Genomic DNA, 56,489 nt, shown 5'->3' with positions numbered 1-56,489 from the left:
GCTGCGGCCGCCCGGGTGGGCCGGCGTCAGCAGCGGCAGGGATCGACGCGGTGACGGGTTCGTCACAGCTCCTCCAAAAGGGTCGCGCGGGGATCGAGGGAACGGCCCAGACGGCGCAGGTCCCCGCCCGGACCGTATTGTTGGCGACCGAAGTGAAGGTGAACGTCGTCCGCCGCATCGGTGAACGATCCCACCCGCCACAATGGGCACATGCCGCCCCGCCGCCAGGACCCTTCCCGCGTTCGCGCGGCTCTCGACGTCCAGTTGGCGGATCTGGGCCTGCCGCCGTTCGACGGCCCCGACGCCGCCGCGGGTCCCGCCGTGGTCTCGGCGGTGTTGTCGGCGTACGGCCGGGAGACCGAGCCCCGGCGCGAGGCGCTGCGCGCGGCCGTGCGGTTCCTGCTCGACGAACTCGTGGCGAGGGCCCCCGGCCGGACCGTCGAGGTGCGGGTGCCGCCGTTCGCCGCCGTCCAGTGCGTCGAGGGGCCCCGGCACACCCGGGGCACTCCCCCGAACGTGGTCGAGACCGACCCCCGCACGTGGATCGTGCTGGCCACCGGCCGGGAGGGCTGGCCCGCGGCGGTGGCCGACGGGCGGGTCAGGGCGAGCGGCGGCCGGGCCGACCTGTCGCCCTACCTCCCTCTTTTCTAGTAGCCGCCCTCCGAGACCGGCGCGTTGATCTTCCGCTGGACGCACTGCTGCTGCGACTCCTGCGTCGGGTGCAGGCGGGTGTCGAAGCACTCGGCGAGATTGTTCTTGTTGGCCCAGTTGACCACCACGCCGATGATGATCGCTCCTATCACCAGCGTCAGGATGCTCAGGATCAGGCCGACGACGGCCCGCCCCTTGTTCGACCGCTTCGCGATCGCGATGATGCCGACGATCACACCGGCCACCGCCACCAGCAGCCCGAGGCCGCAGACCAGCAGCAGCACGATCGCCACGATGCCCAGCACCAGCGCGGCCGTGCCCAGCCCGCCGCCCTTGGACGGCGGCCTCTCGCCGTAGGGCGCCGAGGGGTAGGGGGCCTGCGGGTAGGAGGTCGGCTGGTAGGCGCTCGGCCCGGAAGGTCCGGGCTGATAGGGCGGCGGGCTCTCGGGCCGGCCCTGCGGCACGCCCTCCGGCGGCGGCTCCGCCCGGTGTCCCGGCTGGTTCTCGGGCCAGTTCTCCGGTTGATTCTCCGGCCGATTCTCCGGCCGCCCCGGGTCGGGCCCGAGTGAGCCGCCGGGGTGGTGTTCGGCGCTGAAGACGGCGGTGTCCTCGGCGTCCGGCGACGGCCTGCCCGGGGCCTGTCCGGGCGGAACGTCCCAGGGCATGCGCCGCTTGGGCTGGTCGTCCCTCGGCTCGTCAGGAGTGGTCATATTCCTCTCACTTCCCCTGTGGGGCCGGGGATACGGCGGCCGACACGGCAAAGCGCTGGTGATCATTTCGCCGGGTTCAGCCCACCCGGGGGTCCGAGCAGCCAAGAGGCCGAAATAGACTCAAGCATGTGCTGAAGGGCGACGGCCATCTGAGCCATGACCTTGACCCCCTCGACCAAGGCCCGAAAGACGCGTGCGGCGTCTTCGGCGTCTGGGCTCCGGGGGAGGACGTCTCCAAACTCACCTACTACGGGCTGTACGCGTTGCAGCACCGCGGCCAGGAGTCCGCGGGCATCGCGGTCAGCGAGGGCAGCCGCATCCTCGTCTACAAAGACATGGGCCTGGTGGCCCAGGTCTTCGACGAGTCGATCCTCGGCACCCTCAAGGGACACCTGGCCATCGGCCACTGCCGCTATTCCACCACCGGTTCGAGTGTGTGGGAGAACGCGCAGCCCACACTGAGCTCGACCGACGTGGGCGGCCTCGCGCTGGCCCACAACGGCAACCTGATCAACACCGGCGAGCTCGCCGAGCGGGTGGCCCCCGGCACCACCAGGGCCACCACCGACAGCGAGATCCTCACCGCGATCCTGGCCAAAGACCGCTCCGAGCCGATCGACGAGGCGGCCGCCCGGCTGCTGCCGATGGTCCGCGGCGCCTACTCACTCGTCTTCATGGACGAGAAAACGCTCTACGCGGCCCGGGACCCTCAGGGCATCCGTCCGCTCGTCCTGGGCCGTCTGGAGCGCGGCTGGGTGGTGGCCTCCGAGACGGCCGCCCTCGACATCGTCGGCGCGACGTTCCAGCGCGAGGTCGAGCCGGGCGAGCTCCTCACCATCGACGAGCGCGGGGTCACCTCGCGCCGGTTCGCGCCGGCCGACCCCAAGGGCTGCCTGTTCGAATACGTCTACCTGGCCCGTCCCGACACCACGATCGCCGGGCGCGGCGTCCAGGCGACCCGGGTCGAGGTCGGCCGCCGGCTGGCCCGCGAACACCCCGTCGACGCCGACCTGGTGATCCCGACCCCCGAGTCGGGCACCCCCGCCGCGATCGGCTACGCCGAGCAGAGCGGCATCCCCTACGGCCAGGGCCTGGTGAAGAACTCCTACGTCGGCCGGACCTTCATCCAGCCGTCCCAGACGATCCGCCAGCTCGGCATCCGGCTGAAGCTGAACCCGCTGAAGGAGATCGTCCAGGGCAAGCGCCTGGTGGTGGTCGACGACACGATCGTGCGCGGCAACACCCAGCGGGCGATCGTGAAGATGCTGCGCGAGGCCGGGGCGACCGAGGTCCACGTGCGCATCTCGGCCCCGCCGGTGGCCTGGCCCTGCTTTTACGGCATCGACTTCGCCACCCGCGCCGAGCTCCTGGCCGGTTCGATGAACGTCGAGGAGATCCGCGAGCACCTGGGCGCCGACTCCCTCGGCTACATCTCGATGGAGGGCCTCACCGAGGCCACCACCATCCCGGCCCAGAGGCTCTGCCGAGCCTGCTTCGACGGCAGCTACCCCATCCCGATCGACCAGGACAAGGTCGGCAAGTACGTCCTGGAGGCCCGCGCATGACCTCGTACGCCGCCGCCGGTGTCGACATCGAGGCCGGTGACCGCGCCGTCGAGCTGATGAAGTCGAAGGTGGCCCGCTCCCGGCGCCCCGAAGTGGTCGACGACGCCAGCGGGTTCGCCGGCCTGTTCGACGTGTCGGCCCTGCTGAAGTTCCGCCGGCCGCTGCTGGCGACCTCGACCGACGGGGTCGGCACCAAGGTCATGCTGGCGTCCAGGCTCGGCAAGCACGACACGATCGGCATCGACCTGGTCGGCATGGTCGTCGACGACCTGGTGGTCTGCGGCGCCGAGCCGCTGTTCATGACCGACTACATCGCCTGCGGCAAGGTGGTGCCCGAGCGCATCGCCGAGATCGTCGGCGGCGTCGCCGAGGGCTGCCGCCAGGCCGGCTGCGCGCTGGTCGGCGGCGAGACCGCCGAACACCCGGGCGCGATGGGCCCCGACGACTACGACCTCGCGGGCGCCGGAACGGGCGTGGTCGAGGCCGACGAGCTGCTCGGTCCCGACCGGGTCCGCGCGGGTGACGTCGTGGTGGCCATGGCGTCGTCGGGGGTCCACTCCAACGGCTACTCGCTGGTCCGCCACATCATCAAGACCGCGGGCCTCGAACTGGCGGCGCAGATCCCGGAGTTCGGCCGCACCCTGGGCGAGGAACTGCTCGAACCGACCCGGATCTACTCGCTCGACTGCCTGGCGCTGACCCGCCACGTGCCGGTGCGGGCCTACGCCCACATCACCGGCGGCGGCCTGACCGCCAACCTGGCCCGCTCGCTGCCCGGGAGTGTCGACGCCGTCCTCGACCGCTCGTCGTGGACGGTCCCGCCGGTCTTCACGGTCCTCGGCGAGGCCGGGAAGGTCCCGCAGGGCGAGCTCGACAAGACCTTCAACCTGGGCGTCGGCATGGCGGCGATCGTCCCGGCGGAAGACGCCGACAAGGCGCTGGAACTCCTCGCCACACGCGGCGTGCCGTCGTGGGTGCTCGGTGAGATCGTGCCGGGCACGGGAGAAGCGCGGTATCGCTGATCGACGGGCCCGGCGGCGAGCCGCCGGGCCCGGGAAACACGAAAGGCCGCCTGGCGGTGGTTGCCCCCGGGCGGCGCTTTCGGTCTCGTATGGAAATGGCTGTATGCACTCCGGTCACCCGGAGCGCGGGACCCTCACGAGGTCGCGCGGAAAACACCCGGCGTGGCGAACCGCGCCGGGCGTGATCAACGCTGGGTCAGGTGCCGCTCAACGACGGCCCCCGGATGAGGAGTCGTCCTCATCATCCTCGTCATCGACGTTGGCGTAGTCGGCGTACCGCTCAGCCAACTCGTCATAAGGGTCGTGCTCGTCTGTGCGGTCGGAATCGACATGCTCCTCGACTCCGAGCTCCGCGCGCAGGCGCTCAAGATCGGTGCCGCCGCTGTTGTACTTCAGCTGGCGGGCAACCTTGACCTGCTTGGCCTTGGCTCGGCCGCGCCCCATTGGCTCGACCCCCTCATGCGGGGTCGTGCCCGACCCCTCGTCGCTAACGCACCACGCACTGACGCCACCTGACTTTGGACGTCAGCCATTCGTTCGCCTACAACCGTACCTGTTTTGCGCCCCGCTCGGTACGCCGTATGCGCGTCGGCGGTCACCGGCCCAGCCAAATACCCCTAAGCCGCCCGACTTCCGACATTCTGCGCTCCGCCAGCCTATCTGCTGCGACGGCTGGTGGAACGCCTTCGTCGTCGGCGATGGCGAAGATTTTCAGGGTCGTGTCGAAGATCTGACCCGCCCGCGCCTTCGCCCTGTCCATGTCGAATCCGGCGATCTCATCAGCGACCTGGATCACTCCCCCCGAATTCACCACGTAGTCGGGGGCGTACAGGACGCCGCGGTCGGCGAGTTGCTTCTCGACCCCGGGGTGGGCGAGCTGGTTGTTGGCCCCGCCGCAGACGATCTTCGCCCGGAGCTCGGCCACGGCCGTGTCGTCGAGGGCGCCGCCGAGGGCGCAGGGGGCGTACACGTCGATGTCGGCACGCTTCAGGGCCGCGGCGTCGGAGACGACCTCGACCTGCGGGTGCCGCTGGCGGACACGGCCGACCGCGAGTTCGTCGACGTCGCAGACGACGACCTCGCCGCCCTCGTCGAGAATGTGTTCCACCAGCCGGTGGCCGACCTTGCCGACCCCCTCGACGCCGACCCGGCGGCCGCACAGCGAGGTCTCGCCGAAGGCGTGCCGGGCGGCGGCCCGCATGCCCTGGTAGACGCCGTAGGCGGTGAGGATCGAGCTGTCGCCGGCGCCGCCGTTGGCCGGGGTGCGGCCGGTGACGTAGGAGCTCTCGCGCGCGATGACGTCCATGTCCTCGCTGTAGGTGCCCACGTCACAGGCGGTGTAGTAGCGCCCGCCGAGCGACTGGACGAACTTGCCGTAGGCGCGCAGCAGCGCCTCGGACTTGTCGGTCGCGGGGTCGCCGATGATCACCGCTTTGCCGCCGCCGTGGTCGAGGCCGGCGAGCGCGTTCTTGTACGCCATCGCCCGCGACAGGTTCAGCACGTCGGCCAGCGCGGCGGATTCGTCCGGGTAGGGATAGAAACGTGTTCCACCCAGCCCAGGACCGAGGGCGGTGTTGTGGATGGCGATGATCGCGTAGAGGCCGGACTTGTCGTCGGCGCAGAACACGACCTGTTCGTGACGGGTCTGATCCTTGTGGGAAAGCCCGAAGACGTCGGTCACTTTGGTGACTCCTGATCGTCCCTGTCCGCCGCTCCGTTGCGGCGGTTCCACCTTCCAGCGTAGCGACGATCATGGATTACGGAACGCCGCCCAATGCGTGACGCGGCGTGGCATGGCACGATGCCGTTGTGCTGCCCTACGCCGCGTATCTCCGCGTCTATGAGCCGCTGAGCGCCTTCTCCGAGCAGGAACGCCTTCGGTGGAACGCCTATGCCCAGAACCCGCGGCGGCCCCGCCGCGCGGGCGCCCTCGCGGTGGAGCACGAGGAGTCACTACGCCGGCTGTTGCGGGTCCCACCCGCCCCGGCCCCGGCGGCGGAGAGTCACAACGCCTATCTGCGCCGGGTCGACGGCGTCCTCTACGTCTGCCCGTGGCAGACCCGGCTGCGGTCGTGGCTGGCGTTCGCCTCGTGGCGGGGCAGCCTGCCGGCCAAGCTGGCCGACCGTTTCGTGCCCCCGCCGGTCGCGGAGCACACGGCCGGCGAGTTCGACGCCTTCAAGCGCGGTGAGCCCTCGCTGCGCACCCACATCATGACCAGCACCTGGCACGTCCCGACGCCCTGGTTCGTGCCCTTCGACTCCGCCGAGCGCTGGCTGGTCCTGCGCGGCGAGCAGGAGCCCGAGTCGTCGACCGGCGTGACCATGGCCCCGGCCAGGAACATGCTCTACGTCACCTCGATGGCCCAGGCCAGGAAGCGGGTGGCCCGCGCCCTGGTCGTCATCCGCCGTCACGTGGGCGACGTCGACACGCTCACCGACGTCGAAGAGGTGGGCCGCTGGCTGGAGGAGTTCCACCCCCACTCGCTGGTGGAGCTCGACTACGGCGGCATCGTCCACCTCATGGACGACGAGACCCTCCAGGCCGACCAGTCGGTGGCCGAGCTGGCCGCCGCTCTCACGGGTTTGGACAACGGTCAGGAAGAACTTGCCTTCGCCATGTACCAGCGCGTGATCCTCCGCTGGCGGTCAGTGCAGAGCCTCGAATCAGCTAACTGACCGTAATCACTCGACGCTGACCTGCGGTGTTGGGTCAGGAGATGCACGATCTCACAACTGCGAACTGAGTAGTTTGCCGTTTTCACTGCGATACCACGAAACGTGTCGCTAGAATCACCGAGCGTGACATCAACACGTGGTCGAGACGTTGTGCCCAGAGGGCTCGCCAATCGCGCTACGTGGCTGTATGGTCACATCGGGTGATGCCGCAAATGGTCCGTGAAACCGCACGTTATGGATCATTGAGGGACATCCCGTGACAAGCGCAGATATAAGTCGCAGGATCGCTGTCGCCGGTCCACACGGAGGAGAGGCCGCACAAATGTCAGCTCGTACACCCGAGGCAGAGCCACTGCTCACCCCGGCGGAGGTCGCAACGATGTTCCGGGTCGACCCCAAGACCGTCACGCGGTGGGCGAAGGCCGGCAAGTTGACGTCCATCCGCACGCTCGGTGGGCACCGGCGTTACCGGGAGACCGAGGTGAGGGCGCTGCTGGCGGGGATTCCGCAGCAGCGTTCGGAGTAACGCAGCGGGGGGTCGCAACCACGAGGGGGACGGCGCGCTCGCGTGAGTGAGCGCGTCCAACAGCCGCACACCTGCAGTAGGGGTGTGGAAAGGCGCCGCCCGCCCGGCGCCAACCCCACCGGTTCCGTGGCCCCTCCCGCTCCGCCCTGACAGCTTTCTCAAGGATCGAGACAACTCGGCCGTACCTTATTCGGCTCTCGATCGTTCTTCTTGGCAGGTGCACATCCGCGCATCGTGGGGAGAACCATGTCAGGACCGTCCATGCAGACCACTGCCCGGCGCGACATCGCGGTACCCGGACCTACCGGACTCGACGGATTCAGTCCACGGCCACGGCCGACGATTCGCAACGTAGCCGAGCGCGCGGGCGTCTCCAAGTCCCTGGTCTCGCTGGTCCTTCGCGGCTCACCTCATGTGAGCGAGCATCGCCGGGAGGCGGTTCTGCAGGCGGCCAGGGAGCTGGGATACCGGCCCAACGCCGTCGCCCGCAGTCTCGTCGAAGGCCGTACGCATCTCGTCGGCGCCCTCGTCGCCGACCTGCACAACCCGTTCTACGCCGAGTTCCTCGACGGCCTCCAGGAGAGCCTCCACGGTGAGGGCCTGCGGCTGCTCATCGGCTCCGGCCGCTTCGACCCGGCGTTCGAGGACGAAGCCGTCGAGGCCTTCCTCGAACTGCGCGTCGACGGGCTGGTGCTGCTGGGGGTCGCCCCGTCCAGCGACACCCTGGCCGAGGCCGCCGCCTACACGCCCACCGTCGTCGTCGGAGAACGCGACGTCGACCTTGAGAGCGTCGACATCGTCGTCGACGACGACCAGCTCGGCGCGCGTCTGGCGGTCGACCATCTGGTCGAGCTCGGACACCGCCGGATCGCCCACATCGAGGGCACCCCCTCCTCCGCGGCCCGTTGCCGCTGCGAGGGTTATCTGGTGGCCATGCGCCGTCACGCGCTGGCGCCCTACATCATGGTCGAGCACGGCGACTTCACCGAGGAGGGCGGCCGCCGCGCGGCGCTGGCCCTTCTTGAGCGCGACCCCCGGCCGACCGCCATCTTCGCCGCCAACGACGTCGTCGCCCTCGGGGTGCTCACCGCCGCCAGCGAGCTCGGGCTGCGGGTCCCCGAAGACCTGTCGGTCGTCGGCTACGACAACACCCACCTGGCCGCCGTCCACCACATCTCGCTGACCTCGGTCGACCAGCCGCGTCGCGCGATGGGCCGCTCGGCCGCCGCGCTGCTCAGCGACCGGATCTCCGAGCCGGGCAAGAACTCCCGCCTGCGCCAGGTGACGCCGCAGCTCATCACCCGCCGCAGCACTGGCCCCGCGCCAAAGGATTCCCAAAGCTAGGTCAACCGGTCCGGCGTCGGGTCACGGTCCGTGTTGACTCGGGCCACGACGCCGGACGGTGAAGATCTGGGGGAATTCAATGCGTGATCCAGAGTTGGTCTCCTGTGCCCAGCGCGCGGCGGCCGAACTCGAACGGGCCTGGGGCCACTGGCGCCACGCCCGTGGCCGCGCCGAAACGGGCGACGAATCCGTGGCCAGCTATGTGGCGCACTCGATCGACCACCCGTGGGGCCGCCCCCGGGTCGTCCTCGGCCTCGACGCCGAGGAGGCCCGCGAACTCGCGGCCCTGCTGCAGATCCAGGGCCAGGGCTCTGGGTGATTTGCATCCTTTACTCATATAACGGCCAGGTCACGGCCAGGGAACGCGTAGGTTGGGTGCTTGTAGTGCCCGCCTGCGAGAGGAACCACCGTGATGAAGACTCGTCCGGCGCTCGCCGCCGCCGCTCTGGCCGTGCTCGGTCTGGGGACCGCCGCGTGCGGTGGCGGGGTGGCCGCGGGTGCCGAGTCTGCCCCGGCCGCCGCGCAGCCCGGCACGGGGAAGGCCGCGGTCTCCGAAGCGGTCGCCGCGCCCGCTGAGGCGCCGGCGAAGGCCCTCCAGGGCAAGGTCATCGTGATCGACCCGGGTCACAACGGTGGCAACTACAAGCGCCCCGACGTCATCAACAAGCAGGTCGACGTGCTGACCCAGAAGAAGGCCTGCGACACGACCGGCACCGCGACCAACGACGGCTACTCCGAGGCCGCGTTCACCTGGGACGTCTCGGTCCGCCTCGCCAAGCTGCTGAGGGCCGAAGGCGCCACGGTCAAGCTGACCCGCGAGAACAACACCGGCGTCGGGCCGTGCATCACCCAGCGCGCCGCGATCGGCAACAAGGCCAAGGCCGACCTGGCGATCTCGATCCACGCCGACGGCGCCGGCTCGACCAGCCACGGCTTCCACGTCATCATGCCGAAGAAGATCAACGGCCCGGTCGACCCGGTGGTCGCCAAGTCGGCCAAGCTCGGCCTCGCCGTGCGCAACGCGGTGAAGAAGCAGACGGGCATGCCCTACGCCAATTACATCGGGAAGAACGCCCTCGACTACCGCTCCGACCTGGGCGGGCTGAACCTGTCGACGGTGCCGAAGGTCTTCATCGAGTCGGGCAACATGCGCAACGCCGGCGACGCGGCCAAGCTGAAGAGCTCCTCCTGGCGCCAGGACCTCGCCGAGGCCCTGGCGGGCAGCTTCCAGACCTACCTGAAGTAATCCATGATCGAGGGCATGCGCCACTTCCTGCCTGCCCCCCGGTCCGTCGAAGCCCTCCCGGGCGTGTTCCCGCTGACGCCCGGTTTCGGCGTCGCCGGAGACCTCGCCGAACCGGTCCGGCGGGCGCTCGCGGCTCTCGGCCCCGTCATCGGCGACGGCCCGGTTTCGGTACGCCGCCACGGCGCCCCCGAGTCCTCCACCCTCACCGTGAGGGCCGACGACATCGAGATCCTCGCGGGCGACGCCGCGGGCGCCTTCTACGCCGCGCAGACGTTGCGCCAGTTGCTCCCCCACGACGCCTTCCGCGCGGTTTCCCCACTTTCCGCATACGACGTCCCCTGCGTCCGTGTGGCGGACGCTCCGGCGCTCTCATGGCGTGGCGCGCATCTCGACGTCTCCCGGCACTTCCTGCCCAAGCACGACGTGCTGCGGATGATCGACCTGCTGGCCATGCACAAGCTCAACCGGCTCCACCTCCACCTGGCCGACGACCAGGGCTGGCGGGTCGAGTCGCGGGCCTATCCGCGCCTGCACGAGATCGGCTCGCACCGCGCCCAGACGATCACCTCGCGCAAGGGCGAGCCGGAGAGCTACGACGCGACCCCCCACGGCGGCTTCTACACGCTCGACGATCTGCGGGAGATCGCGGCCTATGCCCGGCAGCGGGCGGTCACCGTCGTGCCCGAGATCGACGTTCCGGGCCACGCGTCGGCGATCCTGGCCGCCTACCCGGAGTTCGGCGCCGACCCGTCGCGGCGGCACCGGGTGCTGGAGCGCTGGGGCATCTCCCCGGCGATCCTCGCCCCGCTGCCGAAGACGATCGACTTCCTGGCCACCGTCTTCGACGAGGTCCTCGGCGCCCTCGGCGAGACCCCGTTCTTCCACATCGGCGGCGACGAGTGCGTGCTCGACGCCTGGGCCGCGTCCACGGAGATCACCGCCTTCCAGCGGGCCCAGCACCTGGCCACCCCGGGAGACCTGCACGCCTGGTTCCTGCGGCGGCTGGCCGACCTGCTGGCCGAGCGGGGCAGCCGGGCGGTCGTGTGGGACGAGGCGTTCGTCAGCGGCATGCTCCGCGACGACACCGTCGTGATGCCCTGGCGCGGCACGAACGTCGCCCGCAGGGCCATCGCGGCCGGTCACGACGTGGTGCTGACGCCGGTGTTCCCGCTCTACTTCGACTACGCCGAGGCGGCCTCGGCCGACGAACCGGCGGCCCTGGGCGAGTCGATCACCGTCGGCGACGTCGCCGCCTTCGACGTCGCCGCCGAGCGGGTGCTGGGCGCCCAGTTCCAGCTCTGGTCGGAGTACATCCCCGACGCCCGCACCCTCGACTACAAGGCCTGGCCCCGGGGCTGCGCCATGGCCGAGATCGCCTGGACCGGCCGCCCGGCCGCACCGGACTTCCTGGGCCGCCTGGAACACCATCTGGGCCGTCTCGACGCCGCGGGCGTCAACTACCGCCCGCTCGACGGCCCGAGGCCCTGGCAGCGGTCACGTCCCCACACGCCGGGCGGGCTCGACGTGGCCGCGGCCATGCGCCATCTCGACGAGCTGACGTTGTCAGCCGACTCGACCCGCCCGAGCATGTAGGTCGCGTACCGAGGAGAGACCGTGGCGGCGCAGCCGGCGGGCGAGCTGCCGGTTGATGTGCCAGGCCCACAGCGGGCCGCCGTAGATCAGGCCGGTGTAGCCCTGGACCAGCGTGGCGCCGGCCAGCAGGCGCTCCCAGACGTCGTCGACGTCTTCCACGCCGCCGACGGAGACCAGCACCAGGCGGTCGCCGACCTTGGCGTGGAGGCGGCGCAGGACCTCCAGCGACCGGTCTTTCAGCGGGCGGCCGGACAGGCCGCCGGTCTCGGTGCTGGAGACGCCCGCGCGGCTGATCGTGGTGTTGGTCGCGATGATGCCGGCCAGGCCCAGTTCGGCGGCGAGCTCGGCGACCTCGTCGATGTCCTCGTCGGCCAGGTCGGGGGCGATCTTCACCAGCAGCGGGGTGCGGCCCGCGACCGCCTTGACCTCGGTCAGCAGCGGGCGCAGCAGGTCGACCGCCTGGAGGTTGCGCAGGCCGGGGGTGTTGGGTGAGGAGACGTTCACGACCAGGTAGTCGGCCAGGCCGGCGAGGACCCGGGCGCTGGCGACGTAGTCGCGGGTGGCCTCTTCTTCGGGGACGACCTTGGTCTTGCCGATGTTCACCCCGACCACCGCGGGCACCCCGCGGACCCGCTTCAACCGGCGGGCGGCCATCTTGGCGCCCTCGTTGTTGAAGCCCATCCGGTTGATGATCGCCTTCTCCGGGACCAGCCGGAACAGGCGCGGGCGGGCGTTGCCGGGCTGGGCGTGGGCCGTGATCGTGCCGACCTCGACGTGGCCGAACCCGAGCGCGGCCAGCGCCGGGACGCACTCGGCGTTCTTGTCGAACCCGGCGGCGAGCCCGAACGGCGTCGGGAAGTGCACCCCGAACGCCTGGACCCGCAGCGACTCGTCACGGGGGGCCAGCAAGGCGTGGAGGATCCGCTTCACGACTGGCAGGACCGACAGGGTCGCCAGCAGGCGGATCGTCAGATGGTGGATCTTCTCCGCGTCGGAGCGGCGCAGGACCCACGTGAAGAGCATTCGGTACGACATCACCGGCCAGCGTATCCACTTCGAGGTACCGGTCGAAGTCGAGCAGCCGCAGCAACCGGAGCACCCCGTCGGGCGGGTTCGCGAGGGAAACCCGCCCGCGGGCCCTGCGGTGCGCCCAGAGCAGCGTCCGGGCGCCCGCGACGTCGATGAACGTCACCTTGGCCAGGTCGAGCCGCAGGTGCGCGGCCCGCTCGGCCCTCCAGACGGCGCGGCGGAGCTCCACGGCGCCGAAGACGTCGAGATCACCTTGCAGGATGATCGTGGTCATCAGGTCAGATCGCGTGGTCCGGATCTCCACGACCCTGTTCCCCGAGCAGTTCGGCGGCCAGATCGGCAACCCTCCGGCGACTGTCCCTGGCCTGCTTGCGCAGGCCCGTGAAGGCCTGGCTGGCGGTCAGGTCGTGCTTTCCCATCAGGTACCCGATGGCCCGTTCGATGACCACGCGGTAGTCGAGTGCGTATTGGAGCTGGTCGGCGAGCTGCGACTTCTCCTCCGCCTCCACGGCGGCGGCGATGACCTGCTCGATCACGTGGGCGTAGGCGTGCAGCGCCTCGGTGTCGGACTCCTCCCAGTCGTGGGTGGTGTCCTGGTAGACGTTGAGCGTTCCGACGGGCTCTCCGCCGAGACGTACCGGCACCCCCGCGACGGCCCGCACGTCGGGGTGCAGGAGCGGCGCGAGATCGGGCCAGCGGTCGTCCTTCCGGACGTCGTACGTGGTCACGGCGCCGTCGGTCGTGTACGCGGCCACACAGGGCCCCGCCTGGACGGTCGCCTGGGCGTGTTCGAGGCTGCGTCCCGCCTCGTCGGTGGCGAACAGGTATCGCAGGATGCGATCGGGGTCGGCGAACATCAGGCCGGCCCCGGAATATCCGAAGATCCGGTCGACGACCTGGACGATGCGCTCAAGGTGGTGCACGATCCCGGTCGCCGGAGCGGCCTTCTGCATTCGCCGCAGGCTCGCGACGAGCGCTTCTGGATCGATATGGGTCATTCCGTATCCTCCCGTGAACCTCACCTGTGCGCCGGCGCGGTCGTGGAGAGGTAGCTTCGTGGTCATCTCACCTGCCCAGAGGCGGAGGACTCAGTCCTGCCCCCGGCCATGGCTTCCAGGGCGACGACGACGAGCTCGCCCAGACGCGCGCCTTTTTCCACCTCGGAACGGCTCCACTCGTGACGCTCGTGCGTGTAGAGGGTGAGCTCCCCGATGACTTCTCGGCCCTCGACCAGGGGAACGGACAGGGCCGAGCAGCCCGCGCGCTCGAGCACCCAGCCGTCTTCGTCGGTCGCTCCGATCATGCGGAGCCGATCGGTGTCGTCGAGCAGGCGAAGGGCGGCCCCGTCGACCCCGGACAGATCGGCGACACCTTGCAGCACATTGGCGAGCAGGAACTCAACGCCGGGCCCCGACACGTAGCCACCCCAATGAAATGAGAGAAGGCCCGCGGACACACGGCGGATTCACTGCTGGCCAAGCGTAGTGGGCTCTCTTGATCGCGACTAGCCAAACCCAGGTTTTTCGCCCGAACCGATCGGCATGGGATTCCGTCTCAGGGGCATGCTGCGTCGAATCGTGATCGCTCTCACCCTCGTCCTGGGCACCCTCGTCTTCGGGGCGACCCCCTCGTACGCCTGTAGCTGCGTGCCCCCGGAAGTGCCCTACCACCTGAAGAACTCGACGCTGGTGTTCACCGGCACCGCCAAGGCGGTGAAACGGCCGAAGGACCGGTGGGACCCGGTGCAGCCGGTCGTGTACACCTTCCGGGTCGACCATGCGTACAGGGGAAGGCCGAAGGCCGTCGTCACGGTGAGCACGCACACGCAGTCTGCGGCGTGTGGCACCCGGTTCTCCCGTGGCGCCCGGTATCTGGTGTTCGCCTACAAGTCGGAGGGCCGGATGACCACGGGTCTGTGCTCCCCCAACATGAAGGTCGCCCACGGCAAGGGGCCCATCACCGTCGCCGACCTGCCCAAGGGCGCCGATCCCCAGACGATCAAGCAGCTCGGCAAACCCAGGAAGGTGCGTTAGCCCTGCGGTTCGGCCACGAGAAAGTGGCCGGGCCGGTAGAGGATCGCCGACGGCTCGGTGACCGTGATCCCGGCGACCGTGCCGGGCCGCCAGAAGTTCACGGCGGTCAGGTCGCCCGTGGTGACACCCTGCCGGGCCGGCGTGTTGGCGACGACGGTGACCCGAGCCGCCTTCGTGGCCGCCAGGTCGGCGTTGGGGAGCAGCGCGTAGAAGTAGCGGGCGTCGGTCGGGTCGGTGCCGTGGTCGAACCAGAGCGTGGTGTATTCGCCCTGGTGGACGCGGAGTGGGCCGTCGAAGACGTAGCCGCCGTGGCCTTCCAGGTGGGCCCAGCCGTCGCCGAGGGTCAGCCGGGCGCGGGTGCGGCGGTTGTCGACGATCGTCTCGACCGGCACCCCGTCGCGGCAGGTGATCCCCGTGCCCAGACAGACCACCATGTCGTCGAGGAAGATCCACGACTTGCGGGCCTCAAGGGTGCTTTCGAGGCCGAAGAGGTGCTGGCCGACGGTGGCGTGGACGCCGTCGGAGGCCCCGCCGACCCACCGCGCGGGCGGGCAGTTCTCCCCCCAGGCGCCGCCCGCGCCGTCGGGCAGGCGTTTGGTCGAGACCGTCGTGCCGGGCAGGCGGTAGGGGTCGACGGTGTGCCAGAAGTCGCCCGAGTAGTGGTCGCCGTGGCCTTCGCCCCACCAATAGAGCATTCCGGCGCCGGTGTGCCAGCCGCGCAGGTTCTCGCCGTTGCCGTGCTCGTAGTGGGCGACCCGGTGGGAGGCCATGCTGAGCGCGGCCGTCCAGCCGTCGCGGCGGTGGACGGCGCGGGCGCTCGCCGGCATCAGCCGGTGGCCGGTGGGCGGGTTCGCGATCAGTTCGCGCCAGCGCGCCCGCTGGGATGCGGGGGCCGACTCGCCGAGCAGGTCGAGCGCGTCGGTGAGGGCGCGGGCCCTTCTCCGGTCTCCGTCGGGCTTGCGCGCGATCGCGCGCCCGCTGACCAGGTCCATCATCCGGCCCTCGTGGAGGAAGGGCAGGAAGGAGTGTTCGACGGCGTCGAGGACGTTGCGCAGGGCCGGGTCGGTGATCTCCCACGGGGTGCCGCGCAGCGTTCTGAGGATCGCGCCGATGCCGTGGAGCATCGAGGCCCCGTAGGTGCCCTGGTAGGGGACGGTCGAGTGCTGGATGAACGACCCGTCGCGGTAGAGGCCGTCACCGCTCGTGACGTGGCGGAAGACGGGCGAGAGCGCCCCGGCGGCGCGGGAGAGCTTCCGCGGGTCGCGGGCCAGGATGCCGTTGAGCAGCGTGACCAGGCACAGGTCGGTGCGGTTGGCGGCGGTGCTGGTGCCCCGGTAGAACTGCAGCCGCCAGGGCCGGACGAAGTGGTCGACCGCCTCGATCAGGCCGTCGTCGCGGTGGCCGACGAGGATCGCGAGGTCGAGCAGCCACTTGGGCACCCCGATCTCCCAGTTCCACCAGTTCCCGGTCTTGACCGCCCCGGCGTGGTAGGCCTCGCGGACCGCCCGGCGGATCTCGCCGGCGACCCTTCTCTTCAGCATCGGATCGCCGGTCTGCCGGAACTCCCGGGCCAGGGCGTGATGGGGCGAGCGTGGCTCACCACGGGACGAGACGGCCGCCCAGTTGCGCGCCAGCCTCGACCAGGCGTCATCGCGGCTTCCGGCGGCCGTCAGCAGGGTCCCGGCCAGGAAATCACGCCGCGAGAGCATGCGCCCACCATAGAGTAGGCACATGCGTACTAACGTTCTAATTCCCGGCGGCGGCGCCGGACCCGGCTACTGGAGCCGGCTGATTCCCCAGCTCGACGGCGAGGTGATCGCCCTCGACCTGCCGACCGGCGACCCGTCGGCGGGCGTGCCCGAATACGCCGACCTCGCCGTCGAGGCCGTCGGCGACCGGAAGGACGTCGTCGTGGTGGCCCACTCGCTCGGCGGCCTGACCGCTCCCCTGGTCGCCGCCCGCGTCCCGGCGCGCGCGATCGTGCTCATAACCGCGATGGTCCCGAAGCCCGGCGAGACCGGCGTCGAATGGTGGGAGGCCACCGGCCACAACGCCCTGGGCGTCGACTCCTCCGACGAGAACGCGGTCTTCTACAACGGCGTCGACCCCGAGGGCATCGCGATCGGGAACGCCGCGACCCGCGACCAGTCGTTCACCCCGTTCGAGGTCACCGGCCGGCCCTGGCCCGACGTGCCGGTTAGATTCCTGTTCTGTACGGAAGACCGCTTCTTCCCCATCGACTTCATGCGCCGCGTGGTCGCCGAACGCCTGCCGAACGCCGTCACGGGCGAGATCCCGGCCGGCCACATGCCCATGCTGAGCCACCCTGAGGAGGTCGCCTCCTTCATCAACCAGGCATAACCGCCGGTGTCCCACCTAGGATCACCTGTGTGCGTTTAACCCCATTCGTCACCGTGCTCGTCTCGCTGCTGGCCGTGGGGGCGGCCCCGGCGTCCGCCTACCCGATCGACGACCGCGTCCTCACCCAGAACGCGCTCTACCGAACGGGCCGGCTCGCACCGGTCGACTGCCCCGAACCCCCGTTACGCGACGGCGACGCGGCCTCGGCCCGCAACTACGCGACGACGGTGGCGACCTGCCTCAACGAGGCCTGGGGTGCACACTTCCGCAGGAACGGCCTGCCCTTCACCCCGGTCAAGATCAGCTTCCAGGCCAGGCCGAAGCCGTTCTGCGGCCGCAAGTGGGGCGACGCCGCCGGCCGCTACTGCGACTCACAACACCGCTTCATGGTGCTGCTCGACAAGGACGCCCTGGTCGAGCCGTCGAACCTCTATCTGTACCTCGTGATCGCCCACGAGTTCGGCCACCACGTGCAGAACCTGACGGGCATGGCCGACGCGTACCGCACCCACCCCTACCGCTCCAAGGCCGAGCTCTACCAGCAGATCCGCCGCAACGAGCTCCAGGCCGAATGCCTGGCCGGCGTCTTCTTCGGCGCGGTCTGGCCGACGCTGGGCCGCGGCGACGCCGACTGGCAGTATCTGCGCGAACTCGACGGCACCGGCCACAGCCGCACCCACGGGCGGGGCAAGAGCGTGCTGGCCTGGCTCGACAAGGGCTTCGCGACCCGGAAACCGGGCGCCTGCAACACCTGGACCGCCAAGTCGGCACAGGTCGCCTGACATGCTCATCCACCTCGCCCTGGCGCTGTCCGTCACGACCGCCCACCCCGTCTACGACCAGACGCTCGTCAAGAACCCGCTCTACCGGACGGGGAAGATGGCCAAGGTCAAGTGCCGCGAGAAGCCGATCTCGTCGATGAACCGCCCGCAGGCCAGGAAGTACATCGAGGCGCTGAACGACTGCCTCAACAAGGCCTGGCGGGCCCAGCTCAAGAAGGTGGGCCTGCCGCTCACGAACTCGGGCGTGGGATTCATCAACAGCCGCAAGGACCACTGCGGATCGAAATGGGAGGCCAGCGTCGCCGGACAGTACTGCTACCGGAATTTCGGCTATGTCATCCTGCTCGACCGGAACCTGCTCGAATATCCCCACAGCCTGTTCATCTTCCACCTCGTCGGCCACGAATACGGCCACCACATCCAGAAGACGATGGGCCTCCTCGACGCCTTCAACCACTATCCGACCAGTGGAAAACGCGAGACCCAGGAACAGACCCGCCGATTAGAACTCCAGGCCACCTGCCTGTCAGGGGTTTTCATGGGCAGCGCCTTCGCGTCGCTCGGCCGCCCGGCGAGCGACGTGGCCGAGCTCAAGGAGATCATCCGGAGCAGCGGCGACGAGTACTGGAAAGGCCACGACCACGGCAAAGGCAAGAACCAGCAGACCTGGTTCACGCGGGGATTCGAGTCCCGCGACCCGAAATCGTGCAACACCTGGACCTCCGAGCCCGGCAAGGTGGCATAGATGCGCGCACTCCTCGTCTCCCTCCTGCTGCTGGGCGGCACGGCCTACCCGGTCGACGACCCCGTCCTGACCGGCAACCTGCTCTACCGGGCCGGCCAGATGGCCGAGGTCGACTGCCCCGAGAAGACCGTCGCCGTCGGCGACCGCGACCGGACGAGGAGATACCTCCGCTCGCTCGTCGACTGCATGAACGCCGCGTGGTCGGCCCACATGGGCAAGGTCGGCGTGCCGATGCCCCCGGCGGGCGTGGGGTTCGTCAACCGGCCCGAGGTCCGATGCGGGGTGATGTGGCGGCAGGGCATCCAGGGCCAGTACTGCCCCGCCGACCGCCGCTTCGACGTCCTGCTCGACCAGCGCCTGCTGGCCACCCCTCACGATCTCAGCACCTTCCTGCTGGCCGCCCACGAATACGGCCACCACGTCCAGCACATGACGGGGATCCTGTGGGCGGAGGTCAACCTGCCGACCTCCGGCCAGGACGAGGAACTGGAGCGCTCCCGGCGCGTCGAACTGCAGTCGGAGTGCCTGGCCGGGGTGTTCATGGGCAGCGCCTGGAAGTCGCTGAACCGGCCCGCCGCCGATCTGCGGAACCTGCGGCGCATGATGACCCTCGACGACGACGGGGGCGGCATCAACGGCAGCCACGGCTCGCCGCGCAACCGGGAGGCGTGGTTCACGCGCGGCTTCGAGTCGCGGGACGCCAAATCGTGCAACACCTTCAGCGCGAACGAGCCGAGAGTCGGCTGAACCGCCGAGGGCCCGCCGGACGACGTCGCGGCGGGCCCTCGGGAATTGTCACGGGAAATGAAAAAACCCCGGCACACGATGTGTCCAGGGCGTTTCATTCGAGCAAGAGATGTGGTCAGGGGCGGGGTCGAACCGCCGACCTACCGCTTTTCAGGCGGTCGCTCGTACCAACTGAGCTACCTGACCCAAGCGGTCCTGACGGGACTTGAACCCGCGACCTCCACCTTGACAGGGTGGCGAGCACTCCAAACTGCTCTACAGGACCTTGCTTTGCTACTTTTGCTTCCGGCGTTTCGCTTTCGGCTTTTGTAGCTTACCAGTTCTTCGGAGGTCTTCGACCTGCCGTTTTCCTGGCCCTTCCGTGCCCCCAACGGGATTCGAACCCGTGCCGCCGCCTTGAAAGGGCGGTGTCCTAGGCCGCTAGACGATGGGGGCGCAGAGATTTCTCTCTGTCCTTACCGCGCTCCGTCGGGGACCTCTGAAGCATAGGGGACGTTTGCCCTCTGTGCCAAAGCGACCGGCGACGGTGTGTCAGTGATCGTTCCCGTCGGGGACGGGGCGTTCCCTGGCACAGGGAAAATTGTACGACCTGGCGCGGCCTCGATTTGACGCTCCACGGCGATACGTTGCTCCCCGAGCCCTCCGACGGTGATGTCGTCCCAGGCCTGGAGCCTGTGGGTGTCCTTGCTGAAGTAGAGAACCGAGGCCTGGAGAGGCGTGGGCTCGTCGTGTTCGAGGCCCCGCAGGCCCGCCCCGCCGGTCGAGCCCTGGATCATCAACCGGGACCCGGTCGGCGACAACTCGGTCGAGCGGGCGTGGACGTGCCCGGCCAGGATCAGCGAGACCGACCCGTAGAAGGCCCGCCCGATCGTCGGGTCGTGGACGGCCACCAGATCGACCGGAGACCGCTGCGGCGCCGTGGTCGATGACGAGCGCGGCCATTCGGGCGGCGCGACGCCGGCGGCCTTCTCGCGCCCCAGGGCGGCCAGCGCCTCGGGGCTCTCGTCGACCTCGACCGATTTGTCGGGGGTGAAGCGGGGATCTCCGATGCCGTAGATGCGCAGGCCCTCGACCTCGGCGACCCGGTCGTCGAGGACGATCGCGTTCTTCTGCTTCGCGACCGCCTTCTGGGTCTCCATCGAGTCGTGGTTGCCCCGCACGAACACGTAGGGGATGCCCAGGTCGCCGATCTCCTCGACGAAGGAGTTCTCGATCTTGGTGCCGTGGTCGCTGATGTCGCCGGTGTCGATGACCAGATTGATCTTGAACTGGTCGATCAGGGAGCGGACCACGTTCCAGCCCGGCGGGTAGATGTGCAGGTCGGAGATGTGCAGGACCCTGATCGTGTCAGGGTCGGGATCGTAGATGGGGAGGGTCGAGCCGGCTTCGTACAGACGGCTGATGTTCGTGACGAGTTTGGCGAGCTGGCCCCGGTATTCGGAGAACTTGGTGACGATCGACTGGGCGTTGCCCACCAGTGACGGCACGCCCGTCAGCAGGCCCGTGTAGCGGGGTTCGGCGATCGCCTGCGGGTTGAAGCTCAGCGCGGCCGTGACGGCCATCGCGCCGACCAGCAGGATCGAGCCCAGGCCGCTCCACAGGCCGCGGAAGACGTCGCGGAAGACGATCAGCCCGCCCAGGAAGCCGGCGACCACCGCGCCGACCGCGGCCCTGACCAGCAGATCCTGTACGCCGCCCATCAGGTCGGTCTCGATGGTCTCGGGCAACCGGTCGGCCCAGCGCGGGTTCTGCAGGATCTGCTCGGCGGCCTCGGGATGGACCGCCTCGATGCTGAGGTTGAGCTGCACCGGCCCCGAGTGGGTGTCGAACCGGAGCGTTCCCAGGGGCCGCACGTCGACGACCGTGCCCCCGTCAAAGGAGGGCCGCAGAGCCATGTTGATGTCGGCGGGGCCGATGGGCGTCTGCACGGACGCGCCGAACAAAAGCCCCAGCCAAGCTCCGGCCAGGGCGACCACGACGACTGTAAGAAACCGTACGAACCGGCCTCTGAGAAACCGGATCACGGATTCCCCCCACTTCGGCAAATCCACGTTCCTTCCTGTCTACCCGAAAACCACGGGGAAGTAGATTTGACGTGTGATCGACGTCTCGAGGAGCAAGTTCGAGGAGCTCGTGGCCGAGGCACTCGACCTGATCCCGCCCGATCTGGCCAAAGTCATGGACAACGTCGTCGTCGTGGTCGTGGACGATCCGCCCGAAGCTGGCCTCCTCGGTCTCTATACCGGCATTCCGCTCACGGAGCGGGGCGAGTGGTACTCAGGAGTGCTTCCCGACCGCATCGAGATCTATCGAAATCCGACCTTGGCAATCTGTGAAACCGAGGCTGACGTCGTCGAAGAGGTTCAGATCACGGTGGTCCACGAGATCGCCCACCACTTCGGCATCGACGACGACCGCCTGCACGAACTCGGGTGGTAGTCGCGAGGTTGCGATTCGCGAGCGCTATAGGCACTGTAGGTGACATACTGAACACAGTGTGTCAGCTACGGCCTGAGCTCAGCGGAGAGAAATGGCGGCCACGAAGCCCGGAAAACTGCCGGGGAGACACCGCCGTCCAGGGGAGCGCCAAGCGACATACGGCGAAGTCATCGCGATCAAGGAGTTCCGGGCCCTGTGGCTCGGCCAGGGGTTGTCGCTGCTCGGCGACCAGCTCGCGCAGGTCGCCCTGGCGGTGCTCGTGTTCAACCGAACCCAGTCGGCGCTCGCCACGGCGGCCGTCTACGCCCTGACCTACCTGCCGCCGATCCTCGGCGGCCCCCTGCTGGCCGGCCTCGCCGACCGCTACCCGCGCCGCCAGGTCATGCTGGTCTGCGATGTCCTGCGGGCCCTCATGGTCGCGATCATGGCCATCCCCGGCACCCCGTTCGCGGTGCTGTGCGTGCTGGTCTTCCTGGTGGTGCTGCTCAGCGCGCCGTTCTCGGCCGCGCGCGCCGCGCTGCTGCCCGAGATCCTCGAAGGCGATCGATACGTCGCCGGCAGCGCCCTGCAGAACATGACGAACCAGGCCGTCCAGATGCTCGGGTTCGCGGCCGGCGGGGCCGTCATCGCGGGTCTGGGCCCCTATCGGGCGCTGGCGCTCGACTGCGCCACGTTCCTGGCCTCGGCGCTCATCATCGTCGCCGGGGTGAGCCGCAGATCGGCCACGGTGTCGGCCGACGGCGGAAAGCCGTCGATGTGGACGATGACCGCCGCGGGCGCCAGGCTGGTCTTCGGCGACCGGCGGCTGCGCACCCTCGTGCTGTTCGCGTGGTTGTGCGGCTTCTACGTGCTGCCCGAGGGGATCGCGGTGCCCTACGCGGCGGAACTCGACGACGGCGGGCTCCCGGTGCCCGTGATCACGGGCCTGCTCATGGCCGCCATGCCGACCGGCACGGTCCTCGGGGCGTTCCTGTTCAGCAGGTTCGTCAATCCCAGCACCCGTCTCAAGACGATGGGCTGGATGGCCATGCTGACCTGCGCTCCCCTGGTCGTGTGCGCCATGCGCCCGCCGTTGGAGATCGTGCTGGTGTTGTGGGTCCTGTCCGGCGTGGGAGGCGCATACCAGCTCGCGGCCAACGCCGCTTTCGTCCAGTGTGTGCCCCCCGAACGACGGGGTCAGGCGTTCGGCCTGGTCCAGTCAGGCCTGCTGGCCTCACAGGGTGTGGGCATCCTCATCGGCGGCGCGCTCGCGCAGATCCTCGGCCCGGAACCGGTGGTGGCGCTGGCCGGGGTGGCCGGGCTGAGCGCCGCGGCCATCCTGGCCATCGCGTGGACGGAATCCCGAACGGAGATCATCGCCAAGGTGCACACCTCGTGATCAGTCGTTCGGCTGCTTCGTCTGGGCGTAAGGGTGAGTGGTGTAAGGGTCGACCGGCGTCGACGGCGTCTTGTGGCCGTTGTGCGACTTGGTCGCCTTGGCCCACCCCTCCTGCGCCTTGGCCTTGGCGTCGAGCCAGGTCGGGTTGTCCTTGTTCTTCTCGATGAGGTCCTGCACGATCGAGGCGTTCTTCTCCTCGCTCGGGATCAGGAGCCAGGCGACGGCGTAGATGCCGACACCGAGGCCGCCGAAGAACGACGCGACCGCGAGAACGATCCGCAGGATGTTCGGGTCGATGCCGATGTACTGACCGACACCGGAGCAGACCCCGGCGACGATCCGGCCATTGCGAGTCCGGCGAAGCTGCTTGACGTGTCCACTGGGCTGTATCTCGTTCATGTCCATAGCGTGCCCCTTTTGTCGTCTATGGCACATCGGGATTCCCCCTGGCCCTACCCCGACCCTGCCCGGATACGCTGCAATCATGGACCTTCTCAACCTCGATGACCGGCTGACCCCAGACCAGCGGCTGGTCCGGGACACGGCTCAGGGGTTCGTCAGGGAACACGTCCTCCCCGACGTGGCGACGTGGTTCGAAGAAGGCACCTTCCCGGCCCGCGAACTGGGCCCCGTCCTCGGCTCGCTCGGCATGCTGGGCATGCACCTGACCGGCTACGGATGCGCCGGGCTCGACGCCATCTCCTACGGCGTCGCCTGCCGGGAACTGGAGGCCGGCGACTCGGGGCTGCGGTCGTTCGTGTCGGTCCAGGGCTCGCTGGCGATGTTCCCCATCTGGAAATACGGGTCGCCCGAGCTGAAGGAGGAATGGCTGCCCCCGCTTGCCGCCGGCACGGCGATCGGGTGCTTCGGGCTGACCGAACCCGATCACGGGTCCGATCCGGCCAACATGAAGACCCATGCCAAGCAGGACCCTTCCGGCGACTGGATCCTCAACGGGTCGAAGATGTGGATCACCAACGGGTCGGTGGCCGACGTGGCGGTCGTGTGGGCCCAGACCGACGGCGGCGTCCGCGGGTTCGTGGTGCCGACGTCGTCGCCCGGCTTCTCGGCCCCGCTGATCCACCGGAAGTTGTCACTCCGGGCCTCGGTGACCTCTTCGCTCTACTTCGACGACGTCCGGGTGCCTGCCTCTTCCATGCTCGACGTGGTGGGGCTCAAGGGGCCTCTGTCCTGTCTGTCGGAAGCCCGGTTCGGGATCCTGTGGGGGGTCGTAGGGGCTGGGCGGGCCTGTTTCGAGGCCGCTCTTGAGTACGCCAAGACGCGGGTGCAGTTCGGGAAGCCGATCGCGGGGTTCCAGCTCACGCAGGAGAAGCTGGCGTGGATGGCGGTGGCGCTCGGGCAGGCGGGGTTGACGGCGCTCCACCTCGGTTCCCTCAAGGACGCCGGCTCCCTTCGGCCGCAGCAGGTGTCGTTCGGGAAACTGGCCAACGTGCGGGCGGCGCTCGACGTGGCGCGGGAGGCTCGGTCGGTACTTGGGGCCAACGGGGTGACGTTGGAGTATCCGGTCATCCGGCACATGAACAACCTGGAGTCGGTGCTGACGTACGAGGGGACTCAGGAGATTCACACGCTGGTGCTCGGGGAGGCGCTGACCGGGGTGGCGGCATATCGGTGAGGCGGCCGGTAGGCTGATCACGGGGAACTGCTTCGCTCTGGTGAGACGATCGCTGTACCCTGCAGACGAGGGGTGCTAGCTCAACGGCAGAGCTCCGGACTTTTAATCCGTAGGTTCAGGGTTCGAATCCCTGGCGCCCCACCACTTATGACCCGATTTGACCGGTGGTTTTGTGCCGGTTTGAGGCCTCGGCGGCGAGGCGAGATCGGCCTCGGTTGCTCGGCGATTGCTCATTGGTACGTCCGCGTGCTGGGCTGAAGATCGCTAAGCGGGCCAACGTAACGTCGGATCCACATGACGGCCACAGAACATCCCCCAAAAGTGGGCCCACGAGCCGCGCATCCCCTAGATCAGGTCGGCCTGGGGTCAGACCTCGGTCAACACGACTGACGTCCGGGAGAACGTCGTTCAGGATGACAGCCGTTTTGACGGCCTCTCCTGGAACGGATCGTTGTGTTTGTTCGAGCGTTCATCCTCTCGGCTGTCCTTGCCGCGACTGTCGCCGCGTCCGCAGCGCCCACCGATCCCGGCCCAGGATGGGGACACTCGACCGCCGCCGGAAGCATTCGCGTCTTGGAAGACCGCCGGCACATCGTCGTGTGCGACAACAAGGCCGACAACCTGTACGTCGAGGCCGAGTACGCCACATCGATCCTCGGCATCCACACCATCGCCGACACCAACGGAGCCGCGTGGGGCTGCAACGAGAAGAGCACCCTCTTCAGCCACATCGACGTGATCAAGATGTGCACCGGCGTCAGGGGCGTTACGCGACGCTGCGAGCAGCCCGTATGGACCACAAGCCGGTAGCTACGCGAACTGCGCGGCGCCCATCTCAGCCACTTCAAGGGACATGACGACCAGGGGGCAGTTCACATGAGCACTGGTTGTGGCTTGCCCACCAATCAGGCAGTCCGCGCCGGTTGCCCCATTGAGCCGCTTGGTCTGGCCCGCTCCCAAATGGCGAGATCATGAGAATCATGATGTACCCCGACCGTGCTCCGTTGCCGCCGATTCTGTCCTCAACCGGACCCGGCCAGAGCAACTTTCTGATCCACTTCTGTGGTCGGAAGGCATCGTCGCCGAGCACTCCCCACGTGCCCTCGCCGATTCGGGCGATGACCCCTCAGGAGCGCTTGGACTCCATCCTCACCACTGGGACCATCCGCGGCTTCACTCCTTTCCGCGCCCACGGGCCAGCCGTCTGCCTGTCCGAGAGCCCTGGCGATCACCTCCTACACATGCTCACCGAGCGGGGGATGCCCCCTTGGGGCGTCTTGCTTCGCCGCGCCGATGTCATCGCGGCCGGCGGCGGAGGGATCGCCTATCCTCCCGAGTCGGTCCACCAGCAGTGGCCCGAAGACGTACAGGTCTGGGGAAATCCGATCCGGACTGACGGACGTGGGTTACTGGATTTCAGCTGGGAACGTGAATGGCGGATTCCAGGCGAGTCCGTCGTTCTCAAACCCAAGATGGTCGCCGCAGTTCTCATCGGCGACCCAGATTGGAAGCCCAGCCCCGTAGCGACTGAGTGGGTGAACAGCTACACAGGCGAACCTCTGCCTCCCGATATGTTCCCCGAATTCACGCCAGAAGCCGTCCGGTTGAACCGCTACCCAAGCTCGTGGACCGATGCCGAGCATCTCTACTGGGATGGCGCGGCCCTCCGCCTCATGCCGTAAGAAACTTAAACGATGAAACCTATGCCGCCAATCACTACCAGAGCCCAGATGTTGCCTATCGACCAACTGGAATGGGTCGATGCCGAGCACCTGTTCCGACAGCTATTAGAGATCGTCGAAGGTGTCGAGACCAAGCTGTTCGGTCTGGCAGGGCAGGCACAGGATGGGATCGACGCCTACGCCCGGCGCTCAGCGCCTCCGACGGACGGGGGAGACGGAGAGAGGGTCTACGCCGTCCTGCAATCGCGTCGGGTCAAAAACCTCACTGCCGCAAAGATCAAGAAGGCTGTCGACGATTTGATAGCTGGCGACTGGGCGGACAAGACCGCCGTATTCTACTACGCCACCTCCTGCAACCTGCGCAGAACACAGCTTGACACGGAAATCCGGAAGCAGAGCGAACGACTGGCCAAGCTTGGAATCGCCCTCGTTTCGTGGGGCGCTCAGGAAGTGTCAGCCTTGTTGAAAGACCATCCACGTCTCGTGGACGAATTCTTCGGCCAATCCTGGGTCGAGCGTTTCTGCGGCCCGCAGGCCGTCTCGGATCTGGCCAACTCCAAATCCGTTCGCGTCGCCGATCGGACCGGGGATTCCGCCGTGAGTCCTGCTCGCACGTTGAAGGCCTTTCTTGCCCATCACAAGTGGGAGGGCGACGATCCCGAGATCCGGGACGGCAATGTCGCGGCTATGGCCGCGTTCGCGGAGAGCATCCAGAGCCTGAGCCGACCTGCCCGAGTGATGCTCGCCCTTCTCTTGCAACGCGGCCGTGACCTCGTCGGGCAGGTGGAAATCGGTGCGACATACGCCGTCGAAATCCAGGAGTTGATGGATGTCACGACGATGACTGAGCAGGAGGTGGTCAGCCGAGTGGGTCAGTTGATCGGCCGGAGGTTCGCGAAGATCGAATACGAGGACATGCACTTCGACAGCTTCGTCGGCCCATACGTGGCCACGCGACCGCATCCCGGCGACCTGCAGTGGGAAGACATCGTGTCGTACTGCCGTGCCCACGATGTGCCCATCGACAAGATCTTCGTGGACCTCCGATTCGATCTTCTCGATGACCCAACAGGAAGCCCGACACAACAATCGCCACCTGAACTCGATGCCGCCAACCGCTGACGCGATCGGTTCCTCACCCAAGCGAGGGCGGAGTTCCCATTTCGCCCCGAAATCGCACTCGGGTTGGAGCGTCACCTTGGGGAGCTATCGCCAGAGGCGGCGAATCAACTTCGCAATCGGGCCAGGGCGGTCTTGATCGAGGTGCTCCTGTAGATCCCTCCTGTCGCGAGCCCGGTTGTCGTCGATCTCATCGGCTGTGTAGCGACGACTCCACCGCACCACACCTTCCTTGATCCAGTAGTGGGAGCGGCAGGACAACCCCCAGTTACCGATCGAAGGACGTAGAGAAACGTTCTCGCCGTCGTAGGTGAGTGCCCACTGCGCGGGTGACAGCGGGGTGACGATCTCCTGCCCGCAGCCGCAGGCGCATAGGTGCCCGCAGGTCGCGTAGGGGATAGAAACGTAGAGGATTCCACGCGACATTTCCGAGGGGAAGCTCTCGACGAACTCCGGTCGCAGGAACGCGGCCGCAGTCATGGCAGGTCCTCGTTGGCGATCTCGTTCGTGATCAGCGAATAGGTGGTGAAGGCCTCGTTGGTCACATCGGCATAGACGCCGATGTGGCGTTTCCAGCGGCCGACCGCGAGGAGTGCGTTGAGCGCGTTGAGGTCGGCGGTCTGGATGTTGCGACCGTAGTCGTCGCGTTCCGGGGCCGGGGCAGGGACTCTGCGACGGGCTTCTGCACGACGTTCCGGCAAGCTGGTGGAGACTCGCAGCAGGCCCGTGAGCTTGCCATCGACCTCCTCGATGCCCATGCCGACGTCGATGAACGGCACGCCTCGGGCCTCCAGCCAGTCCATGATCGGGATTTTGCTCAGCGCGTCGTCCGAGGCCAGGAACACGAAGGTGGCCCCAGACAGGACTTCGAGGTTGTCCTCGTCGAGGTAATGCTCGTATGTCGTGATGCCACGGTGCATCCGGGAGTAGACCGACGCGAAGTATGAGGCCTTGTTCGGGCGCTCGCGGAGTGTCTCCAGCGGTGCCGCGCCCGGCGCCCGGAAGGCGTTGTGGTTGTCGAAGTGGTCTCCGTCGATGAGCAGGATCGCGTCGACTTCGGTTTTGGCGACCTGGTCCAGGATGTACCCGCCGGTGCCGCCGAGCCCGATGATCGCGATTCGGTGGCCCCGGAAGCGACGGTGGACCGTCGCAAGCCCGGCCCGCGAGGTGGCAGTGTCGCGGTAGACGAAGGGTGAGTCGTCCTCGACTTCCTGCCAGGCAGCTCCCGGCGTGGCCGTGGCCATCGGTTCCAGTGCCTGTGCCTGGTCGGCGATCATCCGGGTGTAGGCGGTGACCTTGGTGTACTGGTCGGGGTAGCCGTTCGGGCCCGGCTTGGAGGACAGCATGAAGTTCGCCTGGACACCGTCGGCAATCGCCCGGAACTCGTCGTTGACCATCGGCAGCCTGCGGCCGTGCTCGTCGCACGGTGCCGAGCCTCCGAACCAGATGCGGTGGTCGGTGTCGGAGACGACCCGGTCGCCGCTGATGGTGACCGGGTAGGCGAGGAATCCGTATTGAACGGTAACGGCCTCGGTGACGTAGGGAATGTGCCGGACGAGCAGGTGCCCCGCCTGCACCACGACGTCGTAGCCGTCGTTGAGCAGGCGGGACAGGTCCGGGTCACGAACGAGAGGTGCGGACGACATCGAAGACCATTCCGTTCTTGACGTTCACGCTGCGGCCGGCGGTCAGGCTGCCGGAGCCGTGGCCGTCGTGGCCACGGCTGTACCTGACGGTGATGGTGTCCTGGTCGGTCGGCGGCTGGCCCGGGTAGGCGAGCTCGACGAGCTGCTCGAAGTTGATGGCCTTCTCCCGCCAGGGGTGCGAGCGGGTGTTGACGATGATCAAGACGGGCGGGCGCCCGTGGTCGTCGTGAGACATGAGTTCTCCTGTGGCGCATGGCGAGCCCGACCCACATCTGCGCCAGATGTGGACCACTGCTCGAAGTTTCGAGCAATGCTACTGTAGCAGGGGTGAGCGACATATTGAGCGTTGGCAGAAGTCAGGGGCACCCGGGATGAGCGACAGCTCTGGGGTCAACGTGAAGGCGCTGCACGCGGCCCTAGACGCCGCGCGTGCCGAAAAGGATCTATCGTGGCGGCAGTTGGCCAAGGAGATCGGCGTGTCCGCGTCGACAATCTCCCGCATGGCCAGTGGCTTGAAGCCAGATGTCACGGCGTTCGCGGCGATGACCACCTGGCTGCGGATGCCAGCCGAGTCCTTCTACGTGGATCCGATGCGAACAGACGACGAGGAGCCGGAACTCGTGGCCTCCATCGGCCCCCTGCTGCGGGCGCGTCGTGATCTCTCGGAGAACGATGTGGCGTACCTCGAAGAGGTCATCGCCGCCGCAGCCCGGCGGTTCCGGGTCGAACGAGAAGGCCGGGAGGGCTAAATGGCCCGAGGTGGGTGGACGCAGCCGCGGATGCGCGAGGTCGTCCTCGAGGAGCGGGCAGAGCTTGGGCTGAGCCCGACAGATCCACTCGATCCGTACGCGATGGCGGACGCCCATGGGATCCCTGTTTACGGAATCGGGGATCTACTCGATCACGGTGTGAGCCCGGAAGCCTTTGGTCACTTCACCCTCGGTGATACGGCCGCGTGGTCCGCCGCACTGGTTTCAGTAGGCACGGCACGTCTCATCGTGGAGAACGAGTCCCACTCCCCCGCCCGGCGTCGGTCGAACATCGCCCACGAACTCGGCCATCTCTTGCTGGAACACCCCTTCGACAGAGTGATCCTCGGCGAGGACCACAAGCGCCAGTTCGATGAGAAACAGGAATACGAGGCTAAGTTCATGGCCGGCGAGTTGTTGATTCCACTCGCTGCAGCCGCGCGGATGGCCTTCGATGGCTGGGACAACACGCGCGTTGCCGAGACTTACGGGGTGAGCAAGCAGTTCGCGCAGATGCAGATGAAGGGCCAGCGCGTTCGAGCGCAGCGAGCCGAACTCAAGTACGGCTTTGGCAAGTCGGCAACCGCTACCTCGAACTAAAACCCCACCCTGCAAGGATGGGCCGCCCAGTCCGCAATAGGAGGCCGATGGTGCGCGAAGCGGTGATCGAGGCAGTGGCCAAGGTCGCCGACCTCGGCGAGGTGGCTCTCGACGGGACCGGCCTGCGCCTGCGTGTGGGAGCCGAGGCATGCGTTCGTCTTCTGGTCAGCGCGCCGGCCCGGCCCAAGGCATCTGCCTCGGGCACCCACGTCATCACCTTGATTGCGGAAGAGACGACGGGGCTCACCACCGACCAGGTACAGGCGATTCTTGCGGCGGTGCGACGGATTCCGTTCACGACGACCGAGATGAACGCGCTGCGCGGTCAGATGCCGTTGACGGGCGAACTGCCGTGCTTCCTGCCGCCCGGGTGCCTGGCATCGGTGGCTCCGGTGCTGACGGTGCATCACATGACCGACTTCCTGGTGATGGTGGACGCGGTACTGGCTATGGGGGTGCCCGCGCACGCGGTCACCGTATTGGACAAGGGGTACCCCTACCGGCACACCGACCGTGTGGACGCGCACCTGGCCAGGCAGGGCGTCACCGTGTGGCCTTGGACGGACGCGGCGGACGCCCTGCACGATCACACACGACGCGCCGCCACGCTCGGGCTGCCGGGTCTACTGATCGATGACGGCGGCTACACGCTGCCCGTCCTGCTGGAGCAGCGGCCCGACCTCCTTCCGCGCTTCGTCGGCCTGGTGGAACAGACCATCTCAGGCATCACCCGGCTCGAACCGTGGGAGGACCGGATCCCACTGCCGATCTTCTCAGTGGCCGAGTCGCGACTGAAGGCGACGATGGAGTGCTACGGCATCGCGGACGCGGTGGTCAGAAATCTTCTGCGCCTTCTTCCGGAGGAAAAACTCGAAGGCCAGCCGGCCCTTGTGGTGGGGTTCGGACGGATCGGTGAACACATCGCCGCTGTGCTGCGGTCACGCCACATGCGGGTGGCCGTACATGACCGGCAATTGGTACGGCTGATCGCGGCGCACGAGCGTGGGTATCTCACTGGCCGGTGCGTCAGCACGCTTCTGCGCGATCACCGTCCACTGATAATTCTCGGCTGCACCGGTCGGACCGGACTACGCGGCGAACACGCCGCCGCGATCAGCCGAGACTGCTATTTGGTATCCACGACCTCGCGCGATCGGGAGTTCGCGGTCGCGGAGCTGGCGGATGAGGCGCAGAAGGTCACCGACGAAGGTGTGCTGGGAACCCGGCTGCACATGCCTTCGGGCGCAAAGGTGACCCTCGTGGGCGACGGTTTCCCGATCAACTTTCATCACGCCGAGTCGCTGCCGAACATGTACTCCGATCTGATCCTCGCCAGCCTCCTGGTGGCCGCGTCGACCCTCGCAACGCCTGAGCACGGCTTCACCGCTGGGCACAACGTGGACGCCTCTAACCGGGTCCTGGAGTCCTGCGGCCTGCTTGAGCGCTACTACACACGGTTCGGCCCCCAGGCCACCCGGTGATCACCGCCCAAGGAGAGCGGTTCTTCACCGCCCAGGACGCCGCCAGACTCCTCAGCCCCGGGGTCGTTACCAGCGGGGCACGACGACGCGTTTGGCACGAAGAGCACGACCCGGCCGCCGCTGTACGCCTCGCGCTGACCTCGGCCCAGCGTTCATGGGTCGAGGCCGTGGCCATCGCCCCTACCGGTACCGCGCTGGCAGAGACGGGCTTGGCGCTGGCCTTCTCCAAGCATCTGAGCACGATCAGGGGCCGTCGCAGCGGCGAAGCCGCGTGCGTGACGAGCCCGGTGCCACCGCCCCTGCCCAAAACCGGGCTGCGCCGCATCCCCCACCTGGTCACCGCCGCAGGCCCGGACGGATTCTGGGGCGACACCGTGGTCTGGGAGGTCATGACCTTAGAGCGGCTCAGCTCGTGGCTGGAGCGCAGTCACCCGATCGACCTGGAAAACGTCGAAGCGCATGTACCTCAGCTGATCGCACTGCGCCGGGCCGTCCGTGAGGGCACCCTCCCTGACACGCCGGCCAGTCAGGTACTCCGCGAACTGCTACGGACCCGCTACCTGTCGATCCGCCTGGTGCTTCAGCACCAGGCCCTGTTCGATTCCCTGCTTTCGCCGAAGGAGACCCACCCGTGAGCAACAGTTGGACCTCGGCGTCCGGTGCTGATCTGTCGGCTGGTTATGCCCGTCACGCCGGTACGTTGCGCGGCGCGCTCCGTCACGCCCTGGTCGCCCGCGCCCTGCGCACTCACCTGCCCAGCGACTCCCAGCAGGTCCTGGACATCGGCGGGGGTGACGGCCACCAGGCCGTCCTGCTCGCGCGCGCCGGACACCGGGTGACCCTGCTGGACCCCGACCAGGGCATGCACAAGCGGGCCGCCGACCGGATCTCGGGAGAAAGCGAGCAGGTCCGCGACCGAATCACGCTTGTCGAAGGCACCGCCGACCAGGCCGGGCATCTGGCCGAGAACGGCTTCGATCTCGTCTGCTGCCATGGCGTGCTGATGTACGCCGAGAACCCGCACGCCTTCCTGAACGACCTCGCATCGGCGGTCCGACCGGGCGGCCTGGTGTCGTTGCTGACCAAGAACGCCGATGGGCTGGCCATGCGTCCCGCCTTGGAGGGCCGATGGGCGGATGCGGTCGCGGTGCTGGGGGCCGGTTCCGTCGAGGGCAATCTCGGGGTGAGCAGCCGGGCCGACGCCCTCTCCGCGGTCGAGGCGATCCTCGGCGAGGCCGGGGTGACGACATGCCAGTGGTACGGGGTGCGGGTGTTCACCGACCACCTGGGCGACGCCCCGGTCGGCGAGGGGTTCGACTACGTCCTGGAGGCTGAATGGCAGGCCGGATGCCGTGACCCCTACCGGCAGATCGCCCGCCTGTTCCACCTCATCGGCCAGAAACGATGACCGCGTCCCTCACGATCAGAGGCGCCTGGTCGGCCGCCCGAGAGAACTGCGCCCCGGGCTGTTTCTGCTACCACGCCTCGTGGCGGCTGTTCCGGCAGGCAGGCCTGAAGGGCAATCCCCGCTGGCACACCGCTTTCTACCAGCGTGCGCTGGCCGAAAGGCAACCGTCGACTGCCTTGGTCTGTGGTTCCTCGGACGAGACCATGCCGCAGATCCTCACCGAACTGCAGCCGGGCATGCAGATCACGGTGGCCGACGCCTGCCCGACCCCGTTGACTCTCATCAACACCTGGGCGAAGGAGACCGGCACCCAGGTCTTCACCCTTCGATCCGAAGCGCCGGAGCTGGCCGGAGTGTCAGGATCGTTCGATCTGATCGTCACCGATGGGCTGCTGTCGCTGCTGCCCAGTCCCGCAGACCGCGAGGCAGTGATCACCCGCCTGGCAGGTCTGCTGTCCGAGGACGGCCTCCTGCTCTACACCTCTCGGATCGCCGGACGCGCCGGCTACCTCGAATACGACCGGATCGGCCGAGCTGGACAAGCCCTGGCCGCCACCACCTGGCCCGCGACCTCGGCCGAACGGATGGTCCTCGCCCGACAACGGCTTCGCCACCCTTCCAGGCCCAGCCCGTTCGCGTCTCCCGATCAGATCGCCGACGCCTTCCGCAACGGCTTCGGCCAGGTTCGCCTGTTCACCCGAAGCGCCCCGCCCACGGTCGCGCTGGCCCTCCACCCGGCATTCCTGATCGGACGCGGCAGTGTCTGCGTCGGTATAGCAGCCACCCAATCGAGGCGCCCATGACGATCTCGATCAGCAACATCGCTTATGAGCCCAGGACCCCTCTGGACGAGGAGCTCGCAGATCTCGGATACGCCGCCATGCGCGGCTGGCCCGACCAACGGCCGGTGACCTCCGCACTCGTGCGCTCCCGGCTGCGCCCCAGTGGCAACGCGCTGCCGACGACCGTGTTCCTGGCCCGTCTCGCCGACGGCACACTGGCCGCCGCAGCGGCTCTTCGCCACGCGGCCGCGCCGGGCTCATCAGCTCGGCTGTGGGGTCCCATCGTCGCGCCCGAATGGCAGCAGCGCGGACTCGGTACGGCACTGCTGCAGGAGGCGGCCGAATTCCAGGCCGACGGGACGCAAGCCCTACTCACCGCCGAGATCCCTGGAGCACGGAAGCACGGCTACGAATTCTTCGAGAAGGCCGGGTGGCGTCCTCACTCCACCGCGGCGCTGCTGAAAGCCGATCTCTCCTTGCTGCCGCGCCTTCCCGACCGTGGCTGGGTGAGAGTGCGGCGGGCCGAAGCCTCCGACGTCGACGCGCTGAGCCACCTGTACCAGGCTCTTCACCCCGATCATGGACGGCAGGTCGCTGAGGACACCTACCGGCGTTGGAGCGCGGACGAACGGTTCGTCTCTGATGGCCTGCTCATCGTGGATGGCCCCAGTGGCGACCTTCAAGGGGCGGCACTGATGTATCCGCTGGCCCACGACGACCCCGCAGAACCCGCCGAGGCGCTGCTGGCTGACGTGCTCATCGCCCCGGACACCGACCGCGCCGAGGTGGCCCCGCCGCTGATCACGGCCGCTCTGTCCGCCGGGATCCGCCATCACGCCGTGGTCGCGCGCTCTATCGTCCCCGACAACGCACCCGCCCTTCTAGCCGACCTGCACGCGCTCGGTATGACCACGACAGGACAGATCCGCTACTACCAAGCACCCTCATCTAGGAGGCCCACGTGACGTCGCCACCCGCCCCGTTGCCCCAGCGGACGCTCGGCCGATCCGGCATCACCGTGCCCGCCGTCGGCATGGGCTGCTGGGGCATCGGCGGCCCGGACGAGAACCTGGGCCTGCCGATGGGCTGGTCCACCGGTGCCTCGGCCGAGGCGTCCGCCGCCGGCCTGGAGGTCGCCTGGCAGATGGGCGCCCGCCTGTTCGACACCGCCGACGTCTACGGACACGGCCGTTCCGAACGGCAGATCGGCGCTCTGGTCGCGCGGGTCCCCCGCGAGGAGATCGTTCTGGTGTCCAAGGTCGGTTACTTCGCCGGGACGGCCCTGCACGGGTTCGATCCCCGGCACATGCGCCGCCAGTTGGAGCAGTCCCTGGACAACCTGCGCACTGACCATCTCGATATCTACTTCCTGCACCACTCCGACTTCGGAGACGGCGACCGCTGGCTGGAACCTGCGGCCGAGGCGATGCAGACCTTCCGGCGAGAGGGACTGATCCGGGCGGTAGGGATGCGCGGCCCGCACCGCTTCGCCCTCGACCGCCTCACCGCCTCGCCCGATCAACGAGGCGACAAGATCGCCCGGTTCCGCGCGGTGTTCGCCGCTGTCGAACCGGACGTGCTCGCGGTCCGCGACCACCTGCTGTCTCCTGCCGATCGCTCGGAGGGCATCTTCGCGTTCGCCGCCGAGCACGAGGTCGGCGTGCTGATCAACAAGCCGCTCGCGCAGGGCCTCCTCACCGGCGCCTACGACCCGGCCGCCCCGCCGCAGTTCGGGAAGGGAGACCATCGTTCCCGGAAGCGTTGGTTCACCCCGGCGGCCATTGCCCTCATCGCCGAAGGGCTGGATGAACTGCAGGGAGTGGTCGGCTCTCGCCGGGAAGACCTCATTCACATCGCCCTGTGGGCGTGCCTCGATCGGTATGCCCACGCGGCCGTGCTGGTCGGATTCACCACCCCCGAACAAGTGGCGATGAACCTGTCGGCGCTGGGCGACCGCCCACCTTCAGAGGTGATCAGACAGGCCCGCGTGGTCATGGGCCGGCTGCAGGAACGTCTGGACGCCCAGGGCGAGGTCTTCACCGACGAGATCCAGAGGTAACCCATGGCCAGCGCCGAGGACCGCCAGCAGCTCAGCCTCCTGCCCGGTGCCGAGCACGAGACGCGGCCCGGCCTGGTGCGCGTGCTAACCCTCAACGTCCAGCACGCGAACCCCGCCCGCTCCCGACGGCAGGCCGACTGGCTGGCCGGACAGGACGCCGACGTGATCGTGCTGACCGAGGTCGCCCCGGGCGGGCACGCCATCACCCAGGCCCTGAGCGAGCACGGATTCTCCGTCCACGTAAGCGACGGCGGCCCCGACTATCTGACCCTCGTCGCCTCGCGCACCGGCAAGCAGGAATCCGTCACTTCCATCCAGGTGGAGCATCTTCCGCATCGCTGCGCCGCCGTCCGTCTCCACTTGGACGGGGATCACACCATCGGCGTGGTCGGGCTTTACGTGCCCTCCCGCGGCCCCAAAGACCGCCGCAACGAAGACAAGCGCGCCTTCCAGAACGCGGTAACCGCTCATCTGCCGAACCTGGCAGACGGCCTCGCCGTGAGCGGCCCGATCGTCATCGCCGGCGACCTCAACGTCCTGGAGCCGGGCCACCAGCCCCACCACAAGGTGTTCGGCACCTGGGAGTACGACTTCTACACCGCCTTCACCACCGCCGGGTACGCCGACGCCTTCCGGCACCTTCACCCGGACGCGGTCGATCACTCCTGGTACGGGCGACGCAGTGGCGACGGCTACCGCTTCGACCACATCTTCTGCTCACCCGTCGGCGCGGTGCTCGAATGCGGCTACCTCCACCAGCCCCGCACCTCAGGCCTCAGCGACCACGCGGCCATGACGGCCGTCATCAGCATCCCCGCCTAACCCCGGCTCCCCCGTAGCCCCGGCGTCCTGGACGCCGCAGGGCCATGCCGTCATCCCTTCTTTCCTTTCCGCGCGGAGGTCCGCATGCTCACCATCGGTGCCGATGCAAGCCTCGAACTGCTCCTGAACGCCATCGGCCGACTCACACCACTGACCGCCGACCAGCGCCAACTGCTGGCCGCGATCCCCCGTAGCCAGCCCAACGCCCTTCGCCGGGCGGTGACCGGCATCCTGCCCGCCCACGAAGTCGTCATCACCGGCACCCTGGAACGGCGGCTCCTCGCCCACGGCACCGACCAGCCAGGCCAGTGGTTCTTGGCCGATCTGTCCGGCCAGCCACACGAGACCCGATCCTGGCCCGCCTGGAGCATGGACAACATGCGCCTGCACACGCCCGGCGACTGGATCAGCCACGCCGACATCACCACGGACGCCGTGACCCGACTGACCCGGCCGCGCATCCTGCTCGCCGCGCTGTACCGGCCTGAGCACTTCCCACTGCCGCGCTTCCCTTTGGCCATCTCCGACCTGGCCCGCGCCGCCCGCTCCACCCTGTCAGGCCACGTCGAAATGATGGACATGCAGCTCGGCGTCACCCTGGACGACATCCTCACCGCTATCACCGTCCAGCAGCCGGACGTCCTCGGGATCTCGGCCACCTTCGGCCAGTACGACCTGATGACCCGCCTGCTCGACGAAGTCCAGGATCAGGTGCCGCTGATCCTGGCCGGCGGCAGCCTGACCGCCCGCAACGAGGCCCTGCTCCTGGAGCGTTACCCCCGTTTGCTCATCGCGCGCGGCGCCGGAGAACCGACCATCCGCGACGTCATCGCCCACTGGCACGGCGACCTGGCCCGCGACCAGATCCACGGCATCGGCTACGTCGGCGCGCCCCGAGGCGGAGCCGTCGCGATCGGCCGCCGCCGAACCCCGACTGTCTCCAACCGTAACGCCCAGGACTTCTTCCCCGAACTGGACCTACTGCAGGCAACCTTCGCCCACCAGGGCGTGGCCCAGCTGGAGACGACGCGGGGGTGTACCAGCACGTGCTCGTTCTGTCCGCGGGGTCACAAAGGTGTGTGGGCAGGAGGAGCGCCAGAGGAACTGCCGTGGATGCTCGGCGCCCTGAACGAGGAATTCGCTCGTCACCCGGAGATCTCCCGCACCCTCTACCTGGTCGACGAGGAAGCCATCGGCCGCGATGAGAACGCCGTCCCACGCATCCTTGCCATCGCCACCGAACTCGCCAAAGCCGGTTTCCGCTGGGAGACGTCCTGCCGTATCGACCAGGTCACCCACCTTGGCCGCGACCGTGCATGGCATGTGGAACGTGCCACGATGTGGCGGACCCTGCTGCGCGACGGACTGCGCCGCTGCCTGTTCGGGGTGGAGTCCGGCGTCACCTCGATCCTGGACCGCTTCCACAAGGAGACCACCGCAGAACAGAACGCCCTGGCCATCCGCACCCTGTCGGCGCTGGGCGTGCCGACCCGCTACACGTACATCACCTTCGACCACCTGATGACCGAAGAGGAACTGCTGGCCACGCACGCCTTCCAGGGGCGAACCGACCTGTTACTGCGCCCGCTCCCCCATCTGAGCGCCGAACAGATCGTCGACGGCGTCACCGACCCGGCCTTCGTCGCCGAGCACAGCACCGGCAAGCCCTTCTACACCGGCATCTCCTACATGCTCGTCTCGATGGAGTGCCTGATCGGTGCCCCTTACACCCGCAAGGCCGAGGCCGCCGGGCTGACCAGGGAGGTCCGCCCATCCATGGGCCGGGTCGACGCGGAGTTCGCCGACTGGCGCATCGGCGAGTGCTCCCACCGGGCGCAGCTGTGGGTAGACCGCAACTTCGCCCTGGACTACACGCTGAAGAGCCTGGAGAAGATCCTCGACGGAGAGCCGCAGCGACAGGTCCGCACAGCCAGAGCCGTCATCAAAGAAGCCGCGTTCTCGGTCCTCACCAGCATGATCGACCTGATCAGCCGAAACACCGAGCTCTCACAGCGCCCGCTGCTCACCGCCGGCCTGGACGCGATGCTCGACGAGCGACTGGCTGAACTCCGGCAGCGCATGGACTCGACGCTGCCGGGCGTGGTGGCGGCGCTCCCGCCGCAGGCGGCCAACCGGCTCGTCCACGAGTCCGGCCGATGGGCCGCTGACAGGTCGTGGGAGCTGATCAACGCCGCCGACCCATGCGGCACCTAACCGGCGGTCGGCTCGGTGATCGGCACCCAGTTGAACTCCGGGCAGAAACGCGCGTACGTGACGAGCTTCCAGCTCGCGTATTCCTCTGCCCTGCCCGCCCGGCGTAGCTGGTACTTGACCCAGGTGTGCGCGATCCGCTCCGCCTCGGTCATCTCGCTGTCGATCTGATCCAGCATCCGACACGCGACGGCGAAGTCCTCCTCCGTCAGCGCGGACAGGTCGATCTCGATGCCGTCGACGGCGAAGGCGAACACCAGCCGGGTGGTGTCGAAACGGGTCCGGCGCTCGTCCTTGAACACCACATGCGGGGCGAGCGCCGCCATGAGATCGTCTCGGCCGGCAATCGGGTATCCAATTCCGAGGTCAAGATCACTGCTCTCCAGGTTGAGCTGGATACCGAAGGAACCGACATCACGCGGTACACATCCAGTCCAGGATTCCACGAGCACTGACGCCTTGGCACGTACCTGCAGAAGCCTGGCATCCTCGGTCCTTCGCTCCCGCCAAAAGGACTCGGCGCGAGCGAACTCCGCTCCCGGAAACGCCTCGGGAACAGCCCATCCCGCAGCAACGACGGCATCCAGATCAAGCGCCGTTTCTTGCTCGTCCGGAGAGATCGTCTGGTCGGTCATCACTTCAGAGTATCCACACAGTCATCAACAGCCCCATCAGTATGCAGATCTGATAGTGGCTCCAAGTCCGCTCCGCTCCGGACCCACTGCACTGAACACGGCGATCGGTACGCCTGCGCCATCGTGCGAAGGATCATCAGTCGCAGCAGAGCAGCCAACCGACCATTACTCAAAGCGATATAACGATCACATAGACGGAGTTAATGTTAGGCATGGAGATTGGAGAGGAGTGGGCTTATCGCGAGCGGCCGAGGTCGCTGGGCGAGCCGGTGCACCGCGTCATCATCGTGAGAGTAAGGGATAGCGACGGCTCAATCAGGATCCGCCGGATGGACGGCGACGACTCCGGGCTACAGGAATGGGTCTCCCATACCACTCTGCTGGATCGCTGGGCCGCTATCGGACCGCGGCTCAACGACGAACAGCGGCTGTTGGCAGTTAGAGAGGCATCCGCTATAGCTGACGGCGCGGTGGAGTATGAAGCTGCGTTGCTCGTCGTGAAGAACTGCGGGCTTGGCCGGCGGCTGGTCCTCGGTCGAAGTAGGAGCGAGACCGGAGTCCTTCGGATCGACAACCCCACGAGTATGGCGGAACGCCTAGGACTCACCCCCGAAGAATTAGGAGACGACCCTCTGGCCTTCCGTGATCGCAGTGGGACGCTGATTAGTCCTTGGCAAGCGGCACGACGGTTGATGCCGACCATCGCCAACGTCTTCTGTAACGAGGTAATGGAGGCGATTCACAGCGAAGAAGCTGAACTCCGCGATGAGGCGCTCTATGGGATGTCCTATCGGCGGTCATGGCAGGATGCCCGTGAGGAACCCCGGTTCCGGCTGCGCGAACGCGAACCAGTCCATGCCTTGGTACGGCAGTGGTGCGGGGAGGAGACCGTTGCACGGTTCGATGAGCTGATCGCCTTGCGCAACGAAGTTTTACGGCTCGGCCATCTACTCGACCGGGCAATCGAGGCACTGCGCAAGCGCGGAGCTACGACTACCGCCGCCACCATTGAGAACGACCTGGGCGTCCCCATCGCCATGCTGATGGATAGAGAACGTCATACCTGACCTCAATTGGTTCTTCTGGTCGTGTTTCTCGTTCGCCTCGCTTTTCGTTTCGCAGGTAGCGGTGCAAGGTTTCCGCCGTCGGCTCGATGTCGAAGCTCACCTCGGTCAACACGCTCGGCGTGAGTAGGGGATCCATGTGATCAGCTTGGGCTCGCGCCCACGTCACCCATCGCGCGATCGTTGCCTCTTGTGCCGGCAGAGTCGCAGAAAGTGCCTCTAGTCTCAGGCAGAATTCGCGGATAGCCGCTGCACTAGCCCATCCTTCCAGTGCTTGCCCGAAAGCTCGCCGTCTATGCTCCTCCTGCGCCTGGTCGGCGGCTTGCGCAAGCTCCTTATCGCGCTCTTCTTGCCGCGCGGCCGCCTGTCGTTGCTGTTCCTCCTCCTGGCGTCGCCAGTTCTCATCGCGTTTTCGCTGAGCCTCTTCCCTCGCAAAACGCGCCTGCTGGTCAGCCTCCGAGAGTCGCTCGATCGCATTGACGACCGTTCGTATCTTGTCCTCCAAACGTGAACGCTTGTCGTCCGCCCAACACTGCAGACCGCTCCCGTCCCCCAGTTCAAGCCTGAGCCGACCTGACGGGACCTCGTCGTACTCAGGTGTAACCCGTTGCCAGGCGTAGAGCCTTCGGCTCCGGAGGTCCTCTTCGGTATAGACGCGAGGAATACGGTCGAGTTCCTCCTTGATGCTCAGCGCGTACTGGTGTCCACGCGCATGCGCGTGGAGGCCACGTGGTTTGCCCCGCCTAGATATGCCCACGCTATGACCGCGTTGCAGCAGACCCTCCGCCAATGCTCTTATCGCTTCCAGAGCGCGGCCGATCATGGCGTCGGTGACGTCAATCGAGCGACGGTCTTCTCGAAGCCAGTTCGCAAGCTCGTGAGGATCGGTGATCAGATCACGAGCGCTTAATCGGATGCGATTCCAGTCGGTCTCGTCGGGATGTGCTTCATTCTCCAGCCGGAGGATGAGATCTCCGCGGTCACGACCGGTATGGAGGAGACGGAAGCCTTCAGGGATCAACCCATGACGCTTGGCCGCGTCCAGGGCCCGTCGATGAAGCGCCCTAGTGGTCTTATCTGGGTCATGGACATGCACCGTCCCCCCTTCGTCCTGCAAGCGCTTGATCAATTCAGCCGCCAGGGCACGAGGCGTTTGCCGCTTGATGTCGGCAGTTCGTCTTCCGGTCTTGGAACTCACAGTGGGAGACGTCAGTGCCGCAGCGCCCTGGTAGTAGCCATTCGCGAGATAGAAGCGCCCTGCCTCGGTTACCTCAGCGATCCATATGCCGTCTGTCCGGGGGGTCGAAATCAACCCCCTGTCCCGGAGTGCGTAGACCGTACGAGCCAGATCACTGTCCTTGGCGGTGACCGACTCACCGTCCGCGATGCGGCGCAGGGTTGTCATCTGGCGCTCGTTCAGCTTTGCCCACCGACGCATATCACTAGATGACATCACACCGACACCGAAAGCAACCAGATGTGGTCCCGCTACCGACTCAGCCAACCGCAGCCCCCTTCGGATCAGCCGGGAGGAAGTGTCGGACTCGGCCGCCAGCCGCGCGGCTATCAGCAACTCCATGAACTCCGGAGCCAGTTCGGCTTTACGCCCGAGTCGATTACCGGCTACCCAGGGGAACTCCAGTCCTCCTTCGGCAAGCCTTCGAGCTCGCCACCAGTCAGACGGGGCTCACCATGCAAGACCTAGCCGATCAGCTCGCCTGGCCCACCTCACGGGTCCGTGAGTTTCCTGGCATGGCTGACCAACGCCCGGTTCTTCTCATCGTTCCGTAGTCACGAAAGGCGAGGCAACCGACTGAGGCGTCATCCTGCCGAAGATGCAATCCGCGTTCAGAGGGGTTTGGGATCGAGAGTCCAGAAATTGTCACACCCTCCGGGTAGAAATATAGGGTGACTTCCAGTAGCGGCAACCCCACCGAGGACGAGACCTGCGAGCGGTTCGTCCTGCCCGCTCTCATCCGGGCCGGTTGGAATGTAGAAGAGCAGGTCAAGAGCCGGTACCGGATCAATCGCGGCCGGATCCAGCCGACCGCCCGCCGCCACCATCAGCAGCGCCCGCTAATCGCCGATTACGTGCTGGAGTACTCCGACGGCCTGCCGCTCGCCGTCGTCGAGGCCAAACGCTCCCGCATTGATCCCGCTGAGGGTTTCGAGCAGGTCAAACGCTACGCCGAGCTGCTGGACGTCCCGTTCGCCTACTCAACGAACGGCACCCGCACCATCGAGGTCGACTACCGGACTGGCCTGATCTCGGAGATCTCGGAGTTCCCCACGCCGGAGCAGCTCTGGGCGCGGTACCGCGATGCCCGAGACCTCACCGACGAGGCTCATGCCGACTTGGCGTCCGCGCCGTTCATACTGACCCGCAACTGGGACGGCACTCCAAAGGACCCCCGCTACTACCAGCGCAACGCGATCAACCGAGCCGTGCAGGCCATCGCCAAGGGCCAACGACGGTTACTCCTAGTGCTGGCCACCGGCACGGGCAAGACCCTGGTCTCGGCGCAGATCGTCGCGAAGCTGTGGAACGCGAACTGGCCGGAGAAGGGGCGACGGCCCCGTGTCCTATATCTCGCCGACCGGAACATCCTCATCGACCAGCCCAAGGACGACTACTTCACCGAGATGTTCGGCGAGGCCGTCCACCGGCTCGGCCAGGGCATAGTGCAGAAGAGCCGCAACATCTACTTCGCGCTGTACCAGTCGCTGTCGCAGCCTGGCGGGGCGCAGGACTTGTACACGAAGTTCGAACGGGACTTCTTCGACCTCATCATCGTCGACGAGTGCCATCGGGGCAGCGCCTCGGAGGGTTCGCAGTGGCGCGAGATCCTGGACCACTTCGAGCCCGCCGTCCAGCTGGGTCTGACGGCCACGCCGATCAGCCGTAAGGACGTCGACACCTACCAATACTTTGACGACGCGATCTATGAGTACTCCCTCGCCCAGGGCATTCGCGACGGTTTCCTCGCCCCTTACCGGGTCCGCAACGTCCGGATCGATATTGACCTGTACGGCTGGCGGCCGGACGCAGGTCAGCTTGACATGTACGGCAGAGAAATCCCCGATGAGCTGTACGGGCCGAAGGACTTCGAGCGGCTCGTGGCGATCCTCGACCGCACCGACGAGGTAGCCCGCTACCTGACGGAGTATCTGCATAAGACCGGCCGAATGCACAAGACCATCGTGTTCTGCCAGACCAACGACCACGCGATGCGCATGGTCGAGGCGCTGACCCGCGCCAACGCCGACCTGTCACAGCGGTACGGCCACAAGTGGGTCTGCCGGATCACCGGAGACGACCACGAGGCCGGCCGAGAGCGTCTGGACGACTTCCGCTACGACGCCTCCGAGGTCCCGGTTATTGCGGTGACATCGCGGATGCTGTCGACGGGCGTCGACATCCCGGCCGTCCGCAACATCGTGTTGTTCCGGGTGATCCGCTCGATGCCGGAGTTCAAGCAGACGATCGGCCGCGGCACCCGCCTGTCGCCCGAGACAGGCAAGTTCGCGTTCGACATCATCGACTTCGTGGACGCGACCCGCCTGTTCTACGACCCCAAGTTCGATGGCCCGCCGCTCCGCCGGCTCCGCGACGAGGCAGACCCGGACGGCAGCTTCGTCACCTTCCCCGAGGACCTCGACATCGAGCCCGAACCGGACCCCGACGAGGCGGCCGAGCCCGAGGCTGAGTATGAAAGTCGCGACGGCGGCGACCTTCCACCGACGATCATCGACGGCGAGATGATCGACGATATCCGCGCCGAGGGCCGCACCCTTTACATAGACGACGTAGAGGTGAACATCCTCGGTTCGGCCGTCTACATCACCGAGACCGATGGAAAAGGCCTGCGACTGCGCCTTGTGCGGCTGGAGCAGTTCATCAAGGACAAACTGCACGAGCTCGATCTGTCCCCGAACCAACTGCTTACCCAGTGGGCGCACAGCCGGAGTCGTAAGGAGCTGCGGGAACGCCTAGAGGCCATCGGGATCAGCACCGCCGACCTCGGTGAACTGACGGGCCGTCCCGACGCCGACGCCATCGACCTGCTGATCTATCTCGGCTGGAACCTCCCCGTGCTGTCGCGCTCCGAACGCGCCCTCCGCTTCAAGCTCCAGCACCGTGAGTTCCTGGAGTCGTTCGCCCTCGAGGCCCGCGCGATCCTCGACCGCGTGCTGGCGCAGTACTCCGCGCATGACGAGAGTGAACTGGAAGTCCAGGCCATGGACTCCCCCGCCTACCAGGAGTTCGGCACGGTCGTCGAGATCGCGGAGCTCTTCGGCGACCGCTCCGGCGCCGGGCTGCGCACCGCCGTCGACCACCTGCGCACCCAGCTATACGAAGCCTCCTGAGTTCTAGTGGGGCGAACAAGACGATGGTCACATCGTGCACAAAACTAAAAGTGACTATAAGTTTCACCTAAGCTAACCTGGCTACCGTGAGGCAGCGGGAGGAAGAACCCCGGGCACGGCTCTGGCGCCGGGCCGCCCGTCAGCGCGGCTACTTCACGGCGGCCCAAGCACTGCTCGACGGCTACTCCTACCAGTCGCAGTACTTTCACGTCCGCCGGGGCAACTGGATGCGCATCGACAGAGGTCTGTATCGCTTCCGCGAGTACGCCGACTTCCCGGCCAGCGAGCTGGATCATCTGGCCCGCTGGTCGCTGTGGAGCTTGGACCGCGCGGTCTTCTCCCATGAGACGGCCTTGAGCGTCCACGGCCTCGCCCCAGTCGACCCGGCCGCCGTGCACATGACGGTTCCACCCGGCTTCCGCCAGCGGGATCCCGCCGTGCTCACCCACCGCGCCGACCTGTCGCTCGCCGACGTCGAACACCGCGACGGCTTCCGCGTGACATCCCTCGCCCGCACCCTCAGCGACCTGAACATCCAGCCGACGAACAAGGACCTCTGACGACCATGGCCCCACTCCCGAAGACGCAGGACACCACCTCCCGTGCACGTCTGTCGGCCGTCATCAAGTCAGCCCGCGACATCATGCGCAAGGACGCGGGCCTCAACGGCGACCTGGACCGCCTCCCCTTGCTGTCCTGGCTGCTGTTCCTGCGCTCCTTCGACGCGCTGGAAGCCGAACGCGAGGTGTTCGGTCAAGAACCGATCATCAAGCCGGATTACCAGTGGCGGGCCTGGGCCGACCGGGAAACCTTCACAGGTGCGGACCTGCTGATGTTCGTCAACACGGAACTCCTCCCGTACCTGGCAGATCTGAAGAGTGACGTGCCGGGGGATCCACGCAACGTCCTCGGCCAGGTATTCGCCGGCGTCCAGAACCGAATGCTGTCGGGCTACCTGTTCCGCGACCTGGTCAACCAGATCCGCGGCATCGACTTCAACAGCAGCGACGACATCCACACGATGGCGTTCCTGTACGAGGACCTGCTGAAGCAGATGCGCGACGCCGCGGGCGACTCCGGCGAGTTCTACACCCCGCGCCCCGTCATCCGCTTCATGGTCGAGCAGACCTTCCTCAAACTCGGCGAGTCGATCATGGACCCGGCGTGCGGTACCGGCGGCTTCCTCGTCGAGGCGTACACCGAATTGTTCCCGCAAGCCACCGGCAAGGTCCTCCAGCAGCAACTGTTCAACAACATCCGTGGCATCGAGAAGAAGCCCCTGCCGTTCCTGCTCTGCATGATGAACCTGACCTTGCACGGCATCCCCTCCCCGAAGGTTCTCCACGCCAACTCCCTCCGCGTGATGATTGACGAGAAGGGCCCCAGCTCCCAGGTCGACGTCATCCTCACCAACCCGCCCTTCGGCGGCGAGGAGGAGGACTCCATCGTCCAAGGTTTCCCAACCGCCTACCGGTCTCGTGAGACGGCCTGGCTCTTCCTTCACTCAGTCATCAAAAAGCTGGGGCATGGCGGACGCTGCGCCATCGTTCTCCCTCATAACGCGCTTTTCGGCGAGGGGCCCGGCGCGAAGGTACGCAAGCAGCTTTTGGAGGAGTGTGACCTCCATACCATCATCCGCCTCCCCCAAGGCGTTTTCGCTCCCTATACACCGATCCCAGCCAACCTCCTTTTCTTCGAGAAAACCGGCGCAACCAAGGAGACCTGGTATTACGAGATCATCCCACCGGAAGGTCGCAAGGGCTACGCCAAGACCAAGCCCATGCGCTATGAGGAATTCGAAGCTTGCGCCGCGTGGTGGGGTGGCCCCGAGCGCGCTAACCGGATACAAACGGATCGCGCATGGCGGGTTCCCGCCGCCGACATCATCAGCCAGAACTACAATCTCAACTTCGCCAACCCGACCGAGAAGGACGATCTGGCCCATCGCCCACCCGCCGAACTCCTCGGCAATCTGATCTCCGCCGAACACGAGATCCTCGCGCTCCTCACCTCGCTCGCGAAGGACGTGGAGGGATCAGCATGAACGCGTACCCGGAAGTCGCTCTCGGCACGTTCCTGCGACAAGAATCAGATATCGTATCCATCGACCCGGACGCCACCTACACGACGGCAGGCATCTACAGCTACGGGCGCGGGCTCTTCAAACGCCCGCCCATTGCTGGCTCCGAGACCAACTATCTCAAATACAACAGAATCCAGAAGGGGCAGTTCATCTATAGCAAGCTCTTCGGCTGGGAAGGCGCGCTCGCTACCGTGCCGGAAGAGTTCGACGGCCTGCATGTCTCTCACGAATTTCCGACTTTCCATATCGACGCCGCCGTCGCCGACCCCGGATACGTTGCCCACCTAACCACCTGGCCGGGCCTCCATGGCAAGCTCCGAGACCAGGGCACCGGCATGGGCTCACGCCGTCAACGAGTCAATATCGGCCGCCTTCTCTCCACAACCGTCCCCCTGCCAGAACTGGACGAGCAACGCCGCATCGCCTCGCGCCTCGACGCCGCCACCGCCAAGATAGAGAAGATCAGGCAGCTTAAGGAAACTGCCGAGGCCACTCGTCGCGCCCTCTTCAGCTCACTGATCACACGAGCAGGGGATCCTGCGCCGATGCGCGATTTCCTGATACCTATCAATGACTCCGTACCCGTCATGGCGGACACCCTCTATCAAACAGCTGGCATCTATAGCCACGGTCGCGGGATGTTCACTCGGCCACCAATCAAAGGTTCCGAGACAAAGTACGCTAGGTACAACCGCCTACGGGCGGGGCAGTTCGTCTACAGCAAGCTCTTTGGCTGGGAAGGCGCCCTCGCTATCGTTCCTGACGAGTTCGACGGGTTGCATGTCTCCCACGAATTCCCCACATTCGCCATCGACGCCGACGTAGCCGACCCCCGATATGTTAAGCACCTGGTTACGTGGCCTGCCCTTCATGCCGCGCTCCGCGACAAAACCACGGGCATGGGTTCCAGACGGCAGCGAGTCAGTCCAGAACGACTCCTTGCGACTGAGGTACCGCTTCCACCGATGCCAGAACAACGACGGCTCGCCGATGCGCTTGACTCACTGGCCAGTTGCCTTGCGGCGTCCGCGACACAAGATCGAGAGCTAAAGGCCCTTGGATCCGCTCTCCTGAACTATGCGTTCAACGGACGGTTGTGAGTGAGGGCGGGGCCTCAGGCCTCGCCCATCCCGTTAGTCAGAGCCGATTAGCGTAGCGTGTGGCGAAGATTGGGCGGGCATTGACGTTCGCGACGTTCAGAAATCGCTTGCCGGGGTTCATAGGCTCGCGGATCAAGATGCTGCTCCCTAGAGAGGCGAGTTCGACGCATTTGGCGGCTGAACCGCTGTGGCTGCTTGTGCCATTCCAGGTCTGCAACCTCGCGAGTCGCTCGTATTCCTTCTGTTTGAGCTTTATCCAAGTGACGGACTCGCGCTGTGGGCGGCACTCACCGAACGGGAGCGTGCGTGAGTCCGTCGGCGGAGCTCGCCGATGGCTCCCGCAGTGTGGGCTCGGTACGGGCGCGCGACGGGCACCTGGTGGGTCCGTCTGCCGGGCCCCTGGCGACTCGTCGAGGCCTGCGACCGGAAGGGCTCGTGCGAGCCGTCCCCACCGGTTATACCGGCACCGGTGGGATGATCACGGGATCCTGGCCCACGAAGTCTCGGTGACGATGACGTGGTCGAGCAGGCGGAGCCCGACCGTGGTCGCGGCGTCGCGGAGACGGGCGGTTACCCGGACGTCTGCCTCGCTTGGCTCCATCCGGCCGCTCGGATGGTTGTGCGCCACCGCGAAACGGACGCCGCCCAGCGCGAGGACCAGGCTCAGGACGTCACGGACCGGGATCAGGGTGCGATCCGCTGCGCCGGCGGTGAGCGTGGCGGTCTTCAGGATCCGGCCGCCGGCGTCGCAAACGACGACGACCGCCCTCTCGTGCCGGAGGCCTCGCAGCAGCGGTGCGGCGGCGACCGCTATGTCCTCGGTGGTCGTGATCCGGCCGAGGCGCGACGGCCCGGCCGCGCGTCGCGCCAGCTCGAACACCGCTGTCAGCCGGGCCGCCCTGGCCGGGCCGATCCCCGCCGACCGCTGGAGCGCGCCCGGATCGGCCATAGCCACCGCGGCCAGCCCGCCATGGTCGGCGAGCAGCCGGGACGCCAGCTCGATGACGTCCACACCGGGACGGCCCTCACCCAGCACCAGCGCCAGCAGCTCCCGGTCGGCGAGCGCACGCGGTCCGTGCTCGAGCAGCCGTTCCCTGGGCCGGTCGGCCTCCGGCAGATCTTTGACGCGCATTGGACACACCTCCCGCCATCAGGAGACCATCCAGCACTGACAGAACGTGGCCGTCCACAGTAGCCCGGACCTCAGTCGTCGGTGTCCTCGTCCACGACCTCGACCTCGTTCGCGAGCCGCCGGCTCTCCTCGTCGAGCTCCGCAGGCGCGGCCTCCGTCGCCAGCCCGCGCTGGATGAGGTCCCTCGCCCACTCCAGCAAGGTCTCCGACCGGGCGGCGACGAACGCCTTGTAGTCGCCGCGCATGGCCGCGTCGAAAGCGGGCGCGGAGACGAGGCATGTGTCGAGCCGGTCGCGGATCGTCCGTTCGTCGCTGAAGTCGATTTCGGCCTTCAGATAGGCGGACGGCGGCAGGTCGGAGAACTTCTGGTTGCTGATCGCGGTCAGCATGACGATGTTCGCGAGGAGTTGGCCTGCTCGAACCTGATGCCGTCGCGCAGGAGGGCCGCTTTGGGGAAGAAGTGGTGGAACTGCAGGTAGTTATCCCCGGCGAGGGTCTTCCCCACGTCAATGGCCGCCCCGGTGATCAGGTCTAGGGGGCCTCGTGCCGCGAGCATGAGCGCGAACATCTTCTGCGGCGCGGTACCCCGATCGTACTTGCCTGCCCACAGCCGCGTGCTGGGTGGCGGGACGTCTACCTCGATGCCCTTGGTCTCGCCCTTCGCGAACGCCGTCACCGCTGCGAGGTCCGCCGCCATCTTCCGGGGATTCCAGCCGTCGTAATAGCCGCCGAGGGTCGTCCGCCAGAACCAGCTGCGGAGCTGGGCGAACTGCTTGCCGTTCGGCCTCGGGATCTGCCGGAAGATCTCGATGACGACGGCGAGTTGGTTGGCGTGGGGAAGCGCGGCGGCCGTCGGAGTGCCGATCTCGGTGGTGAGGAAGTCCACGGCCTTCTTCGCGGCCTCCTCGGTCTCCTCGATGGCGGCCAGAAGACGCTCATGGCCCACGGACGGCAGTTGCTCCATGTCGGACTTGGCGAACCCGAGCCCGGCCGCCGCCGAGATCGCGCGGAGCAGCAGCATCTGGTCGATCAAGCCATAGTTCTTGGCTGCAAGCACATCGCGGACGCCGTCGATGGCGTCGAGGAGATCGAAGTCGCTGCGCCAGGTCACCGCGCGGATGACCTGGACCGCCGTCAGTGGTGTGCCGCGCGTGTTGACCCGTTCGAAAATCCGGCCGACCTCAGTTATCGAGGCCGTCTTCAGCGTCACGACCGAGGTCTCGTAGTTCGCGAAGTTGTCGAACAGTTGCTTCGCCGCCCCCTCGAACTCCTCAGGAAGCCGTTTCGAAGCCCACTTGGCGTACTCGTAGGGCTGGGCGAGCAGCCTCAACGGAATCTGGTGCGCGGGCGGCTCGTCGAAGTCCTTCCGATGCGCGAAACGCTCCTCCCCGAAGTCGTAGACTAGGTTCCAGAGACTTTTCGGATCACCCTTCGGCTCCCAGTACAGCGCCCCGCAGAGAGTCGACAGACGCTGGCAGCCGTCGAGCAGATAGGCAGTGCGTTCACGGTCCGGCGCCTGGTCGATCTCGATGCCCGCGATGTCGTGGTCGCTCGCCAGCCGCAAATCGCTGTCCCACAGCAGCAGGCTCCCGATCGGATAATTCCGTGAGATCGAGTCGAGCAGATCGAGGACTTGGGGGCCCTTCCACACGAACTGCCGCTGGAACTTCGGAAGCCTGATCTCCCCCGCTCTGACCCGCGACGCGAGCTCGGTGATCTTCTCTAACTGGGGGCGGTGAGCGCGCTCATGGGGGATCGGCGACATACCCCAAGATTTTCACGAACGTCCCACCGCTGTCACCCAAAGCACCAGCAGGGCGACCCGTCCGGCTTTGCCGGGACCGTCAGAGCCTCCACTGATCCCGGACCGCTTCACTACGACCGGATGCCCAGCCGCTGGGAATGCCGGCCGCTACACCTCCGCCGTCTGTGTCTGCCCATCTGGAACCAGATCAACGACAGATTGACCGGTTCGTCCTTCACACCTCATCCTCCACGAGTTGCGATCGACAATCGGGTTCACGCACTCCTGTTAGATCCAGCAGTGAGGGCCGATTCGATCAAAGCTGAGTACCGTACGTGGCAGTCGTTGACGAGATCAGGCAAGCGGATCAAGGTCCCTTCCTCTTGCCGGTAGACCCTGTGGGGCTCAAAAATTGGAGTCGAGGCTTGACCTGCTGATTCGCGGCGTCAGCTGGCGAGCTGGTACTCGTTGATGAGCCCCCCCAAGGATCGTTTTGCGATGGACTCGGTGGTTGGCCAGGTCGATCATGGTTGGCGGACCGGCATCGGCTTGCGATGGAGACAATTGTCCGATGCTGCGGTGAGGCCGGGTCGTGTTGTAGTGCTGCAGGTAGCGGGTGAGTGTCCGGCGTAGATGGCACTCGTTGAGGATGAGCATGCGGTCGAGCAACTCGCGGCGTAAGGTGCCGATGATCCTTTCGCAGTGAGCGTTCGCTTTCGGGGCCTGCGGTGGACTCGTGAGGATCCGGAGGCCGGCGTCGGCGAACACCGCGTCGAAGGAACTGGTGAACTGGCCTGCACGATCACGGATCAGGAACTTCAGCTTCGTGGAGTCGATGTCGGAGTCCATGAGGAAGTTGCGGGCGGCTTGGGCGGTCCATTGGCCGGTGGGGTTTGTGGTGACGCCGAGAAGGTGGGTGCGGCGGCTGCCGTGTTCGAGCATGACCAGGGCATAGAGGCGTTGGATGTGGACGGTGTCCACGTGCAGGAAGTCGACCGCGACGATGTGCTGGCCTGGGCGGTCAGGAACTGTTTCCACGTCGGGCCGTCGCGGCGCGGGGCGGGATCGATCCCGGCCCGGTTCAGGATGTTCCAGACGGTAGAAGCGGCGATCTTATGGCCGAGGCGGGTCAGCTCACCGTGAATGCGCCGGTGACCCCATCCTGGGTTCTCCGTGGCCATGCGCAGGATGAGGGCCTTGACCGCGGCTGCGGTGGGTGGGCGGCCGGGACGGCGATGCCGACTGTAGTCCCACTTCCTCGTGACGAGTTTGCGGTGCCAGGCCAGCAGGGTGGACGGCGTGATCGGGAAGATCTTCTCCCATTGGGGGCGGGGTATCAGGTGCGAGAGCGCCGCAAACCACAGGCGGTCGGCTGGTTCGTACCGCACGCGTGGGACCTGGTGGCGCAGGACCGCGTTCTGATGCCGAAGCACCAGCAATTCCGCCTCCTTGGATGCGTCGCACCGTAACAGCAGGGCGGGCAAAGACAGCAGGCGCCGGGCGACGGCGTACACCGTAGACAAGATCACAAAAGATGATCCCAGATAACCCGAACCAGCCACTGCAACTCTCAACCCGTCCGTCCCCGGACGATGAGCTCTGCGCTGGAATTGAATCGAGTTCTTAAGCCCTACAGGCCAGGACCTGGAGATCTGTCAGCACAGCGCCCCCGTCATGATCTTGTCGCACCACAGCAGTGCTTGAACTTACGCCCCGACCGCATCCCGCAGGGGCAGGGAGCGTTCCGGCCGGGCCGCACCACCGTGAGCGAGACGACTCCGCCCACGACCCTGCCCAGCGCGATGGCCTTCATAAGATAGGACGGGTCGTCGGCCGCCATGCCCTGGAGATTCCGGCCCACGATGAGGGTCAGCGTGTCGGCCGCCTCCTGATACCACTCGGGGAAGAAGTCGAGAGGCATGCGCGGCAGCAGCTCGCCCGCGTTGACGGTGATCGTGAGGAGGTTGCTTTCCAGCCGGGCCCGCACCTCACCACCGCGGGCATCGGGAAGGGCCAGCGACGGGCTTCCCTCCACCTCCCCCACGATCGGGCAGGCGAAGCCCAGGTCACGGAAGGCCTGGAGGATCACGTCGTTGATCTGCCCGTCTGGTCCCGCACGCCAGCCGTTCTGGCAATCGATGATCACGCCGGCTCTGGCTGGACCGAAGATCATGCATTCCGCCTCCAGGACCTCCTTCGGCCTCTCGGCGACCACGGCCGTCATCTCGATCACTTTGGACGAGGCGCAGTGCGGGTGGGCCAACCGCAGCGTGATCACGCTCTCGCGCTGGTCGCGGACCACGAGCAGTTCCGCCGCGCCTGTCTCGTCGACCACAAGATCGCAGATCAGGCACAGCTGCCGAGAGTGTTCAAAGTGCGTCATCAGTGCCTCGACCGTGAGGTGCGACAGCTCCTGGCGAACGGCTTCGGAAACGGTGATCTTCCGCCGGTCTGCGACCTGAGCGTGGTCGCCGACCTCCTGCGTGGGGCCCCTATCTCCGAGCCGCGCGCCGAGCGACTCCCCTACTCTCGGGTCGAGCACGACGCCCTCTCCGAGGATGTCGGCGAACGTGAGGCCCTCAGGGGCGGTCCCGGCGAGCTCCACGAGCTCCAGATAGGCCGTTCCCGCCGCCGACCAGTTCCCGAGTTCCTGGTGCAGGGCGAAGCCCTCGCGTGCGCGAGCACGGGCCACCTCGATGGCACCTGCGGCTCGGTGGCAACGCGCCAAGCCGAGCAGGGCGGTCGCGCGCAACGATCGGTCGCCGGCCCGGTCGATGACCGTCAGGGCCTGCTGAAGTTCGGCGGTCGCCGCGTCGGTGTCACCGCTCTCCGAGTGGTGCAGCCCGACGTTCACGCGCAGGGCGGCTTCCAGCTCGTGCATTCCGAGTTCCCCGGCCAGCGGAAGCAGCGTGGCCACGCTGGCGAGTGCGGCGGTCGCCTCCGCTTCGTCGCCGTCGAGCCCGCATACCGCCGCCATGCTCTTGGCCGTCAGCAGAACACGAATGTCTTTGCGTGCCGCCGCGATGTCGGCTGCCTTCGCGTATTCCGCCAGCGCGGAGAGTCGTTCTCCGCTGCGGGCGTGAAGGGATGCACGGGCCATCGTGCAGTGCAGCAGGTCGGCCTGATCACCCGATCTGCCGCACAGTTCGAGTGCCTTCGTGATGGCGGAAACGGCCTCTCGGTGAAGACCCCGGCGCGAATAGAGGATGGCCAGCGCTTTCCACGCCCGGGTCTTGGACTCATCGGTCACGTGCTCCGATGGCGCCGAGAGAACCGCATCGAGGATCCGGGCACCCCGCAGCCAGTCTTCTCCCGTGACCAGCGTCTCGCTAAGCGCGACCTTGGCCTGCCACAACGACTCCTTGTCGTCGGTGGTCTCCAGCAGGCGTATCGCCTCAGACAGGAGATCGACCCGTTCTGTGACCAACCCTCGATGCGACAGATGATCGGCTCGTTGTCGCAGGATCCTGGCGATCAGGACCGGGTTGCCGAGGTGCCGCGCCATGGCGTCGGCATCGGCGAAAAGAACATCCGCCTCCTGGATGTTGCCCATGCTCCCGTAGTGGAAAGCCACCTCGGAAAGCGCCAGCGCGGCATGCTGGTAATCGCCAATCCCCTCCGCCAGTTCGGCGCACTCCAGCAGACAATCGAGGGCCTCGCCGGTTCCGGCCCTTCCGACGGCCTTCCCGAGGAGGAACAGAGCCAGCACCTGCCCCTGCACGTCGCCCAGGTCCCGATAGATGGCCAGCGCGTTTTCCCCGGGATCATCCGGGGTCGACGGCGGCCTCATGTCGCCGGGGACGGCGGCGAGCTCTAGGAGCGCCCGCGCCTCCCATTCGCGGCTGCCCACCGCGCGGGCCCGGTCGATGTCGAGCAGCGCTTCATGTGCCGACTCGGGGGCCGGCCTGTTGCTGGGGTTCGGGCCGCCTCGGGACGCCGACAGCCTCGCGCCGTTGCGCAGATACTGCCCGGCCCGGCGACCCCGCCCGAGGGCCAGATGTGCGCCGCCGAGCAACTCCAGGACCCGGGCCAGCGTCTGGTGGTCTCCGCTGAGCCGCCAGAAGCGCAGTCCGAAACGGAGGAGGGGGATAGCCTCACGGGTGCGCCCCCGGTTGAGGAGGAACGTCCCCATGGAGAGCAAAGCGGTGTAGGCAAGCTCGGGCATCCGGGCCCCGCGCGCCGTCTCGGCGGCCCGCCGGAACAGCTCGGTGGCGTCTTCGCCACCACTGAGGTGACTGGCGGCGGTGCCCCTGTTGTGGAGGGCGATGGCGACCCAGTCGGGCCGGTCGGCGAGCTCGCCCGCCTCCAGCGCATAGCGGTTGATCCGGTCGAATTCCAGCCAGTGACCTCCCAGCGTCAAGGAGGGCAGGAGACCGGAGACCAATCGCAGGAGCGGTTCCCAGATCTGGAGCTCCCGAGCCCGTTCGACCAGGGCAATCGCACCCGGACGATCGGCGTGCAAGGTCTGCAACGCCATCGCGTTGGATGGTGCCGGGACTCGCGCTTCCGCGTCAAGGAAGCCGATCGATTCGGTCGTCGCCTCGGCCCGCAGGGCCATCACGTCGCACGACCGGGCGATTACCGCGTCGCGGGTGCCGGGTTCGACCGCCGCCGAGGTGTGCCGCGCATAGCGGTGGAGGATCTCGTGAAAGAGGTAACGGTCGTCGTCGACCTGTTCGATGAGGCTGAGCTCGAACAGGGAGTCGAGCAGGTCCCCGACGGCCTCGATGTCGGCTTCGCCGATCTCGGTCAAGGGGGCGACGGCCGCCGCCGCGATGTCGGGGGTGACGGACATGCGCGGCAGCACGCCGAGCCGGACGAACAGCTCCCGCTGCTCGGGGCCGAGGGCGGCGAAGCTCCGGGCCAGGATCGGCTCCAGTGCGGTCTGGCCGGCCCGGAGCGCCTTGATGCCCCGATCGGCGCTGTCGATGTCGGCGATGTAGCGGTCGGCATGCGCCTTCGGGCGGCTCGCCAGGTGAGCGGCAGCGATGCTCAGCGCCTGCGGATGCCCGCCGCAGGCCGCCACGAGCCGCCCGATCTGCTCCTCGGTCAGCCGGGGCGGCCCGGCGACCGCGCTGACGAGTTCCGCACCCTGCGGCTCCTCCAGCGGCCCGAGCTCCAGAAACCGCACCGTTCCCGTCAGGCCGCTCAGCTTGGAGCGGCTGGTGCAGACCAGCGCAAACGGCCCGTCGAACGCGAGGATCTCGCGGAGCGACTCCTCGGACCCCACGTCGTCGATCAGCAAGAGCACCCGGCTCCGAGCCAGCGTGCCCGCCAGCAGGTGCGCCTGCTCTGCCCGGCCGTCGGGCAGGGACGCGCCG

Annotated in this window: 55 protein-coding genes, 4 tRNA genes and 1 pseudogene (1 of these 60 running past the window's edge); 36 read left to right on the top strand and 24 right to left on the bottom strand. The window is 67.1% G+C overall.

Translation table 11 applies throughout. The annotated features are described in order from the left end of the window. Positions 1–66: the 5' portion of a PhoX family protein gene (locus tag AW273_RS31605; RefSeq protein WP_062356331.1), read on the bottom strand. It extends 2,022 nt beyond the left edge of the window; the window shows 66 of its 2,088 coding nt (coding positions 1–66); its start codon is at positions 64–66; the stop codon falls past the left edge of the window. A 144-nt stretch (positions 67–210) separates the two neighbouring features. Here AW273_RS31605 and AW273_RS31600 point away from each other — a divergent pair, with 144 nt between their 5' ends. Then, on the top strand, positions 211–651 hold the full coding sequence (locus AW273_RS31600) for a sterol carrier family protein (RefSeq protein ID WP_062356328.1): 441 nt from the start codon (positions 211–213) through the stop codon (positions 649–651). Here AW273_RS31600 and AW273_RS31595 read toward each other — a convergent pair. Continuing rightward, complete coding sequence (locus AW273_RS31595) at positions 648–1,361, bottom strand: hypothetical protein (RefSeq protein WP_062356326.1); 714 nt, start codon at positions 1,359–1,361, stop codon at positions 648–650. The two genes, AW273_RS31600 and AW273_RS31595, sit on opposite strands and share 4 nt — an antisense overlap. A gap of 128 nt (positions 1,362–1,489) precedes the next feature. Between AW273_RS31595 and purF the strand changes: the two genes are divergently transcribed. Together purF and purM are read left to right on the top strand one after the other, a co-directional pair. Next, positions 1,490–2,926 (top strand): amidophosphoribosyltransferase, encoded by a 1,437-nt coding sequence (purF, locus tag AW273_RS31590; protein WP_062356323.1) that lies wholly within the window; start codon positions 1,490–1,492, stop codon positions 2,924–2,926. Then, positions 2,923–3,948 carry a phosphoribosylformylglycinamidine cyclo-ligase gene (purM, locus tag AW273_RS31585; RefSeq protein ID WP_062356320.1) on the top strand — a complete coding sequence of 342 codons (1,026 nt, stop codon included), beginning with the start codon at positions 2,923–2,925 and terminating at the stop codon, positions 3,946–3,948. Before purF ends, purM begins: the two co-directional genes overlap by 4 nt. Before the next feature lie 207 nt (positions 3,949–4,155). On the opposite strand, the gene AW273_RS31580 is transcribed toward purM, so the two are convergent. Both AW273_RS31580 and AW273_RS31575 read right to left on the bottom strand, forming a co-directional pair. Continuing rightward, entirely contained in the window at positions 4,156–4,392 is a 237-nt protein-coding gene (locus AW273_RS31580; RefSeq protein ID WP_062356318.1) for a DUF3073 domain-containing protein, read from the bottom strand. 151 nt (positions 4,393–4,543) lie between these two features. Continuing rightward, a complete protein-coding gene (locus AW273_RS31575) occupies positions 4,544–5,629 on the bottom strand; it encodes a Leu/Phe/Val dehydrogenase (RefSeq protein ID WP_062356315.1) in 1,086 nt (361 codons plus the stop codon). Between the two features lie 128 nt (positions 5,630–5,757). Here AW273_RS31575 and AW273_RS31570 point away from each other — a divergent pair, with 128 nt between their 5' ends. The 6 genes from AW273_RS31570 (at position 5,758) to AW273_RS31545 (ending at position 11,333) form a co-directional block, all read left to right on the top strand. Further along, complete coding sequence (locus AW273_RS31570) at positions 5,758–6,624, top strand: DUF8083 family protein (protein WP_062356311.1); 867 nt, start codon at positions 5,758–5,760, stop codon at positions 6,622–6,624. A gap of 322 nt (positions 6,625–6,946) precedes the next feature. Further along, complete coding sequence (gene bldC / locus AW273_RS31565) at positions 6,947–7,150, top strand: developmental transcriptional regulator BldC (RefSeq protein WP_013133571.1); 204 nt, start codon at positions 6,947–6,949, stop codon at positions 7,148–7,150. Positions 7,151–7,396: 246 nt separating this feature from the next. Continuing rightward, on the top strand, positions 7,397–8,494 hold the full coding sequence (locus tag AW273_RS31560) for a LacI family DNA-binding transcriptional regulator (protein ID WP_062356307.1): 1,098 nt from the start codon (positions 7,397–7,399) through the stop codon (positions 8,492–8,494). 79 nt (positions 8,495–8,573) lie between these two features. Next, positions 8,574–8,813, top strand: coding sequence for a hypothetical protein (locus AW273_RS31555; protein WP_062356304.1), 240 nt, complete (start codon positions 8,574–8,576; stop codon positions 8,811–8,813). A 93-nt stretch (positions 8,814–8,906) separates the two neighbouring features. Further along, on the top strand, positions 8,907–9,740 hold the full coding sequence (locus tag AW273_RS31550; RefSeq protein ID WP_062356300.1) for an N-acetylmuramoyl-L-alanine amidase: 834 nt from the start codon (positions 8,907–8,909) through the stop codon (positions 9,738–9,740). 15 nt (positions 9,741–9,755) lie between these two features. Beyond that, complete coding sequence (locus tag AW273_RS31545) at positions 9,756–11,333, top strand: beta-N-acetylhexosaminidase (RefSeq protein ID WP_062356383.1); 1,578 nt, start codon at positions 9,756–9,758, stop codon at positions 11,331–11,333. On the opposite strand, the gene AW273_RS31540 is transcribed toward AW273_RS31545, so the two are convergent. From AW273_RS31540 to AW273_RS31530, 4 genes and pseudogenes are all read right to left on the bottom strand, one after another. Next, positions 11,304–12,368 (bottom strand): quinone-dependent dihydroorotate dehydrogenase, encoded by a 1,065-nt coding sequence (locus AW273_RS31540; RefSeq protein ID WP_062356298.1) that lies wholly within the window; start codon positions 12,366–12,368, stop codon positions 11,304–11,306. The genes AW273_RS31545 and AW273_RS31540 overlap by 30 nt on opposite strands. A gap of 76 nt (positions 12,369–12,444) precedes the next feature. Next, positions 12,445–12,636, bottom strand: a pseudogene (locus AW273_RS39435) (STAS domain-containing protein); the annotation flags it as partial. 4 nt (positions 12,637–12,640) lie between these two features. Then, a complete protein-coding gene (locus tag AW273_RS31535) occupies positions 12,641–13,360 on the bottom strand; it encodes a GAF and ANTAR domain-containing protein (RefSeq protein ID WP_063910179.1) in 720 nt (239 codons plus the stop codon). A gap of 62 nt (positions 13,361–13,422) precedes the next feature. Then, the gene (locus AW273_RS31530; protein ID WP_137246538.1) at positions 13,423–13,779 is read right to left on the bottom strand and encodes a GAF domain-containing protein; all 357 of its coding nucleotides are present in this window, start codon (positions 13,777–13,779) and stop codon (positions 13,423–13,425) included. A 145-nt stretch (positions 13,780–13,924) separates the two neighbouring features. Here AW273_RS31530 and AW273_RS31525 point away from each other — a divergent pair, with 145 nt between their 5' ends. After that, positions 13,925–14,395, top strand: a complete 471-nt coding sequence (locus AW273_RS31525) for a hypothetical protein (RefSeq protein ID WP_062356291.1) — start codon at positions 13,925–13,927, stop codon at positions 14,393–14,395. On the opposite strand, the gene AW273_RS31520 is transcribed toward AW273_RS31525, so the two are convergent. Next, positions 14,392–16,104, bottom strand: a complete 1,713-nt coding sequence (locus tag AW273_RS31520) for a polysaccharide lyase 8 family protein (protein ID WP_062356288.1) — start codon at positions 16,102–16,104, stop codon at positions 14,392–14,394. The two genes, AW273_RS31525 and AW273_RS31520, sit on opposite strands and share 4 nt — an antisense overlap. 22 nt (positions 16,105–16,126) lie before the next feature. Here AW273_RS31520 and AW273_RS31515 point away from each other — a divergent pair, with 22 nt between their 5' ends. Genes AW273_RS31515 through AW273_RS31500 form a run of 4 tightly spaced genes read left to right on the top strand, consistent with a single transcriptional unit; the run spans position 16,127 to position 19,030 of the window. Then, complete coding sequence (locus AW273_RS31515) at positions 16,127–16,756, top strand: alpha/beta fold hydrolase (protein ID WP_063910178.1); 630 nt, start codon at positions 16,127–16,129, stop codon at positions 16,754–16,756. Between the two features lie 29 nt (positions 16,757–16,785). Beyond that, the gene (locus tag AW273_RS31510; RefSeq protein WP_198168460.1) at positions 16,786–17,538 is read left to right on the top strand and encodes a neutral zinc metallopeptidase; all 753 of its coding nucleotides are present in this window, start codon (positions 16,786–16,788) and stop codon (positions 17,536–17,538) included. Between the two features lies 1 nt (position 17,539). Continuing rightward, complete coding sequence (locus tag AW273_RS31505) at positions 17,540–18,283, top strand: neutral zinc metallopeptidase (protein ID WP_062356278.1); 744 nt, start codon at positions 17,540–17,542, stop codon at positions 18,281–18,283. Then, positions 18,284–19,030, top strand: coding sequence for a neutral zinc metallopeptidase (locus AW273_RS31500; RefSeq protein WP_062356275.1), 747 nt, complete (start codon positions 18,284–18,286; stop codon positions 19,028–19,030). 112 nt (positions 19,031–19,142) lie between these two features. Here the strand turns inward: AW273_RS31500 and AW273_RS31495 are convergent. The 4 genes from AW273_RS31495 to AW273_RS31480 all read right to left on the bottom strand — a co-directional run bounded on the left by AW273_RS31495 (position 19,143) and on the right by AW273_RS31480 (position 20,958). Next, a tRNA-Phe gene (locus tag AW273_RS31495) sits at positions 19,143–19,216 on the bottom strand. Positions 19,217–19,220: 4 nt separating this feature from the next. Then, positions 19,221–19,295 (bottom strand) — tRNA-Asp (locus AW273_RS31490). Between the two features lie 97 nt (positions 19,296–19,392). After that, positions 19,393–19,465: transfer RNA gene (locus tag AW273_RS31485), tRNA-Glu, on the bottom strand. Positions 19,466–19,485: 20 nt separating this feature from the next. Further along, entirely contained in the window at positions 19,486–20,958 is a 1,473-nt protein-coding gene (locus tag AW273_RS31480) for a metallophosphoesterase family protein (protein ID WP_232327691.1), read from the bottom strand. A gap of 169 nt (positions 20,959–21,127) precedes the next feature. On the opposite strand from AW273_RS31480, the gene AW273_RS31475 reads away from it, so the two are divergent. Beyond that, positions 21,128–21,469, top strand: coding sequence for a metallopeptidase family protein (locus AW273_RS31475; RefSeq protein ID WP_030455058.1), 342 nt, complete (start codon positions 21,128–21,130; stop codon positions 21,467–21,469). A 91-nt stretch (positions 21,470–21,560) separates the two neighbouring features. Next, positions 21,561–22,847 (top strand): MFS transporter, encoded by a 1,287-nt coding sequence (locus AW273_RS31470; RefSeq protein WP_062356273.1) that lies wholly within the window; start codon positions 21,561–21,563, stop codon positions 22,845–22,847. Here AW273_RS31470 and AW273_RS31465 read toward each other — a convergent pair whose 3' ends face one another. Then, the gene (locus AW273_RS31465; protein WP_198168459.1) at positions 22,848–23,246 is read right to left on the bottom strand and encodes a PspC domain-containing protein; all 399 of its coding nucleotides are present in this window, start codon (positions 23,244–23,246) and stop codon (positions 22,848–22,850) included. It abuts the gene before it with no gap. 85 nt (positions 23,247–23,331) lie between these two features. Between AW273_RS31465 and AW273_RS31460 the strand changes: the two genes are divergently transcribed. The 5 genes from AW273_RS31460 (at position 23,332) to AW273_RS31440 (ending at position 27,287) form a co-directional block, all read left to right on the top strand. Further along, positions 23,332–24,483 carry an acyl-CoA dehydrogenase family protein gene (locus AW273_RS31460; RefSeq protein WP_062356267.1) on the top strand — a complete coding sequence of 384 codons (1,152 nt, stop codon included), beginning with the start codon at positions 23,332–23,334 and terminating at the stop codon, positions 24,481–24,483. Between the two features lie 69 nt (positions 24,484–24,552). Then, a tRNA-Lys gene (locus AW273_RS31455) sits at positions 24,553–24,627 on the top strand. 429 nt (positions 24,628–25,056) lie between these two features. After that, positions 25,057–25,293: a hypothetical protein gene (locus tag AW273_RS31450; RefSeq protein WP_062356264.1), complete on the top strand. Its 237-nt coding sequence runs from the start codon at positions 25,057–25,059 to the stop codon at positions 25,291–25,293. Positions 25,294–25,724: 431 nt separating this feature from the next. Further along, positions 25,725–26,165: a hypothetical protein gene (locus tag AW273_RS31445; RefSeq protein WP_157556376.1), complete on the top strand. Its 441-nt coding sequence runs from the start codon at positions 25,725–25,727 to the stop codon at positions 26,163–26,165. A 48-nt stretch (positions 26,166–26,213) separates the two neighbouring features. Next, positions 26,214–27,287, top strand: a complete 1,074-nt coding sequence (locus tag AW273_RS31440; RefSeq protein WP_062356256.1) for a hypothetical protein — start codon at positions 26,214–26,216, stop codon at positions 27,285–27,287. A gap of 84 nt (positions 27,288–27,371) precedes the next feature. Here AW273_RS31440 and AW273_RS31435 read toward each other — a convergent pair whose 3' ends face one another. From AW273_RS31435 to AW273_RS31425, 3 genes are read right to left on the bottom strand one after another with little or no spacing between them, the layout of a single operon-like run. Then, the gene (locus AW273_RS31435; protein WP_063910176.1) at positions 27,372–27,764 is read right to left on the bottom strand and encodes a ubiquitination-like system serine protease family protein; all 393 of its coding nucleotides are present in this window, start codon (positions 27,762–27,764) and stop codon (positions 27,372–27,374) included. Beyond that, positions 27,761–28,930, bottom strand: coding sequence for a ThiF family adenylyltransferase (locus AW273_RS31430; protein WP_062356253.1), 1,170 nt, complete (start codon positions 28,928–28,930; stop codon positions 27,761–27,763). Before AW273_RS31430 ends, AW273_RS31435 begins: the two co-directional genes overlap by 4 nt. Continuing rightward, positions 28,905–29,165 (bottom strand): multiubiquitin domain-containing protein, encoded by a 261-nt coding sequence (locus tag AW273_RS31425; RefSeq protein WP_062356250.1) that lies wholly within the window; start codon positions 29,163–29,165, stop codon positions 28,905–28,907. The genes AW273_RS31430 and AW273_RS31425 overlap by 26 nt, the downstream gene beginning before the upstream one ends. 136 nt (positions 29,166–29,301) lie before the next feature. Between AW273_RS31425 and AW273_RS31420 the strand changes: the two genes are divergently transcribed. The 10 genes from AW273_RS31420 to AW273_RS31375 all read left to right on the top strand — a co-directional run bounded on the left by AW273_RS31420 (position 29,302) and on the right by AW273_RS31375 (position 39,045). Then, entirely contained in the window at positions 29,302–29,679 is a 378-nt protein-coding gene (locus AW273_RS31420; RefSeq protein ID WP_062356248.1) for a helix-turn-helix domain-containing protein, read from the top strand. A gap of 30 nt (positions 29,680–29,709) precedes the next feature. Next, the gene (locus AW273_RS31415) at positions 29,710–30,279 is read left to right on the top strand and encodes an ImmA/IrrE family metallo-endopeptidase (RefSeq protein ID WP_198168458.1); all 570 of its coding nucleotides are present in this window, start codon (positions 29,710–29,712) and stop codon (positions 30,277–30,279) included. 47 nt (positions 30,280–30,326) lie between these two features. Continuing rightward, positions 30,327–31,760 (top strand): Rossmann-fold NAD(P)-binding domain-containing protein, encoded by a 1,434-nt coding sequence (locus tag AW273_RS31410; protein WP_062356243.1) that lies wholly within the window; start codon positions 30,327–30,329, stop codon positions 31,758–31,760. Next, the gene (locus AW273_RS31405) at positions 31,757–32,395 is read left to right on the top strand and encodes a hypothetical protein (protein ID WP_062356240.1); all 639 of its coding nucleotides are present in this window, start codon (positions 31,757–31,759) and stop codon (positions 32,393–32,395) included. Before AW273_RS31410 ends, AW273_RS31405 begins: the two co-directional genes overlap by 4 nt. After that, a complete protein-coding gene (locus tag AW273_RS31400) occupies positions 32,392–33,168 on the top strand; it encodes a methyltransferase domain-containing protein (RefSeq protein ID WP_063910175.1) in 777 nt (258 codons plus the stop codon). The genes AW273_RS31405 and AW273_RS31400 overlap by 4 nt, the downstream gene beginning before the upstream one ends. Then, positions 33,165–33,971, top strand: coding sequence for a class I SAM-dependent methyltransferase (locus AW273_RS31395; RefSeq protein WP_157556372.1), 807 nt, complete (start codon positions 33,165–33,167; stop codon positions 33,969–33,971). Before AW273_RS31400 ends, AW273_RS31395 begins: the two co-directional genes overlap by 4 nt. Next, a complete protein-coding gene (locus AW273_RS31390) occupies positions 33,968–34,915 on the top strand; it encodes a GNAT family N-acetyltransferase (protein ID WP_062356232.1) in 948 nt (315 codons plus the stop codon). Before AW273_RS31395 ends, AW273_RS31390 begins: the two co-directional genes overlap by 4 nt. Continuing rightward, a complete protein-coding gene (locus AW273_RS31385; RefSeq protein WP_062356229.1) occupies positions 34,912–36,009 on the top strand; it encodes an aldo/keto reductase in 1,098 nt (365 codons plus the stop codon). The genes AW273_RS31390 and AW273_RS31385 overlap by 4 nt, the downstream gene beginning before the upstream one ends. A gap of 3 nt (positions 36,010–36,012) precedes the next feature. Next, the gene (locus AW273_RS31380; RefSeq protein ID WP_062356226.1) at positions 36,013–36,831 is read left to right on the top strand and encodes an endonuclease/exonuclease/phosphatase family protein; all 819 of its coding nucleotides are present in this window, start codon (positions 36,013–36,015) and stop codon (positions 36,829–36,831) included. An 84-nt stretch (positions 36,832–36,915) separates the two neighbouring features. Beyond that, on the top strand, positions 36,916–39,045 hold the full coding sequence (locus tag AW273_RS31375; protein ID WP_198168457.1) for a B12-binding domain-containing radical SAM protein: 2,130 nt from the start codon (positions 36,916–36,918) through the stop codon (positions 39,043–39,045). On the opposite strand, the gene AW273_RS31370 is transcribed toward AW273_RS31375, so the two are convergent. Continuing rightward, entirely contained in the window at positions 39,042–39,677 is a 636-nt protein-coding gene (locus tag AW273_RS31370; protein ID WP_062356379.1) for a hypothetical protein, read from the bottom strand. The two genes, AW273_RS31375 and AW273_RS31370, sit on opposite strands and share 4 nt — an antisense overlap. A gap of 212 nt (positions 39,678–39,889) precedes the next feature. Here AW273_RS31370 and AW273_RS31365 point away from each other — a divergent pair, with 212 nt between their 5' ends. Next, positions 39,890–40,744: a hypothetical protein gene (locus AW273_RS31365; RefSeq protein WP_157556370.1), complete on the top strand. Its 855-nt coding sequence runs from the start codon at positions 39,890–39,892 to the stop codon at positions 40,742–40,744. Here AW273_RS31365 and AW273_RS37605 read toward each other — a convergent pair. Beyond that, positions 40,671–42,320: a hypothetical protein gene (locus tag AW273_RS37605; protein WP_157556368.1), complete on the bottom strand. Its 1,650-nt coding sequence runs from the start codon at positions 42,318–42,320 to the stop codon at positions 40,671–40,673. The two genes, AW273_RS31365 and AW273_RS37605, sit on opposite strands and share 74 nt — an antisense overlap. Before the next feature lie 329 nt (positions 42,321–42,649). Here AW273_RS37605 and hsdR point away from each other — a divergent pair, with 329 nt between their 5' ends. The 4 genes from hsdR (at position 42,650) to AW273_RS31335 (ending at position 48,292) form a co-directional block, all read left to right on the top strand. Beyond that, positions 42,650–45,109 (top strand): EcoAI/FtnUII family type I restriction enzme subunit R, encoded by a 2,460-nt coding sequence (gene hsdR, locus AW273_RS31350; RefSeq protein WP_062356216.1) that lies wholly within the window; start codon positions 42,650–42,652, stop codon positions 45,107–45,109. 86 nt (positions 45,110–45,195) lie between these two features. After that, the gene (locus tag AW273_RS31345; protein WP_062356213.1) at positions 45,196–45,669 is read left to right on the top strand and encodes a type IV toxin-antitoxin system AbiEi family antitoxin domain-containing protein; all 474 of its coding nucleotides are present in this window, start codon (positions 45,196–45,198) and stop codon (positions 45,667–45,669) included. 5 nt (positions 45,670–45,674) lie between these two features. After that, a complete protein-coding gene (locus AW273_RS31340; RefSeq protein WP_062356211.1) occupies positions 45,675–47,153 on the top strand; it encodes an HsdM family class I SAM-dependent methyltransferase in 1,479 nt (492 codons plus the stop codon). Beyond that, on the top strand, positions 47,150–48,292 hold the full coding sequence (locus AW273_RS31335; RefSeq protein ID WP_062356208.1) for a restriction endonuclease subunit S: 1,143 nt from the start codon (positions 47,150–47,152) through the stop codon (positions 48,290–48,292). The genes AW273_RS31340 and AW273_RS31335 overlap by 4 nt, the downstream gene beginning before the upstream one ends. A 478-nt stretch (positions 48,293–48,770) precedes the next feature. Here the strand turns inward: AW273_RS31335 and AW273_RS31330 are convergent, their stop codons facing one another. From AW273_RS31330 to AW273_RS31310, 5 genes are all read right to left on the bottom strand, one after another. Then, complete coding sequence (locus AW273_RS31330) at positions 48,771–49,424, bottom strand: JAB domain-containing protein (RefSeq protein WP_062356205.1); 654 nt, start codon at positions 49,422–49,424, stop codon at positions 48,771–48,773. Between the two features lie 71 nt (positions 49,425–49,495). Further along, positions 49,496–49,813: a hypothetical protein gene (locus AW273_RS31325; RefSeq protein WP_062356203.1), complete on the bottom strand. Its 318-nt coding sequence runs from the start codon at positions 49,811–49,813 to the stop codon at positions 49,496–49,498. Continuing rightward, positions 49,807–51,189 (bottom strand): DUF262 domain-containing protein, encoded by a 1,383-nt coding sequence (locus tag AW273_RS31320; protein ID WP_062356200.1) that lies wholly within the window; start codon positions 51,187–51,189, stop codon positions 49,807–49,809. Before AW273_RS31320 ends, AW273_RS31325 begins: the two co-directional genes overlap by 7 nt. A gap of 384 nt (positions 51,190–51,573) precedes the next feature. Continuing rightward, entirely contained in the window at positions 51,574–52,149 is a 576-nt protein-coding gene (locus AW273_RS38220) for an integrase core domain-containing protein (RefSeq protein WP_198168456.1), read from the bottom strand. 691 nt (positions 52,150–52,840) lie between these two features. Next, positions 52,841–56,413 (bottom strand): tetratricopeptide repeat protein, encoded by a 3,573-nt coding sequence (locus tag AW273_RS31310; protein WP_157556366.1) that lies wholly within the window; start codon positions 56,411–56,413, stop codon positions 52,841–52,843. Positions 56,414–56,489 lie beyond the last annotated feature (76 nt).

This window comes from Herbidospora yilanensis, assembly GCF_001570565.1.
Classification (GTDB): Bacteria; Actinomycetota; Actinomycetes; order Streptosporangiales; family Streptosporangiaceae; genus Herbidospora; species Herbidospora yilanensis.
The sequence above is the reverse complement of the archived record's forward strand: the minus strand, read 5'-3'. Positions and strand labels throughout refer to the sequence as shown.

Coding starts and splice junctions, on each gene's coding strand:
- AW273_RS31600 (WP_062356328.1), top strand. CDS start 211: ATGCCGCCCCGCCGCCAGGACCCTTCCCGCGTTCGCGCGGCTCTCGAC.
- AW273_RS31595 (WP_062356326.1), bottom strand. CDS start 1,361: ATGACCACTCCTGACGAGCCGAGGGACGACCAGCCCAAGCGGCGCATG.
- purM (WP_062356320.1), top strand. CDS start 2,923: ATGACCTCGTACGCCGCCGCCGGTGTCGACATCGAGGCCGGTGACCGC.
- AW273_RS31580 (WP_062356318.1), bottom strand. CDS start 4,392: ATGGGGCGCGGCCGAGCCAAGGCCAAGCAGGTCAAGGTTGCCCGCCAG.
- bldC (WP_013133571.1), top strand. CDS start 6,947: ATGTCAGCTCGTACACCCGAGGCAGAGCCACTGCTCACCCCGGCGGAG.
- AW273_RS31560 (WP_062356307.1), top strand. CDS start 7,397: ATGTCAGGACCGTCCATGCAGACCACTGCCCGGCGCGACATCGCGGTA.
- AW273_RS31555 (WP_062356304.1), top strand. CDS start 8,574: ATGCGTGATCCAGAGTTGGTCTCCTGTGCCCAGCGCGCGGCGGCCGAA.
- AW273_RS31550 (WP_062356300.1), top strand. CDS start 8,907: ATGAAGACTCGTCCGGCGCTCGCCGCCGCCGCTCTGGCCGTGCTCGGT.
- AW273_RS31545 (WP_062356383.1), top strand. CDS start 9,756: ATGCGCCACTTCCTGCCTGCCCCCCGGTCCGTCGAAGCCCTCCCGGGC.
- AW273_RS31540 (WP_062356298.1), bottom strand. CDS start 12,368: ATGTCGTACCGAATGCTCTTCACGTGGGTCCTGCGCCGCTCCGACGCG.
- AW273_RS31535 (WP_063910179.1), bottom strand. CDS start 13,360: ATGACCCATATCGATCCAGAAGCGCTCGTCGCGAGCCTGCGGCGAATG.
- AW273_RS31525 (WP_062356291.1), top strand. CDS start 13,925: ATGCTGCGTCGAATCGTGATCGCTCTCACCCTCGTCCTGGGCACCCTC.
- AW273_RS31520 (WP_062356288.1), bottom strand. CDS start 16,104: ATGCTCTCGCGGCGTGATTTCCTGGCCGGGACCCTGCTGACGGCCGCC.
- AW273_RS31515 (WP_063910178.1), top strand. CDS start 16,127: ATGCGTACTAACGTTCTAATTCCCGGCGGCGGCGCCGGACCCGGCTAC.
- AW273_RS31505 (WP_062356278.1), top strand. CDS start 17,540: ATGCTCATCCACCTCGCCCTGGCGCTGTCCGTCACGACCGCCCACCCC.
- AW273_RS31500 (WP_062356275.1), top strand. CDS start 18,284: ATGCGCGCACTCCTCGTCTCCCTCCTGCTGCTGGGCGGCACGGCCTAC.
- AW273_RS31470 (WP_062356273.1), top strand. CDS start 21,561: ATGGCGGCCACGAAGCCCGGAAAACTGCCGGGGAGACACCGCCGTCCA.
- AW273_RS31465 (WP_198168459.1), bottom strand. CDS start 23,246: ATGAACGAGATACAGCCCAGTGGACACGTCAAGCAGCTTCGCCGGACT.
- AW273_RS31460 (WP_062356267.1), top strand. CDS start 23,332: ATGGACCTTCTCAACCTCGATGACCGGCTGACCCCAGACCAGCGGCTG.
- AW273_RS31445 (WP_157556376.1), top strand. CDS start 25,725: ATGCTCACCGAGCGGGGGATGCCCCCTTGGGGCGTCTTGCTTCGCCGC.
- AW273_RS31440 (WP_062356256.1), top strand. CDS start 26,214: ATGTTGCCTATCGACCAACTGGAATGGGTCGATGCCGAGCACCTGTTC.
- AW273_RS31435 (WP_063910176.1), bottom strand. CDS start 27,764: ATGACTGCGGCCGCGTTCCTGCGACCGGAGTTCGTCGAGAGCTTCCCC.
- AW273_RS31430 (WP_062356253.1), bottom strand. CDS start 28,930: ATGTCGTCCGCACCTCTCGTTCGTGACCCGGACCTGTCCCGCCTGCTC.
- AW273_RS31425 (WP_062356250.1), bottom strand. CDS start 29,165: ATGTCTCACGACGACCACGGGCGCCCGCCCGTCTTGATCATCGTCAAC.
- AW273_RS31420 (WP_062356248.1), top strand. CDS start 29,302: ATGAGCGACAGCTCTGGGGTCAACGTGAAGGCGCTGCACGCGGCCCTA.
- AW273_RS31415 (WP_198168458.1), top strand. CDS start 29,710: ATGCGCGAGGTCGTCCTCGAGGAGCGGGCAGAGCTTGGGCTGAGCCCG.
- AW273_RS31410 (WP_062356243.1), top strand. CDS start 30,327: ATGGTGCGCGAAGCGGTGATCGAGGCAGTGGCCAAGGTCGCCGACCTC.
- AW273_RS31395 (WP_157556372.1), top strand. CDS start 33,165: ATGACCGCGTCCCTCACGATCAGAGGCGCCTGGTCGGCCGCCCGAGAG.
- AW273_RS31390 (WP_062356232.1), top strand. CDS start 33,968: ATGACGATCTCGATCAGCAACATCGCTTATGAGCCCAGGACCCCTCTG.
- AW273_RS31380 (WP_062356226.1), top strand. CDS start 36,013: ATGGCCAGCGCCGAGGACCGCCAGCAGCTCAGCCTCCTGCCCGGTGCC.
- AW273_RS31375 (WP_198168457.1), top strand. CDS start 36,916: ATGCTCACCATCGGTGCCGATGCAAGCCTCGAACTGCTCCTGAACGCC.
- AW273_RS31370 (WP_062356379.1), bottom strand. CDS start 39,677: ATGACCGACCAGACGATCTCTCCGGACGAGCAAGAAACGGCGCTTGAT.
- AW273_RS31365 (WP_157556370.1), top strand. CDS start 39,890: ATGGAGATTGGAGAGGAGTGGGCTTATCGCGAGCGGCCGAGGTCGCTG.
- AW273_RS37605 (WP_157556368.1), bottom strand. CDS start 42,320: ATGGAGTTGCTGATAGCCGCGCGGCTGGCGGCCGAGTCCGACACTTCC.
- AW273_RS31340 (WP_062356211.1), top strand. CDS start 45,675: ATGGCCCCACTCCCGAAGACGCAGGACACCACCTCCCGTGCACGTCTG.
- AW273_RS31335 (WP_062356208.1), top strand. CDS start 47,150: ATGAACGCGTACCCGGAAGTCGCTCTCGGCACGTTCCTGCGACAAGAA.
- AW273_RS31330 (WP_062356205.1), bottom strand. CDS start 49,424: ATGCGCGTCAAAGATCTGCCGGAGGCCGACCGGCCCAGGGAACGGCTG.
- AW273_RS31325 (WP_062356203.1), bottom strand. CDS start 49,813: ATGCTGACCGCGATCAGCAACCAGAAGTTCTCCGACCTGCCGCCGTCC.
- AW273_RS31320 (WP_062356200.1), bottom strand. CDS start 51,189: ATGTCGCCGATCCCCCATGAGCGCGCTCACCGCCCCCAGTTAGAGAAG.